We start from the raw sequence: 44,411 nt of genomic DNA on the forward strand, positions 1-44,411 counted from the left end.
CGGCCTCCAACAGTCGCAGGGCGCGTTGCGCGGAGGCGATCAGGGTGGGCGCCTCGGTGCCCCGCTTCACCGCGGCGCCCCGGCGGCGCGGAGGGCGGACGGCGGACCGGGGGCGGCCCCGGGGTTCACACTTGCGTTGATTGCCTGCACGAGCCATAGGCATATGTCATAACGCGGCGTTCGTCACCTGCGGACACGCCCGGACGCCCGGGGCGGCCCTCCGTCAGGACCGGTCCGGGGCCCCCGCGGCCTGCTCCACCAGCGGCAGGATCCGGTACGGCACCGGGTTCTCCAGGGCGATCGCGGTGGACGCCCGGACGATTCCGTCGAAGCCCACCACCCGGTCGATCACCCGCTGCAGATCGGCGTTCGACCGGGCCACGATCCGCACCAGCATGTCGCCGTGACCGGTGATGGTGTGCAGCTCCAGCACCTCCGGCACCGCCGCCAGGTGCGCCCGTACGACCGTGCCCTGCCCCTGCGAGATCTCCAGCGTCGCGAACGCCGTCACCGGGTAGCCCAACGCCCCCGGGTCCACCTGCGGGCCGAACCCGCCGATCACCCCGCGCGCCTGCAGCCGGTCCAGCCGGGCCTGCACCGTGCCGCGCGCCACCTGAAGGCGGCGCGAACACTCCAGCACCCCGATCCGCGGCTCCTCGGCGAGCAGCCGGATCAGTCTTCCGTCCAGCGCGTCGATGGCATCGGGCTGCGGGGGCACGGGCGGCTCCTCGGTGGTGCGGGCGTCGACCGACATTGTGGGGTCGGCGCGGCCTGCCCGTCAGCCCACTGAGCCGCACGTCACCCCGGGACGACCTGCACGTCCGGCTGGTAGCCGTTCCACGTCACGATCAGGTAGGAGACCCGGTCGTCCTTGCTGAAGTTGACCCGCAGCCACTGGTCGCCGTGCCAGACCTGCATCGCCCAGCCCGCCTCCGGGGTCGCCGACACCAGCTGCACGTCGTGTTCCCGGATGTCGAGCGCCACCCGGCCGCCCGGCATCAGGTAGCTCTTCACCGTCCCGGTCGTGCTGCTCGGCGTGGCGCGGATCGCCGCGGTGCTGCGCGACGGCGAGGCCTGACCGCGGCTCGGGCTCGGGCCCCCGCCCGGGTTCGCGGGCGGGTCCGGGTCGGGACCGGGGCGCGGGGTCGCCGTCGTGCCGGCGGAACCCGGACCGCCGGGGCCGCCGGAGGCGCCCGGGTCGGTCGGCGGGGCGCCCGTCGCCGCGGGAGGCGGCGCGGTCGCCGCCGTCCCCGGCTCCGGCGAGGCCGCCGACGGCAGCGGAAGCGCCACCGGGCCCTCGAACACCGTGTCGGCCAGCACGGCGTGCACGCCGAGCCAGGACAGCGCCACCGCCGCCCCGGTGGCTGCCGTCCAGGCGCCCAGTTGAACCCATCCGCTCCGCATCGCGGGCCATCCTGCCGTACTCAGGTCACGAGCAGGTCAGTGCCCCGGTCAATCCTCAGCAACCTTGCAGATCACGCCCCCAGAGGACCCGTCAGACAGCTGCCCGCGCCCGCCAGGGCCACCCAAGGTACAGACCAGTTGGTCGCGATGCCGTACCGTGCAGCCCCATGGCAACAGTGCTTGTGGTCGAGGACGACCCCTTTGTGCGTTCCGCCCTGATCCGCCATCTGGCCGACTCCGGCCACGCCGTGCGCTCCGTCGGCACCGCCCTGGAGGCGCTGCGGGAAGTCGCCCAGGTCGGCTGCGACCTGGTGATCCTCGATCTGGGCCTGCCGGATCTGGACGGCAGCGAGGCGCTCAAGATGATCCGCGGACTGACCAACGTACCGGTCATCATCTCCACGGCCCGCGACGACGAGGCGGAGATCGTCCGGCTGCTGAACGACGGCGCCGACGACTACCTGGTGAAACCGTTCTCCGGCGAGCACCTCACCGCCCGGATGGCCGCCGTGCTGCGCCGGCTCGGCGGCGGCTCGCTGATGGCCCCCCAGATCCTGCGGGTCGGCGGCCTCGCCATCGACCCGCAGCGCCGGGAGGCCCTGCTCGACGGAGAACGGCTCGACCTGACCCGGCGCGAATTCGACCTGCTGGCGTTCCTCGCGGCCCGGCCCGGCGTGGTCGTCCCGCGCAAGGAGATCCTCGCCGAGGTGTGGCGGCAGACCTACGGCGGCGACCAGACCATCGACGTCCACCTGTCCTGGTTGCGCCGCAAGCTCGGCGAGACCGCCTCCAGCCCGCGCTACCTGCACACCGTGCGCGGCGTCGGCGTCCGACTGGAGGCGCCCTCGGAACCGGTCGGGTGCGCGCCGTGAAACGCCTGCTCCGCTCGCTGCGCTGGGCGATGGTCAAGGCCGCCGTCGCCGGCACCGTCATGGTCGCGCTGGCGTTCCTCATCCCGCTCGGCCTGGTCGTCCAGCACACCGCCCGCGACCGGGCCTTCACCGCCGCCCAACGGCAGGCCGCCGCCCTCGGCCCCGCGCTCGCCATCACCACCGACCAGGACGCCATCGCCCGCGCCCTGGCCTCCACCGACGCCGGCGCCGAGGACCGGCTCGCCGTCCACCTGCCCGGCGGCCCGGTGGTCGGCCACACCCGGGTCGACGCCGGGCAGCTCGGCTCCGCCGAGACCCAGGGCCGCTCCCGCGGCGGCACCGTCCGCACCGCCGGCGGCTACGCGCTGCTCCAGCCGGTCGCCGTCGACAACGGCCGGGTCGCCATGGTCGAGGTGTTCGTCGCCGACGCCGATCTGTCGCGCGGCGTCGGCACCGCCTGGCTGGTGCTCTCCGGCGTCGCGCTCGCCCTGGTCGCGGTGTCCGTCGCGGTCGCCGACCGGATGGGCGCCCGAATCGTCCGCTCCGCCCGCCGCCTCGCCACCGCCGCCCGCTCGCTCGGCTCCGGCAACCTCGCCGTCCGGGTCCCGATCGACGGGCCCGAGGCGGCGGGCGCACCCGAAGAGCTCCGCGAAGCCGCCTACGCGTTCAACGCCATGGCCGACCGCGTCGTCCACCTGCTCGCCGCCGAACGGGAGCTCGCCGCCGACCTGTCGCACCGGCTGCGCACCCCGCTCACCGTGCTCCGGCTCAACGCCGCCGCCCTCGGCGCGGGCGACGCCGCCGACGCCACCCGGCACGCCGTCGCCCAGCTCGAACGCGAGGTCGACCAGATCATCCGCACCGCCCGCCGGGACCCGGTGGACGCCCCGCCGGTCGTCCTCGGCTGCGACGCCGTCGAAGTGATCCGCGAACGCGTCGCGTTCTGGTCCGCCCTCGCCGAGGACGAGGGCCGGCCCTGGCAACTGGCCGGCGACCGGGAACCGGCGCCCGTGCCCGTGCAGCGCGGCGACCTGGCCGCCGCCGTCGACGCGCTGCTCGGCAACGTGTTCCGGCACACCGCCGTCGGCACCGCGTTCGCCGTCGACCTGACCGTCACCGAGGACGGCGTGACCGTCCTGGTCGGCGACGCCGGACCGGGCTTCGCCGACCCGGCCCCGGCGATCCGCCGCGGCGCCGGCCACGGCGGCGAAGGCTCCACCGGCCTCGGCCTGGACATCGTCCGCAAACTCGCCGAGAGCACCGGCGGAGACGTCGCCCTCGGCCGCTCCGCCGCCCTCGGCGGCGCCGAGATCGGGGTGCGGCTCAACACCCGCACCCAAGTCGAACTGCCGCGCCAGCAACGGCGCCGCTCCGGCCGCCTCATCCGCAAGGACTGACCACAGGCCGATGACACCGACACAGCAGCTGTTACCGCGGGGGCGACAGCTGGTGTCGCTCCTCTTCCTTAAGTACTCCCCAGTACCGCCTCAGCGGCGCCTGATGCCGCCCCGGCCGCGCGATTGCGGCCCGCCGACGCGGCCAGGGTCGGCCGCACGCCGATCACCGTCCGCATCGGCGGGCCGCACCCCGGGAACGCGGCCACCCGGAACCGGCGGTCGCCCCGGGCCGGGGCCGAGCCCGCGCGGTCACCCTTCCCCGTGACCGCGCCGCAGGCCCCCGGCGGGGAGCCCGGGGCGACCGCGACCGGACCCGCGTCTCCCGGGCGCGCCCCGCGACGATCGCGACCGGTGGCGCGAACCGGGAGGTCGGGTAGTGTCGGCTGCTGGCCCAGCGCAGGTCGACGGCGGACGGAGCAACACAGTGACCACGGTGCAAGCAGAACGCGCCACACCCTCCGGCGGACCCGAAGAACCACCCGTCCCCGCCTGGCAGCGCGCCCTCACCGCACCCGCCCGCCTGCTCGCCGACATCACCGCCGCGCTGCGCGCCGCCCCCCGGCGGCAGCTGCGCACCGCCGTCGCCGTCGCCCTGGTCTCCCTGCTCGGCTACGCGGTCCTGCGGCACTTCGTCGGCACCTCGATGGTCGACATGATCGTCTACCGGGCCGAGGGCGCCGCCGTCGCCCACGGCCAGGACCTGTACGCGCTCCGGGTCACCGAGTGGGACCTGCCCGCCACCTACCCGCCGTTCGCCGCCATGCTGTTCGTGCCGACCACCTGGTTCGGCATCCCGTTCCTGCGGGTCGCCGTCACTCTCGGGAACCTGCTCCTGCTGGCCACCCTCGCCCACCTGTCCTTCAAGCTGGTCGGCTGGCCGCGCCGCGAACTGCGCCCCGTCGGCGTGATCCTGATCACCGGACTGGGCGTCTGGTTGGAACCCGTCTTCACCACCCTGCGCTACGGACAGATCAACCTCGCCCTGGCCTGCCTGATCCTCTGGGACCTCACCCGCTCCGACCACGCCCGCTCCAAGGGCCTCGCCATCGGCCTCGCCGCCGGCATCAAGGTCACCCCCGGCCTGTTCGCCGTCTACCTGCTGATCACCGGCCGGATCCGGGCCGCCCTGGTGGCCGGCGCCGCCTTCGTCGGCACCTTCCTGATCGGCGCGCTGGTCCTGCCGGACGCCACCCGGGGCTTCTGGACCACGTACCTCTTCGACTCCACCCGGGTCGGCAAGACCGTCATCGTCGACAACCAGTCGCTGAGCGGCCTGGTCGCCCGCCTGCTGCACACCGAGAACCCCGGACTGCCCGCCACCGCGCTCGCCGCCCTGGTCGCCGTCGCCGGCCTCGGCATCGCCGTCTGGGCGCACCGCAGCGCCCGCTGGTCGCCCCGGGCCGACGCCTGGAGCGTGTGCGCCGCACTGGTCACCGCCGTGCTGATCTCCCCGATCAGCTGGACCCACCACTGGGTGTGGTGCGTGCCGATGCTGGTGCTGCTGGCCGCCGAGGCCGCCCACGAACGCTCCCGCCCCGCCGCCGTCCGGCGCTTCCGCTGGCGGATCGTGTTCGGCCTGACCCTGCTCGGCTTCCTCTCCTTCGCGATGTGGATCGTCCCGCACAAGGGCGACCTGGACCTGCACCTGTCGCTCCTGAGCCAGGCCCCCGCCTCCGTCTACCCCCTGCTCGGCCTGTGCTTCCTGGCCGTCGCCGCACTGCGCGTGCACTCCCGCCGCCGCGCCGCCGGCGCCCCGCTGGTCCGCCTCCCCGCCCCGCGCGCCGACCTCGACGGGCTCGGCAGCACCGGCACCCAGAAGGCCCCCGCGGCCCACTGAGCACCGACGCGACCGGGGCGGGCGCGGGCCCCGGTGCGCTCGTCGGCGCGGCTCCCGGCCCGGGCTGTCATGCCAGCAGCTCGGCGAGCGAGCCGTCCAGGTCCATCGCCGCCAGCTCGGCGCCCGGCGGCACCAGCCGGTGCGCCCGCTCCAGCCACGCCGCGACGGTGGGCAGCGGCGCCTCCAGCAGCGCGTCGCCGGCCGGCGAGCTCAGCGCCATGCACAGCACGCTGCGCCGCCCCGCGCGGGTCGGCCAGATCCGGACGTCGCCCTGGCCGCACGGCCGGAACGTTCCCTCCACCAGCAGCTCACGGGCGAACACCCAGGTGACCGGCGTCCCGCTGTCCAGGTGGAAGGTCACGTACACCGCGAACGGGTCGTGGCTCCCGTACGACAACCGCGCCGGCACCGGGACGCTGCGCTCCGGCGACAGCACCAGCTCCAGCTCCAGCTCCTGCTCCACCACTCCGGTCGACTGTCCGGCCATGGCCGCTCACCCTCTCGCCTCCGTGTGAGGCCGCTCGCCTCCGCGTGGGGCCGCCGATCGGCCGCACACCCGGAGAGAGGGCGGGCGCCGCGCACTCTTACACGGGTTTCCGAGAACTTTTCCGACGGACTTTCCGCAGAACCTTTTCCCCGCCGCCCCGGTTGTTCCGGAGAGGACACCGGACAGGACACCGAACCGGCCGACCGCGGCCCCGGCGCGACCGACCCGACTCCCAGGACTCGCGCCGTACCACTCGAGTCCGTCCCGTTCCACCCGTTTCACGAGTTCCGATGAACCGGGCGGACCGGGCCCCTCCAGGTACTACTCTTTGTGACTGCCCGGCGACTCTCCGCCCGCGGCGGCCCTGTTGCGCACATCCGCACACCTGCACGCCGCGGTGCCGGTACGAAGGAAGAGGCAATGACGGACCGGCTCCCCACCGCAGCACCCATGCTCGGCACGACCGTGCCCGCCGAAGCCGGGGCACCCGGCTACTACCCCGACCCCTCGGTACCCGGCTTCGTCCGCTACTGGGCCGGCCACGCCTGGGTCCCCGGCACCAGCCGGGCCGCCCCCGCCCCCGGCGAACAGCTCCAGCCCCCGCGCTTCGTCGCCCGCTACATCGGCCCGCCGCCCTACAGCGTCCCGCCCGGCCTCGCCCCCGTCGCGCCCACCGGCCCGCTGATCGAGACCGGCCCGATCTACCTCGACGAGACCGGCGCGCACACCGCGTTCAACATGCCCGCCCACCCCGATCCGGTGGAACCCCCGCCCGCCGCCGTCGAGATCCGCCCGCGCACCGGGACGGCGCCGCTGCGCCCCGTCGAGCCCGCCCCCTGGGCCGTCACCGGCAACGGACTCCAGCCCGCTGCCGCGGAGTCCTGGGCCACCGCCGCCGCGCTGCGCCTGGGCCCGGTGTCGGTCCCGGCCCCTGCCCCGGTGTCGGAGGCGGTGCCGGCGCCCGAGGCGGTGGTGGTGGCGCCGCGCGGGCCGGTGGGGGACGGTCGGGAGGCGCGTGCCGTCCGGGAGCGGCGCGCGGTCCCGGAGGCGGCCGAGCTGCTGGACGCGGTTCATGACGCGGTGCGCGACGCAGTGCGCGAAGCGGTTCAGGACGCGGTTCAGGAGCCGGTGATCGTGGAGGAGGTCGCGCCGCGCCCCGCCCAGCCGCTCGGCGGGACGCCCTGGCACGGCGGCGGTGGCGGGGCGGGCGGCGACGGCTCGGTGGGGATGTCGGCCGCGCCCGGGCCGCTGTACGAGCCGCGGCCGGCGTACGAGCGGCCGGCCCCGCACGAGCCGCTGCGTGGACGGAGCGCGGGGGAGGCGCGTTCGGGCCCGGGCGCGCCGGCGGAGGAGGCGCACGACGCCGAGCCGGCCGCCGGTACGGGCTGGCGGGCGGACCCGCGGGCGCAGCGCGGCCTGATGGACACCGGGGAGGCGCCGCGGCGGGTGTCCTGGGGCGTCGACGCGGCGCTCGACGAGGCCGTCGAGTCCCCTCTGGAGCGGGCCGCGCGGGAGCCGCGGGCGGCCCACGTCACCAGCGAGCGGGTGCGGCCGCCGCGCGAGAGCGAGGCGGGGCCGCGGGTCGCCCCGGCCGAGGAGCGTCCCGTGGCGCGGGTGCGCGGCGGTGACGGCGGGAAGCAGCGCCGGGCGGCCGCGCCGGCGCCCGTCCCGGCGGGGCTCGCGGCGCGGACCTTCGGGTGGCTGGTGGACGGGGCGGTGACGCTCGTGGTCGGGGCGGCCGTCGCGGTGCCGATGGCGGCCACGGTCTCGGCGCACGTCCAGAAGAAGATCGCCCAGGCGCAGCTGGCCGCCCGGTTGACCGGTCGGCAGCACCAGGTGTGGCTGCTGGACCAGGTGGTGCTGGGCCGGCTGGGCGTGGTGCTCGGCGTGCTGCTGCTGTTCGCCCTGCTCTACCAGGTGCTGCCGGTCGCACGGACCGGCCAGACCTTCGGCAAGCGGCTGGCCCGGATCCGGGTGGTCGCCGCGGGCGGCGCCCGTCCGCCGGGCTTCGGACGGGCGCTGCTGCGCTGGCTGGTGGGCGGGCTCGGCACCGTCCTGCTGGTGGGCCTGTTCGCGCCGCTGCTGGACCGTCCGGCCCGGCGCGGCTGGCACGACCGGGCGGCCCGGACCCGGGTGGTGCGGGTGGTGCGGCGCTGACGGCGGGTTACCCGGCGTGCTCTCGGTCCGGTGCGTCGGCCGCTCGGTCGACGGTCGCCGAAAGGGACGGAAACGGCGCAAATGTCCCAACATCGTAGTAATCGCGGTGTTCTACTCGTGCCATGAGCACCCACGACGACCCCTCTGGGACCGAGCCGGAGGAGGAGGGCGGCAAGCCTTCCTTCGACAAGCAGCCGCCGTCGGGGGGCAGCCCGTACGACACGCCGCCCGGCTACGGTGGCCAGTACGGTGCGCCGCCCGGATCGGGCTCCCCCTACGACAACCGGCCGCCCGGCTACGGCCCGCCGCCCGGTCAGACCCCGCCCCCCGGCGACCCGTACGGCTCGCCCTATGGCGCGCCCGGCCCCGGCCCGATCCCCGGAATGCCGGCGCTCGGCGGCTGGGGCGCCCGGATCGTCGCCACCGTGGTCGATTGGATCATGGTGGAGGCGGTCGCCGTCCTGGTGCTGCTGCCGTTCGTCAACTTCGGCCGGCAGGACGGCTGGGTCGGCTCGGCCTGGCTCGGCTACCTGATCTTCCTGGTCTACCAGGGCCTGATGCTCAGTCGGGACGGCCAGACCCTCGGCAAGAAGCTGATGAAGGTCCGGGTCGCGATGCTCGCCGACGGCTCGTCCCCGACCGCCGGCGCCGCCTGGACCCGCGCCGCGACCTTCGTCGTTCCCGCCCTGCTCTGCTGCGGCGGCCTCTGGTGGCCCGTCGACGGCCTGTTCGGTGTCTTCGACAAGCCCTACCGCCAGTGCATCCACGACAAGGCCGCCAAGACGGTGGTGGTCTCCACCGCCTGACGGGCGCCCGGCTCGGTTCGGCGTGGTGGGTTCTCTTGGGCTGGGTTCTCTTGGGCCGGGTTCTCTTGGGCCCCGGGCCCGTGGCAGTCATCGACCTGCCGCGGGCCCGGGAGTCGCTGCGTCCGGCCACCGGTTCCGGGGGCGCGGCTACCGGGACTGGTGGGCGTATTCGGGTCGGCGGGCCGGCGGCGCGTGGGCGGCCGCCGGCACCCGCGGACGGGTGGTGAGCAGGACGGCGGACAGCGTCCCGAGCGCGACCGCGAACGCCACCAGCACCGCGACCCGCCACACGCCGGTCTCCCCGGACACCGCCAGCAGGACCACTGTGGCGGTCGCCGCGATCAGGGCGCCGAGAACCACCTGGACCGGGCCGGGACGGGCGGCGGCCGACGGGCGGACGGCGCGGGACGACGGGGCGGTGGGGCGCGTCATGGCGGTCAACCCTTCGCGCGGGGACTGGGCCCGGGTCGGGTTTCTCCGGCCCGTTCGGTAAGTTCAGCCTAGCCTTTGGGAGTTGAGCTGATCGGGGGCACAGGGGGCGCACAGGCTCACGCCGCTCGGCGCCGGGCCCTCGGTCTCCGCCCCGCAGCCCCGAGCGATAGCGTGCACACGGACAACACCGGGGTGGGTGGCCGCCCCGTGCCACCTGTACCCGACCCGCCCGGAGTCGCCGTGACCGTCCCCGCCGACTGGCCCACCACCGCGGAAGCCGCCCGCGCCGAACAGGAACGCCTGCGCCCCCTGGTCGTCCCCGAAGGCCCCGAACCCCCGCGCCGCCCCGGCACCCTGATCGCCGGCGTCGACGTCGCCTACGACGACGAACGCGACGTGGTCGCCGCAGCGGCCGTCCTGCTCGACTACGCGACCCTCGACGTCGTCGAACAGGTCACCGCCGTCGGCCGGGTGGCCTTCCCCTACCTCCCCGGACTGCTCGCCTTCCGCGAGCTCCCCGCCGTCCTCGACGCGCTGTCCCGGCTCACCCGCACCCCCGACCTGATCGTCTGCGACGGCTACGGCCTGGCCCACCCCCGCCGCCTCGGCCTCGCCAGCCACCTCGGCGTCCACACCGGCCTGCCCACCCTCGGGATCGCCAAGACCCCCTTCACCTTCACCCACGAGCCGCCCGGCGACCGCCGCGGCGACTGGTCCCCGCTCCTCGACGGCCCCGAGACGGTCGGCCGCGCCGTCCGGACCCGGCAGGGCGTCAAGCCCGTCTTCCTCTCCGTCGGCCACCGCATCGGTCTACCCGAAGCCACCGCCGTCACCCTCGCACTCACCCCCTCCTACCGCCTCCCCGAAACCACCCGCCGCGCCGACTCCCTCTGCCGCCGGGCCCTTGCCGCCACCGTCCCCGCCCCCTGACCCCACCTCCCTTCACCAGGGGGCGTTTTGACGGACCGTTCCATGTGTTAGACATATGGACTGGAGCCAACTTTCCATCAGGCCCCAGGCGGTCGAGCGGGCAGTCCAGCGGGCAGCAGGTACGGGGGAGGTACGAATACATGAGCACAGGCGGCAAGGGCTACCAGGTAGAGGTCGACAGCCTGCGCGCGTTCGCGACGCAAGTCCGAGGACTGCTCAAGGAGTTCGAGGACGGCGCGGGCGGCGCGAAGGTGCACGGCCAGACGGGGCTGAGCCCGACGGCGTTCGGCAGCTTCGCGGAGGCGCAGGCGCTGCACGCCAAGTACGGCGACATGCGGGACGGACTGAAGGGGGTCCTCGACCACCTTCAGGAGCTCATCGACGATGCGCAGAAGAACGCGGACCGGACTGCGACCAACTACGAGGAACAGGAGCACAACGCCAGCAAGCACCTGAAGCTGGCAAGTGACGGCTGGTCCACTGTGGCCCCCAGCCCTGTGACCTCGACCCAGCGCACCACCGCGGCGGCACCGCAGGCAGCACCGCCGGTCGGGAACGTCTCACCGGCCGGAAGCGGAGAGCCGAGGCCGCAGTGGTGAGCATGCGGAAGACAACGGGACCGGTCGCCGGGCGAGGCACTGTTCGGTGTGAGGGGAGCCAATCGTGACCGACATGACCAACTTCAGTGGCTACAGCCATGGACAGATGCGCAGCATGGTCCAGTCGATGGACTCCGGCGCGGTCATGGCTGCCGCCGATCCCTGGCGTCGTGCCACCAACACCCTGAAGCAGATCCGTACCGCGCTGAACACGGCGGCTGCCGATGCCAGTGACTCCTGGCAGGGTGACACCAGCGATGCGTTCTACTCGCGGATGACGTCGCTCGCCAATGACGTCAACACCGTCGCGGCCTACTCCAACGACGCTGCCAACGCGCTGGAGATGATGTCCGAGGCCATCGACAAGGCCAAGCGGGACATGCCCGAGGAGCCGGGACTCTGGGACAAGGTGGGTGACGCGATCAGCGACACCGCCCAGCAGACGGTCGGCATCGACAACGAGGACACCCGCACTGCCGTCGCGGACACGCGTAAGCAGGAGGCGGTCACGGTGATGCAGACCCTGGCGGCCAGCTACCGCGCCACCACCAACTACCTGAGGCCGTTGAGGCCTCCCTTCGACGATTCCAAGGACCTGCCGCAGCCGGACAATGGCGGCACCTCTGCCCTTGGTGCTCTGATCATGGGCGTCGGGGCCGGACTTGCCGGGCCTGGCGGCGTCGGGGCGACGGGCTCGTCCGGATCTCGCGTCTCCGGTCAGGGCCCGGTGACCAACCGGACGCCGCAGGCTCCGAAGCTGAAGCCGGCCGTGATTCGTCCTACCGACGCGGGCATCTCCGGCGGAACGGCCAATCCGGTTCCGCAGCCGAAGGGCCCGGGCACGGGCATTGACGGCACTCTGGGCGGAAACGGTGGTGTTCGCGGGGGCACCGGGACGATCGGCGGTACCGGCGGAGCCGGCGGAGTGCACGGCCCGTCCGGCAGCGGCGGGCTCGGGCCGGCCGGTGGTGCCAGTGGCGGTTCGATCGGTCGTGGCGAAGGCGGACTGCTCGGCGGCGGTTCCGGTATCGGGACCAGCCGCGCCGGATTCAGTGGCAACAGCGTCTCCAAGGCCGGCACCTTCGGTTCTGGCGGTCTGGGTGGCAGCGGTGGCCCGGGTGCCGGTGCAGGCGGCGGTGCCGGCGGCGGTGCCGGCGGTGCCGGGGCACGCTCCGGTGGCGGTGCGGGCGGCGGCGGAATCGGCGCGCGTTCCGGCGGCAACCTGACCGGCAAGGCCGGTGGCGTGGTCGGCGAGTCGACCCACGCCACTGCCGGCGGACGAGCGTTCACCGAGGGCGGGTCGGGCATCGGCCGCAACCGCTTCGGCCAAGGGGGCGCAGGGGGCCAGGCCGGCGGCCCGGGACAGGCGGGTGCCGGGCACGGCGGTGGCATGGGCGGCCAGGGCCAGGCCGGCAAGAAGGACAAGAAGCGCGGCAAGGACCGTCCGGACTACCTCGTCGAAGATGAGGAAACCTGGGCATCGGGCGATCAGGTCAACCCGAACGTGGTGGAATGACGCTCGGTCAGTAGAACTGTCGAACGCAACCGGCCGTCCCGCAGATCCGATGGTCTGTGGGGCGGCCGCTTCAACGAGTGGGGTGTGACGAGGCTTGACGACCAGCCGATCTGTGCGCGGTCTGGCCGCGCTCGCTGCGGGAGCCCTGGTGTGGGGTGTCAGCGCCGGGCCCGCTGCCGCGGACACCATTCGCGATGGGCAGTGGGCGCTGCTGAACTACGGCGCGGCCCAGAAGGTTTGGCCGATAAGCGAGGGCGACGGGGTGATCGTCGCGGTTCTGGACAGCGGTGTTGCAGATCATCCCGATCTGGCCGGCCAGGTTCTTCCCGGGACTGACCTCACAAGCCCTGGCAAGGACGGGCGAACTGACACCCAGGGCCACGGGACCGGTATGGCGAGCGTCATTGCCGGGCACGGCCATGGTGACAATGCGGGAATCATGGGACTCGCACCCAAAGCCAAGATCCTTCCTGTGCGGATCCACATCACTGATGTCGAGCACGTCCAGTCCGGCAGCGAAACGGAAATCGGCGATGCCATCCGTTACGCGGTCGACCACGGCGCGAAGGTCATCAACATGTCCTTCGGCGGAGGAAGCAAGTTCGATGCCGGGTACCAGGACGCCATCAACTATGCCCTTCAGAAGGACGTTGTCCTCGTTGCATCACCCGGAAACGACGCCAGCCTGAAGATCGGCTACCCGGCGGCTTCCCCCGGAGTGGTGGTGGTCACGGCGATCGACGAGAAGGGCGATCTCTGGCCGAAGTCGACCACTGGGCCCCAGGTGACGCTCGCAGCTCCAGGCGTCAACATCTATCGTGCGAACGCAAAGCAGGGCTACAGCACTGCGAACGGTACGTCCGACTCCACGGCGTACGTGTCCGCGATCGCTGCGCTGGTGCGGTCGAAGTATCCGAACCTGTCGGCGGGCCAGGTCATCAACCGGATGATCAAGAGTGCGGTGCAGCAGCCGGGCAAGGGGACATATCCGAACGACCAGTACGGGTACGGCATTGCATCTCCGTCCGGCGCGTTGGCCCCTAACCCGGCAGTGGACAACGGGCCCAAGGACAACCCGTTGCTCAATCGCCCCGGTACAGGTGACAGCACGCCCGGCTCTGGCGCCACGGATCCCGCGAAGACGCCTCAGGCCGGTGGCGACTCCACCACCCCGCGGGCGGACGGTGACTCCAAGAGCAGCAACGGCATGCTGATCGCGGTCGGCGGCGGCGTCCTCGGCCTGATCGTCATCGTCGTGATCGTCCTGCTGGTCCGCCGCTCCAAGAGCGGCGGCAACGGCCCCGGCGGTCCGGCCGGCCCCGGTGGCCCCGGTGGTGGGCCCGGCTACGGGTATCCGCCGCAGCAGCCCGGGCCCGCCGGTTACGGGCAGCAGCCGCAGCCGGGGCAGGGCTACCCGCCGCAGCCGCCCTACCCGCAGTCGCAGTCGCCGTACCCGCAGCAGCAGGCGCCGTACCCGCCGCAGCAGCCGCCGGCCGGGGGGAATCCGTACCAGCGGTGACAGGGCTTGTCGTCGACGGCTCCTCTGCGAACGGTTCGACCGTTCGTGGGGGAGCCGTTGTGCGTTCGGAGGGGGAAGGAAAGTCGTGACGGGGTGCTACTCCTGCCAGCGCGAGGCCGAGTTCGAGCGGCTGCCGCGATACGAGCGGATCGCGGTGGACGAGCACTGGCGAGTGGTGCACGCGGTGGACTGTGCGCTGCCGGGCTGGCTCGTGCTGGTGCCGAGGCGGCATCTGGAGTCGATGGCGGAGTTGAGCACGGCCGAGGCGGCGGTGCTGGGTGGGTGGCTGGTGCGGTTGGCGCGGGCGGTGGAGGTGGTGACGGGGTGCGAGAAGGCGTATGTGGCGCAGTTCGGGGAGGCGGCCGGGTTCGCGCACCTGCACTTTCATGTGGTGCCGCGCGGGCCGGAGTTGGGGGTGGAGTTGCGCGGCCCGCGGGTGTTCGGGTTGTTGGGCGCGGGGGAGCGGGCCCTGACGGCGGCGCGGATGGACGAGGTCGCCGACAGGGTGGCCACTGCGTTGGAGAACTGGTGAGGGGCTGATCAGCCGGCGGTGGTCCAGGGGGCCTTGCTCATCAAGGCCTTCACGTTGGCGACGTACGACGGGTTCGGGATGACGGACTGGCCGACCTGGGCGCCGGTGGCGGGGTCGGTGGTGAGGTTGTAGTGGACGTTGCCCGCGCCGGCGTTGTAGGCGGCGATGACCAGGTCGAGCAGCGGGGTCTTGCCGCTGACGGGGTCGGGGGAGAGGTCGTAGTCGCCGCCGAAGCAGGAGTCGCCGTAGTAGGCGACCAGCCAGTCGAGGTACTCGGCGCCGAGTTGGACGTTGCCGGCGAGGGTGTGGACGTCGGCGGTGTTGTTGTACTTGGCGTTCATGGTGGAGACCGTGCCGGGCATGATCTGCATGGTGCCGATGCCGCCGTCGCAGGCGAGGATCGCGGACTGCCAGCCGCTCTCCTGCCAGGCGATCGCCTTGACCAGGGCGGCGGGCAGCGGCGGGAGGGTGTCGGCGGTGCGGCCGCCGGACGGAGTGCCGAGGGTGAAGGTGCGGGTCTTGCCCGCGGCGGCGGTGAGCGCGTCGTTGACGGCGGACCTGGGCTCGTTGGCGCCGGTGTAGGACGGCTTGCAGGAGCTCTGCAGCGGCGGGGTGTGCGGCGGCACGGCGGGCGGCGGGGGCGCGACGGGGCCGGCCTTGGCGACGGGGGCGGGGGCCGCGGACGGCGGGCGGCTCGCGGTGCGGGTGGGGGTGGCGCTGCGGGACGGCTTCGGGCTGTCCGACGCGCTGGGCGCGGCGGAGGCCGACGGCGCGGCGGACGTGGATGCGGAGCCGGACGGCGAGGCGTCGGCCGTCGGGCCGGGCGACAGTTCCGCAGCGGCGCCGACCGCCGTCCGGTGGTCGTCGTTCGACGTCGTCTTCTTGGCGCAGCCGGCGACCGGGGCCAGGACGGCGGCGGCCGACAGCAGGCAGATCGCGGCGCGCACCGGAGTGCGGACAGTCATGGAATCCCCCCATATGTGTACGAGCGATCCGTCCGCCGCAAGGCGGACCGGACCGCGAGACGGGGGCATGCTACGCCCTCTCCCCCGAGCGGACTGCTCACGGGTCGTCAGCCGGCCGGGTGGCGGGATCTCGACGGCCGGTGGCGGTGGCGCCCCTGGTGGGGCGGGGGAGGGGCGGGCGATGCTGGGGCACATGATGATCCCTGACACCAAGGACTGGACCTGGGTGCTCGAGCGCCCCTGCACCGAGTGCGGTCTGGACACCCCGTCGGTCGGCTTCGAGCGGATCCCGGGCATGGTCCGGGCGAACGCGGCGTCCTGGACGGGGCTGCTGGCGGGCGATCCGGCGGCGCTGCGGGAGCGCCCGCGGCCGGAGGTGTGGTCGGCGCTGGAGTACGCCTGCCACGTGCGGGACGTGTTCCGGCGGTGCGATGCGCGGCTGGCGCTGATGCTGACCGAGGACACTCCGATGTTCGCCAACTGGGACCAGGACGCGACCGCCGTCGAGGAGCGCTACGGCGAGCAGGACCCGGCCACGGTCTCGGTCGAACTCGCCGCGGCCGCCGAGCAGTTCGCGCGCTCGCTGGAGGCCGCGCCGGACGCCGCCCGGCCGCGCGCCGGGGTGCGCAGCGACGGCGCCCGGTTCACCGTGGAGTCCTTCGCCCGCTACGTGCTCCACGACCCGGTGCACCACCGCTACGACGTCACCGGCGAGCAGCATCAGGGCAGTTGATCGACCGCCAGGGCCGGGTCGCCGGGCTCCAGGGTCCACGCGGGCAGGCCGTGCGGCATCGCCTCGGCGAGCACCGTGGTGGGCCCGGCGCCGAGTCGGGCGGTGAGCAGGAAGCGGTGGCCGGGGCCGACCCGGCGCGGTTCCAGAGCGAGGTGGACGAACGGCGCGGACGGGCCGGACGCGGCCGCCAGGCGCTCCAACTCGGCTTCCACGGACCGCCATTCCTCGGCGGGGACGTACTGGCGCATGATCGAGTGCCAGACCACGGTGAGCGTGCCGTCGGCGAGGCGGACGTCGCGCAGGAAGGCGGCCGCGCCGATCGGTTCGACCGGGGCGGGGAGCCGGGCGGCGAGCGCGAGTGCGCCGTTCAGCCGTTCCAGTCGGGGGAGTTGGTCCGCCCACAGGTAGGCGCGCAGGGCGAGGGCGCCGTCGGCCGAGCGCGGGTCGATCGGCGTCGGGTCGCAGCCGCGCCGCTCCACCACCCGCTGCAGCGGCGCGTCCCGCAGCCAGGCGGGCGGCTCGCCCTGCCAGGCGTCGGCGAGCACCACGGGCGAGTCCGGCGGCCCGTACGCGAACCCGGGGGAGACGCAACGGAACTGCTCGGCAAGGAGGTTGAGGCCCGCGCTGGAGCCGAGTTCGTGCAGCCGGACCGGCAGTTGCGCGGCGTCGGGCGAGGCCTGGGCGAGTCGGTGCCGGGCCCAGGCCAGACCGGTGAGCAGCAGGTTGGCGCGGCCGACCTCGTTGGTCTGCGGCGGGCGGGTGAGCCACTCGCGGATCCACGGCAGGTGGTCGGCGACGGTGGCGCGGAAGGCCGGCCAGGGGGCGTCCGGGTCGGCGGGGTCGAAGGCGCCGCCCGCACTGGGGTAGTGGGCGGCGAGTCCGGGCGCCCGGCCGGAGATCACCAGGGCGTGGACGGCGCCGAGCAGGCGCAGCGCGACGGCCGACGGCCCGGGGGCGTCCTCGTGGCCGGCGATCGCCGCGGCGCACGGGCCGCCCGCGGCCAGGTCCTCGGCGGCCCGGTGCAGCAGGGCGGCGGACAGCGGGGAGCCGAGCTCCGCGCAGGCCTCGGCCTGGTGCCGGAACATGGCCACGGCATGCTCGATGGACATCTCTGGAGCTCCTCCGTCCTGGGCTGACATCACGTCATCCTTCGCCGCCGGGAGGGCCCTCGGTAGCGCGCCGGGCGGTGATTTCGCTCACGGACGGTACGGGTGCGACCGGCGCGGACGCCCTGCACGCCGCGTACGGACGCGCGCCCGGGCGGCCGAGGCGGTTCAGGGGCGCACGATCTTCCCCACGCGCCGGGTCCGGGCCCGCACGCGACCCGGCCGACACCGCACCGTCGGGGCACCCGGTCGCCGGTCCGGTCACCGGTCGGTGGTGCGCCACCGATGGGTCTGCCGGAGCTGGCTGGTGATGCTGGCGGTGTCGACGCCCACCACGTCGGCGATCTCGGGCGTGGCCAGGCCGACCACGTAGTGCAGGATCGCCAGGTCCTCCTCCGCGTCGACGTCCGGGCGCAGCCGCTCGGCGCCGGCCAGCGCGTGCTGCTCGGTGACGGTGTCGCGGAGGATCTGCCAGGCCGCGGCGGCGGGGTTGGGGCTCTCCAGGACGGCGGGCCAGACCTGGGCCAGTTCGGTCAGGGCGAGCCGGACCACCTGGTGGGCGGCGGCGGGCTCCTGGAACCAGACCCGGGCATAGCTCCGGTACCGCGGCTCGTGCAGCTCGCAGAACGCCGCGAACTCGACGGAGACGCGGGGCAGTTCGACGGACCGATCAGCACATGCCGAGTCCGCGGCCGGGACATGACGGTCGGTCACATCAGCTGCCTCTCGATCTGGGTCCGGACGGGGAGCGTCAACGCTCACTCTAGGCCCTCGGGCGGGTGCTGTGGGTGACAAGTCTGCTGAGATGCCCGGGTCCGGCCCCGCACCTGCGCGTTGTGTGACGCCCCGTCAACAACGGTCGCCCGCCGGACGCGGTCGCGAGCGCGTCGCACCTGGTCGGAGACGATGGATCGGCAGTGGCTGCAGGGCAGTTGGTGTGCCACCGTGGGCCTCATGGTTGAACGCGGAAACGGCATCGGGGCTCATTTTCACGGGCGAAACCCGGACCACGGGCATGACCACCATCACACATCGGCCCGGCAGCACCCTCACGAACACGCGCACCGACACGCACACCCCCACGAACAAGCGCACCCGCACGGGCGCCCCCGCCGGACCAGCCTCGGCCACCGCCCGGCGCGCCTGCTGCGGCCGCACTCGCACGACGCCGCCGACCGGGTCGACCCGGTCCTGGAGTCCTCGGCGGAGGGCCTGCGCGCTGCGGGCCTCGCTGCTGGTGCTCGGTCTCACCGCCGCCGTGCAGGCGGTGGTCGCGGCGCTGTCGGGCACGGTGGCGCTGCTCGGCGACACCGAGGACAACGCCGCCGACGCGCGCTGACCGCCGTCCCGCTGGGCGTGGCGTTCCTGCTCGGCCGACGGGCGGCGAACCGCTGCTTCACGTACGGGCATGGGCGGGCGGAAGGCCTGGCGGGCGTCGCGGTGGCGCCGGCGGTGGAGTGGCTGCCGCCCCCGCAGTCGGTGGGCCACCTGCGGGCGGTGGCGGGGTGTGCCAGCAACGAGTGGGGTGGCCCGCCACCGGGCGGCGGATCGGCTCGGCGGCGCTGGTCGCGGACGGCCTGCACGCCCGCACCGACGGGCCGACCTCGCCGGCGGTGCTGCTCGGCGCGGCCGGCAGCGCGCTGGGCCGGCGGCTCGCCGACCCGGTGGCGGGGCTGCTGATCACGCCGGCGATCGCGCCGGTGCCGGGCGGCACGGTGCGCGAGGTGGGCCGACGGCCGATGGACGCCGTCGACCCGGCCCCGGCGGACGCGGCGGCACGGGAACCGGTCGCCGTGAACGGGGTGGGCGCGGTGCGGATGCGCCGGAGCGGGCACGCGCTTCGCGCCGAGGCGGAGGCGGTGGTGGACCGCACCACCCTGACGGCGGCGGCGGCCGGCCGTCAGGTGGTGGTGGCCGCCGAGCGGGCGCATGGTCCGCGCCGTCCCCCGACTGCCGGCAGCCACCGTCCACCTCGACCGCGCTCCGGCGGAGGGCGGAGGTCTGAACCTCTCCGGGAGCCGGGCATCCGACCCCGAATCGGCCCCGATCAGCGCCCCGCCGGTCTGACGAAGCGTCAAAAACCGCCCCAGGGAGCCCGGAAGGGCTCCCTGGCGACCTCGTGGGGCGGTCAGTGAACCTCGGGGCCACCCGCCTTCCGAACGGGCCGCAGAGCGGCGCTGGAGCCCTCGCCGCGGATTCCGGGCTCGACGGCGTTCCGTGCGCCGGCCTGCGCGGCGGCCTGCGCGGCGGCCTGCGCTGCGGCCTCGGTCGCGGCCTCCGCCGCCGCCGCCTCGGCGGCCCTGGCGGCGGCGGCCACGCTGTCGGGCTCGCGGCGCGACTGCTCGGGAATGCCGGCGGTGCGGCGGATCCGGCCGGTCTCCTCGGCGGTCTCGCGGGCGGCCAGGTAGGCCTGCACCGCGGCGATCCCGTACACCGGCTGGATCAGCTGGTGGCCTTTGAAGAACGGCCGCGCGGGGGCGAACCCGGCGGCCGTGACCAGCTCGCGGATCTCGGTTATCTCCTCTTCGCTGCGCGCCGTGAAACGGACTTCCCAGCCCTTCTTGTACGCACGTCCGTCCTCTCCGCCGCGCCGGGCGGGATCGGGTTGGCGGACGTAGCCGGGCAGGCGGCCGAGGCGCAGTCTGGCGGCGCGCTGGGCGGATGACTCGTCGCGGGACATGAGCCTGATGGTAGGCAATTCGGGACGCCCGCCGACGCCGCGGGGCGTGCCGGAGCGTGTGGGATCGATCACGGTCGGTCAGATCGCGCAGGTCGGCGGGCCGGGTCCGACCGGATCGAAATCTGTGTTGATCCAATGAAAATCGGATTGTAGGCGGTAAGTCCGACCTGATCCGACATTGGTTCGAACGTCCGATCCGCCGAATGGGTGAGGGTATGAGGACTTTAGTGCAGGGCAGTCCCGGTTTGACGACGGTTGGGTAACAGGTGGTCAGGTCCGGAGTCGGGTGTCGGAGGCGAGGGGGAATGTGGTCGGTATGAGCTACCGGATTCCGCAGCAGCCCACCTCTCTCGAAGAGCTCGCCCGGCGCCAGCAGAATGTGGTGACGGCCAGTCAATTGCGCACCCGGGGCGTGCCGGCCCGCCTGGTGAGCGAACACTGCCGGCAGAGCGGTCCGTGGCAGCGGCTGCTGCCGCGGGTGTACCTGCTGCAGGAGGGTCCGCCGACCCCGGAGCAACGGATGTGGGCGGCGCTGCTGTACGCGGCGCAGAACGGCCGGGCCGAGGGCGGCCGGGATCGCGCGGTGATCACCGGGGCGGCGGCGCTGGCGCTGTACGGGTTCGTGTCGACGCCGCGGCTGCCCGCGGTGCTCGGGGTGGAGGTGCTGGTGCCCCGGCAGCGCCGGCTGCGGGACGCCGGGCAGGTCCGGATCCGGCGCACCGAACGGCAGTTGGAGGCGCGCGAGGTGCACGGGCTGGCCTGCGCGCCGGTCGCCCGGGCGGTGGCGGACGCGATCCGCGAGTGGTCCGAGGAGGGTGCGTTCGAGGGCGGCCGGGTCGGCCCGGGGGTGCTGCGGGCGGTGCTGCGCGAGGCGGTGGAGCGGGAGGGCGGCAGCGCGGCCGGGCTGCTGGCCGAGCTGACCGAGGCGGGGCTGCTGGCGGAGCCGCGGGTGCGCGCGGCGGTGGACGAACTGCTGGCCGCACAGCGGGAGTCGGCGCTGGCCGCGCTGGTGGAGCTGGCCGTCGGGCGGGGCCTGCCGCTGCCGCTGCCGGGCCCCGAGCTGCGGATGCGCGGCGGGACGTACGTCGCGGTGCCGGACCTGTTCTGGCCGGAGGCGGCGGTGGCCGTGGAGGTGGACTCCGAGGTGCGCTGCGTCAGCGAGGGCGAGGCGGCCTGGGTGCGGGCCGGGCAGCACCGGATGGAGTACCTGGGCGTGCGGGTGGTGTACGTCGGCTCGGCCCGGCTCGCCGCCGAACGGGACGCGGTCGGCGACGAGTTGGCCGAGGCCTACCGGATCGGCGGCGAGGACGTGGTGGCGCTGGTGGTCAACGAGCGCTGAACGGCGATGATGTGACGCCGCGTCAGGAGCGGACCACCGGGGTGCCGTTCAACTCGACGCCCGCGGCGCGCAGTTCGTCCAGCGCCGCGCTGGTGGTGGCGGGCGCGACACCGGCCGTCAGGTCGAGCAGGACGCGGGTGGCGAAGCCCTCCCGGGCGGCGTCCAGGGCGGTGGCGCGGACGCAGTGGTCGGTGGCGATGCCGACCACGTCGACGTCGGTGACGCCGCGTTCGTTCAGCCACTCGGCGAGGGTGCCGCCGTGCTCGTCGAGGCCCTCGAAGCCGCTGTAGGCGGCGGCGAACGCGCCCTTGGAGAACACCGCCTCGATCGCGCCGGAGGTCACCGAGGGCGCGAAGTTGGGGTGGAAGCCCACGCCTTCGGTGCCGGCCACGCAGTGCGCGGGCCACGAGTGGACGTAGTCGGGCTCGGCGGCGAAGTGCGCGCCGGGCTCGATGTGGTGGTCGCGGGTGGCGACGATGTGGGCGTAGCCGGGGGCGGAGTCGGCGATCAGGTCGGTGATCGCGGCCGCGACCTCGGCCCCGCCGGCGACGGGAAGGCTGCCGCCTTCGCAGAAGTCGTTCTGCACGTCGACGACGATCAGGGCCCGGTGCATGGCTGGTCTTCTCTCGTTGGGTGGTGCGGTCCGGAGCCGGGGGGTCTCGGCCGCACGGGCGATCGGGGGGAGGGACGGTGGGGCGGTTGGCACTCTAGGGAGTGCCGGGCGGCGGCGGAAGGGCTCAGCCGGTGTGCCGCTCGGTGCCGATCACCGGCTCGCCGCGGGACAGCTGGGTGGCGGACAGCGGCAGCGCGGCGCGGGCGCGGCGGTGGCGTTCGCGGGCGGCGTCCAGCGATTCGCGGCCGACCACCTCGCCGGCGGTGATCAGCGGGACGTGCAGCAGGTGCGGTTCCAGTTCGGCGGGCACCGGGCCGGTGCCGACCACCTCGGCCTCGGCGACGCCGTCGGCGTCGGGGCGGCGGGCGGCCCACTTGCGGCCGCCGATGCTGGTCTTGCCGCCGACCGAGCGCTTGGCGACCGGGACGAGTTCGCCGCCTGCGGCGGATTCGCGGGCGACCAGCTTGTAGACCATCGCGCAGGTCGGGTGGCCGCTGCCGGTGACCAGGCTGGTGCCGACGCCGTAGCCGTTCACGGGGGCGGCGGCCAGCGCGGCGATGGCGTACTCGTCGAGGTCGGAGGTGACGATGATCTTCGTGCCGGTGGCGCCGAGCTCGTCGAGCTGACGGCGGACCCGGTGGGCGAGCAGGGTCAGGTCGCCGGAGTCGATCCGGACGGCGCCCAGGTCGGGGCCGGCCACCTCGACGGCGGTGCGGACCGCCTCGGCGAGGTCGTAGGTGTCGACCAGCAGCGTGGTGGCGCGGCCCATCGACTCGATCTGCGCGGTGAAGGCGTCCTTCTCGCTGTCGTGCAGCAGGGTGAAGGCGTGGGCGGCGGTGCCGGTGGTCGGGATGCCGTAGGTGAAGCCGGCCTCCAGGTCGGAGGTGGCGGAGAAGCCCGCCAGGTAGGCGGCCCGGGCGGCCGCGACGGCGGCCTGCTCGTGGGCGCGCCGGGCGCCCATCTCGATCACCGGGCGGTCCCCGGCGGCGGCGGTCATCCGGGACGCCGCGGCGGCGATCGCCGAGTCGTGGTTGAGGATCGACAGGATCACCGTCTCCAGGATCACCGCCTCGGCGAAGCTGCCCTCGACGGTCAGCAGCGGCGAGCCGGGGAAGTACACCTCGCCCTCGGGGTAGCCGTGGATGTCACCGGTGAAGCGGTAGTCGGCGAGGTAGCGCAGCGTGTCCTCGTCCACCACCCGCTGGTCGGCGAGCCAGTCGAGCTGCGGCGTGGTGAACCGGAAGTCCTCCACGGCGTCCAGCACCCGGCCGGTGCCGGCCAGCACACCGTAGCGGCGGCCGTTCGGCAGGCGGCGGGTGAACACCTCGAAGACCGAGCGGCGGTGCGCGGCGCCGCTGCGCAGGGCGGCCTGCAGCATGGTCAGCTCGTAGCGGTCGGTGAGCAGCGCGGAGCTGCGCTGCGCGGTGATGGCGTCCATGGGAATGATGCTACTACCACTTAGCGTCAGAGTGACGATTTCCCCTCCGGGTCACGTGTCGGGCGACCCTGATTCGCTCCGGAGTCCCTCGGATGGAAGCATGGGCGGAGGGGAAAGATCGAGGTCGACGAGGAGAGACGGACTGTGAGTGTCGCGCCGGTGGAGATCGAGCGCCCGGAAGTGGAGGGGGTTCCGGTCACGGAGCCGGACACTCCCTGGGTGACCATCGTCCACAACGACCCGGTCAACCTGATGACCTACGTGCAGTACGTCTTCCAGAGCTACTTCGGCTACCCGAAGGACAAGGCGCGCCAGTTGATGATGGACGTGCACACCAAGGGGCGGGCGGTGGTCTCCAGCGGCACCCGCGAGGAGATGGAGCGCGACGTGCAGGCGATGCACGGCTACGGCCTCTGGGCCACCCTGCAGCACGACTGACGGCCCGTCACCCACCGATCCACGAGGGACTGATCCGAAACACATGGCCGGTTTGTTCGAGAGCGCCGCGAGCGGCGGCGCGGCGATCCCGCTGGACGAGTTCGAGGCCTCCATCCTGCGCTCGCTGGAAGTGCAGATGCTGGAGCTGATCGGCCCGCCGCCCGGCGGGGAGCACGAAGATCCACTGGCGGCGCTGTTCGCCGAGGGTCCCAGCGAGGCGCCCGAGGATCCGGCGCTGCTGCGGCTGTTCCCCGACGCGTACGGCGGCCCGGGCGCGCCGAAGGACCCGCAGGCCGCCGAGATGGCCTCCGAGTTCCGCCGCTACACCGAGCTGGACCTGCGGGCCCGCAAGCGCGAGGACGCCCTCGCGGTGGTGCGGGCGCTGGACGGCCTCGGCGGCGAGGGCGGCGTGGTCGCGGTCGGCGCCGGGGACTGCCCGCGCTGGCTGGGCGCGCTCAACGACCTGCGGCTGACCCTGGGCTCCCGGCTGGAGGTCAGCGAGGACGACGACGACGGCCTCTACGACCTGCCGGAGAGCGACCCGCGCAAGCCGCTGGTGATCGCCTACCTGTGGCTGGGCGCGATGCAGGAGAGCCTGCTGGAGGCGATGGCGGGCTGAGCCGCTCGGCCGCCCAATTCGTTCATATGGTCGGATTGCCCCACTGACGCCCGTACTCGGGCGGTTGTGGGGCTTTTCGCGTGATTGACTCGACCTCCCGAGGGAGCGGGGGCGCGCCGGCCGGCCGGTCGGCGCGGACCGGGAGGCGAGGCGGGCAGATGACACGCGAGGCGAACGAGGAGACCGACTCCGTCCCCGACGAGGAGGGCTACGAGCGGGGTCTCGGCAGCCGGCAGATCCAGATGATCGCGATCGGCGGCGCGATCGGCACCGGCCTGTTCCTCGGCGCGGGCACCGCCATCTCCAAGGCCGGACCGAGCCTGCTGCTCGACTACGCGGTGGCCGGCCTGGTGATCTTCGTGATCATGCGGGCGCTCGGCGAACTGCTCACCTACCGCCCGGTGTCGGGCAGCTTCGCCGAGTACGCCCGGGAGTTCCTCGGCCCGTTCGCCGGCTTCGTCACCGGCTGGACGTACTGGCTGTTCTGGGTGGTCACCGGCATGGCCGAGACCACCGCCGCCGCCGTCTACGTGCGGTTCTGGGAGCCGGGCGTCCCGCAGTGGGGGACGGCGCTGGTGTTCCTGGTGCTGCTGTACGCCGCCAACCTGATCTCGGTGAGGCTGTTCGGCGAGATCGAGTTCTGGTTCTCCATGGTCAAGGTCACCGCGATCGTCGGCATGATCCTGATCGGCATCGGCGTGCTGGTCTTCGGCTTCTCCGCCGCCGGCGACACCGCCTCGATCACCCACCTGTGGAACGACGGAGGCTTCTTCCCCAAGGGCTTCGGCGCCACCGTGATGTCCCTTCAGATCGTCATGTTCGCCTACCTGGGCGTGGAGTTGGTCGGCGTCACCGCGGGCGAGAGCGAGAACCCGGAGAAGACTCTGCCGCGGGCGATCAACACCCTGCCGGTGCGGATCGCGCTGTTCTACGTCGGCGCCCTGCTGATCATCCTGTCGCTGGTGCCGTGGTCCGAGTTCGAGCCCGGCGTCAGCCCGTTCGTCGCCGCCTTCGGCAAGGTCGGCATCCCCGCGGCGGCCGGCATCATCAACTTCGTGGTGCTCACCGCGGCGCTGTCCTCGTGCAACTCCGGGATGTACTCCACCGGCCGGATGCTGCGCGACCTGGCGCTGCGCCGGCTCGCCCCCGGCCGACTCACCCGGCTGACCGCCAGCCGCACCCCCGCCGCCGCGATCACCGTCTCCTGCCTGCTGATGGGCGCCGGCGTGGTGCTCAACTACCTCGTCCCGGAGCGGGCGTTCGAGTACATCACCTCGGTCGCCACCGTCTGCGGACTGTGGACCTGGGGGGTCATCCTGGCCAGCCAGCTGCGCTACCACGCCGCCTGGAAGGCCGGCCGGCTGCCCGCGCCGACCTTCCGCGCGCCCGGCGGCAGTTGGACCCGCTGGCTGGCGCTGGCCTTCCTGGTGCTGGTCCTGGTGCTGATCGCGCTCGACCCGACCGCCCGGATCTCGCTGTACGTCTTCCCGGTCTGGGCGCTGGTGCTGATCGTCGGCTACCGGATGATCGGCCGCCGCGACCCGGGCGCCGTTCACGGCGATCCGCACTCCCACCTGCACGCCGGAAGCGGCGATTGACCGCTCGCTTATCCTGGCCCGCATGCTGACCATCACCCGAGAACTGCGCGACCGCATGGTCGCCCACGCCCGCGCCGATCACCCGGACGAGGCGTGCGGCGTGATCGCCGGACCGGCCGGCACCGGCCGGCCCGAGCGGTTCGTCCCGATGCTCAACGCGGCCCGCTCGCCCACCTTCTACGAGTTCGACTCCGGTGACCTGCTGAAGCTCTACCGCGAGATGGACGACCTGGACGAGGAGCCGGTGGTGATCTACCACTCGCACACCGCCACTGAGGCCTACCCGTCCCGCACCGACGTGAGCTACGCGTCCGAACCGTTCGCCCACTACGTGCTCGTCTCCACCGCCGAGGGCACCGGCGAGGACGATCCCTACCAGTTCCGGTCGTTCCGCATCGTGGACGGCATGATCACGGAGGAAGACGTCCAGGTGGTCGAGGCCTACCAGCTCTGAACCCCAATGCCCCCCGACGGGCCCGTTTCTGCTGCGCAGCGCGTGGTGGGCGGGCCCGTTTCTCATTGGCCGGGACGCGGTCGACCGGATGCTGAGACCACCATGTCAAAAAGGGGCCGGGAATCTATACGATGAGTCCATGCGTTCCGTCGATGTGAGCATTCAGGCCCCAGGCATCCGCCTCGTGGCACGCCTGCACGTCGACCTGTGCCGACTCGCCAGCGCGATCTGTCCCGGCACTGCCGCGCACTGACCGGCAGCGCCCTGACGGCAAGCCTTCTCCACCCTCCTGCCCCGGCCGCCCCGGGGCCCTTCCCCCCTGCCGCGCCCCGTCGGCCCGGCAACCCGAAACCACTTCACAGGAGCGCAGCCATGGCCATCGAGGTCCGCATCCCGACCATCCTCCGCACCTACACCGACGGCGCCAAGGCCGTCGACGGCAACGGCGCCAACCTCGGGGAGCTGTTCACCGACCTCGACGTCCGCCACCCCGGCATCGCCGCCCGCCTGCTGGACGGCGGCGAGCTGCGCCGCTTCGTCAACGTCTACCTGAACGACGAGGACGTCCGCTTCCTGGACGGCGTGGCCACCGAGCTGGCCGACGGCGACAGCGTCACCATCCTGCCCGCCGTGGCCGGCGGCATGAAGTAGGGAGCCCGGACGGCCAGGGGCGGCGTCGCGTGCCGACAGCCGTCGCCCGGCCGCACGTCCCTCGTCGCGCGCAGCGCCGCTGCCCACTCTCTCCCAGCCTGGCGGCTGGGAGGTGCGCCCGCACGATGCACGCCCGGGCTCGGCTCTCGCCCCGCTCCTTCTTCCACCCCTGACCGTCGGAGGCCCCATGCGTTACGACAGCCCGATCGAGGCCGTCGGCAACACCCCGCTGGTGCGGCTGCCGCGGCTGTCCGCCGCCGTGCCCGGCAATGACGACGGCCTGGTCACGCTGTGGGCCAAGCTGGAGGACCGCAACCCCACCGGTTCGATCAAGGACCGCCCGGCGCTGCACATGATCGAGCGCGCCGAGGCCGACGGGCGGCTCACCCCGGGCTGCACCGTCCTGGAGCCGACCAGTGGCAACACCGGCATCTCGCTCGCCATGGCGGCCAAGCTCAAGGGCTACCGGATGGTCTGCGTGATGCCGGAGAACACCAGCGAGGAACGCCGCGAACTGCTGCGGATGTGGGGCGCGGAGATCATCCCCTCGCCGGCCGCGGGCGGCTCCAACACCGCGGTGCGGATGGCCAAGGAGATCGCCGCCGAGCACCCCGACTGGGTGATGCTCTACCAGTACGGCAACCCGGACAACGCCGGTGCGCATTACCACGGCACCGGCCCGGAGATTCTCGCCGACCTGCCCACCGTCACCCACTTCGTGGCGGGCCTGGGCACCACCGGCACCCTGATGGGCGTCGGCCGGTACCTGCGCGAGAAGGTCCCGGGCGTGCAGATCGTCGCCGCCGAGCCGCGGTACGACGACCTGGTGTACGGCCTGCGCAACCTCGACGAGGGCTTCGTCCCCGAGCTGTACGACGCCGAGGTGCTGACCACCCGGTTCTCGGTCGGCTCCGCCGACGCGGTCGCCCGGACCCGTGAACTGCTCCAGCAGGAAGGCATCTTCGCGGGCGTCTCCACCGGTGCGATCCTGCACGCCGCGATCGGGGTGGCCCGCAAGGCGGCCCGGTCGGGCGAGCGGGCGGACGTGGTCTTCGTGGTCGCCGACGGCGGCTGGAAGTACCTGTCCACCGGCATCTACACCGCCGAGTCCACCGAGGCGGCGGTCGAGGCACTGCAGGGCCAGCTCTGGGCCTGACGGAACGTCAACCCGACGGCGCGGCACCCCTTTTCGGGGGCCGCGCCGTCGGCGTTCGTGCGGTGGGACGGTCGGATCATCGGCCCGCTGTGACATCCCGGTCTTTGTCCGTTCCCGGTGACCGCTCTGTCACGGAACCGCCACCGCCGCCTGTCGTGCACCCGCCGGGCGCACCCACCCCCGAGGCTGACGGCGCACCGCTTGGTTCACCGTCACCGTGGAGGTGGGCACCCATGCCCGGCCGGAAGCTCTGGTCCTACGTCGAGATCGCCCGTCACATCGGCGTGCAGGCCGAGACCGTCCGCCACTACAAGCGCCACGGCCTGCTCCCGCACCCCGACCGGCTGGACCCCGAAGGCCGCCCCCGCTGGTACCCGCAGACCATCCGGCACTGGGCCAGGACCCGCCCCGGGCGGCGCTGAGACGCCCCGCCCCGTCCTGGTGATTCCGCCCACAGCGCGGCACGGGAGAGGGAGCAAAGTGCCGCCCGGCCCTTACCCTCGACACTCAAAGAACCCGCTCCGCCCCCGGCGGTGCGGGCGGCCGCGGACGATGGCCCGACGGGGCGGGAAGGGCTCGGCATGAAACTGACCGTGGTGGGGTGCTCGGGGAGCTTCCCGTCCGTGGACTCCCCGTGCTCCAGCTACCTGGTGGAGGCCGACGGCTACCGCCTGGTCGTCGACCTCGGCAACGGCGCCCTCGGCAATCTGCAGAAGCACACCGGCCTGTACGAGGTGGACGCGGTGCTGCTCAGCCACCTGCACGCCGACCACTGCATCGACCTGTGCGCCTACTGGGTGGCCCGCAACTACCGGGTCGAGGGCTGCCCCGAGCCGCTGCCCGTGTACGGCCCCACCGGCACCGCGGAACGCCTGGCCCGCGCCTACGACATGCCGGAGAAGCCCGGCATGACCGAGGTCTTCGACTTCCGCGACCTCGCCGACGGCGCCCGCCTGGAGCTCGGCCCGCTCACCGTCACCGCGGCCCTGGTCAACCACCTGGACTCCGAGGCGTACGGCTTCCGGATCGAGCACGGCGGCCGCAGCGTGGTCTACTCCGGTGACACCGGCATCTGCCCGGATCTGGTCGAACTCGCCCGCGGCACCGACCTGTTCCTGTGCGAGGCGGCCTACACCCACGGCAAGGAGACCTTCGACTCCATCCACCTCAACGGCCGCCAGGCCGGTGAGCACGCGGCCCGGGCCGGCGCCAAACGCCTGGTGCTGACCCACATCCCGCCGTGGACCGACGCCGAACGCAACCGCCGCGACGCCGCCGCCGTCTATCCCGGCCCGGTCGACCTGGCCCGGGCCGGGGCCGCCTACGAACTGTGAGCCGGCGAGCGGTGGACCGGCGTCAGCCAGTGCCGGTACCGGGCGTCCTCGCCGTGCACCGCGGCCCGGTACGCGTGCGCCAACTGCTTCGTCAACTCGCCCTCGTGCGACGGTAGTTCGCGGTTGTCCAGGGAGCCGACCGGGACCACCCCGGCGGCCGTCCCGGAGATGAACACCTCGTCCGCCGCGTACAGGTCCGACCGCAGCAGCGGCTCGATCCGGACCTCCGCGCCCAGGTCGCGGGCCAGCGTCAGCAGGGTGTCCTGGGTGATCCCCTCCAGCGCCCCCGCGCTGGCCGGAGTGGTCCGCAGCACGCCGTCGCGCACCACGAACACGTTCTCCGAACTGCACTCGCTGACCGTCCCGTCCGGGGCCAGCAGCAGCGCCTCGTCGAACCCGGCGTCGGTCGCCTCCCGGCGGGCCAGCGCCGAGTTCAGGTACGGGCCGGTCGCCTTCGCCGCCGGGGGAACGGAGTTGGGGTCGGTGCGCCGCCAACTGCTGGTCATCAGCCGCAGCCCGCGTCCCTCCGGCAGGTAGGCCGGCCACTCCCAGGACGCGATCGACACGCTGGTGGGGGAGTGGCGCATGTCCAGCCCCATCGAGCCGTACCCCAGGAACGCCAAGTGCCGCAGGTAGCACTCCCGGTGGCCGTTCGCCGCCACCAGCGCCACCGTCGCCGCCGCCAACTCCTCTGCCGAGTACGGCAGTTCCATCCGCAGCATGCGGGCACTGCGGTCCAGCCGGGCCAGGTGCTCGGGCAGCCGGAACACCGCCGGCCCGTCGGCCGTCGCGAACACCCGGGTGCCCTCCAGCACCCCGGTGCCGTAGTGCAGCGCATGGCTGAGCACATGGACGCGGGCCTCGTGCCAGGGCACCAGTGCGCCGTCGAACCAGATCACGGAAGACTCGGGAATCGCCATGCCGCCATCCTGGCCAGCCCGAACGCCCCCGCGAAGGCCTTCGGGCCCGCCGGATCGGGCCATGGCCGCGACCGGCGCAGTCGTCTCGGATGGTGGAACTGGGGCGTCCGCCCACCGGTCGCGGGCCTAGGCTCCGGAAGGGTGGAGACCAGCACCGCCCTGTACGCCCGCCTGCTCGCCGACCCCGGCTGTCCACTGGACCGGCTGCGCGAGGAACTCGGCTGCGAAGAGGGCGAGTTCGCCCGGGCGCTGGACGACCTGCACACCCTCGGACTGCTGGAGGCGACCACCGCCACCGCGAGCGGCGTGGCCGCCGTCTCCGTCGACACCGCCGTCCGCCACCTGCTCGCCGACTCCGACCACCGCCTCACCGCGCTGCTCGGCGAGGCCCGCCGCGCCCACGAGCGGGTCGAGCACCTGCACCGCCACTACCTGCCGCTGCGCACCGCCGCCGCCCACGAGTTGGTCCGCGGCCCCGACCGGATCGCCGCCCTGCTGGAGGACGCCGCCCGGGCCGCCCGCACCGAGGCGCTGTCGCTGCGGCCCGGCCAGGACCAGTCCGAGACCGGCCTCGCCGAGAAGCTCGCCCGTGAACGGATCGCCCTCGCCCACCGGGTGGCGCTGCGCACCATCTACCCCGCCGCCGCACTCCGGCAGCCGGCCGTGCTCGCCCACGTCCAGGCGCTCACCGCCGCGGGCGCGAGCATCCGGGTCGCGCACACGCTGCCGCTCTGGCTGATCGTGGTCGACTCCCACCTCGCCGTCCTGCCCGCGCCCGGCGAGCCGCCCGGCACCGCGGCGGTGGTGGTGCGCGATCCGGCGGTGGTGTCGGTGGTCCGCGAGCTCTTCGAGCACTTCTGGGCGGCGAGCTGGGTCCCGCCCGCGCTGTTGGGCCGGGCGGCGCCCGACGACCGGCACCGCGAGGTGCTGCGGCTGCTGGCGGCGGGGCTCACGGATCAGGCGATCGGGCGGAAGCTGGAGATCTCCGATCGGACGGTGCGGAGGCTGGTCGCGGATCTGACGGCGGCGCTGGGGGCGCAGTCGCGGTTCCAGGCGGGGGTTCACGCTTCGAGGCTGGGGTGGATCTGAGGGGCGCCTCCGCGTCCGACCGGCCGGCGGGGCGCCTCCTGGGGTCACTCCTCGAAGTCTTCTTCCTCGCGGCCGGGGGTCTTCAGGTCGAAGCGGAGGATGACGAAGCGGAAGGCCGTGTAGTAGACCACCGCGATCACCAGTCCTATCGGGATGATCAGCCAAGGTCTGGTGGCGTAGCCCCAGTTGAGGACGTAGTCGATGACGCCGGCGGAGAAGGTGAAGCCGTGGTGGACGCCGAGGGCCCAGGTGACGGCCATGGAGAGGCCGGTGAGGAGGGCGTGGGCGGCGTAGAGGGCGGGGGCGATGAAGACGAAGGCGAACTCGATGGGCTCGGTGATGCCGGTGACGAAGGAGGTGAGGGCGAGCGAGATCATCATGCCGAGGACGGCGCGGCGGCGGTCGGGGCGGGCGCAGTGGGCGATGGCGAGGGCGGCGGCAGGCAGGCCGAACATCATGACGGGGAAGAATCCGGACATGAACTGGCCCGCGCTGGGGTCGAGTTGGAAGAAGCGGGTCTGGTCGCCGTGGACGGTGTGGCCGTCGGCGGTGTAGCTGCCGGCCTGCTGCCAGAAGAAGGTGTTGGCGATCTGGTGCAGGCCGAACGGCAGCAGGGCCCGGTTGACCAGGCCGAAGACGCCGGAGCCGAGCGCGCCGAGGCCGATCACCCAGTTGCTGAAGTCGTCGACGAGGACGCCGATCGGGCCCCAGCACAGGCCGAAGAAGACGCCGAGTCCGGTGCCGACGAAGGCCATCACGATGGGGACCAGCCGGCGGCCGTTGAAGAAGCCCAGCCAGTCGACCAGCCGGGTGCGGTGCAGGCGCTGCCACAGGAGGGCGGAGAGCAGGCCGACGACCACTCCGCCGAGGACGCCGGGGTCCTGGTAGGTGGCCGCGACGTCCTTGCCGGGCAGCACCTGGTAGTCGGTCTTGGGGAAGGCGGTGAGCACCTGGTGGTAGGTCAGGAAGCCGACCAGGGCGGCGAGTGCGGTGGAGCCGTCGGACTTCTTGGCGCAGCCGATGGCGATGCCGACGCAGAACAGCAGCGGCATCCAGTCGAACACGGCGTGGCCGGACGCGGCGAAGACCTCGGCGACCTTGGTCCAGCCGAGGCCCTTGGGGCCGAAGACGTCGTCCTGGCCGAGGCGCAGCAGGATGCCGGCGGCGGGGAGGACGGCGATCGGGAGCTGGAGGCTGCGGCCGATCTTCTGCAGGGCGGGGAAGGCCCGGGTGCGCAGGCCCCGTCCCGCCGGTGCCGCCAGCGAGTTCGGTGCGGTCGTACTCATAGCGGGCGGTTCCTCACGGCAGCGCGATCCTGGTCTAGACCACTGGTGGCCCGGTCCCGTTTCTAGCACGCGCCGAACAGGCTCCGGAACCCTCCGAAGGTCGCCTCCGGCAGGCGGAGCGGAAACCCCGGATCGGCCGACGCGCCGTCAGGCGTCGGACAACACCGCGCCCCCGGACGGGAATTGTCTCCCACCGGGGGCGTTCGGGGCGAATTCGTCAGGCCTTGGTGGGGTCCTCGATCTCGCCCTCCTCCTCGCGTCCTGGTGTCTTCAGGTCGAATTTGACGATCACGAATCTGAAGACCGCGTAGTAGACCACCGCGAAGCACAGGCCGATCGGGATGATCAGCCAGGGTTTGGTGGCCAGGTTCCAGTTGATCACGTAGTCGATCAGGCCGGCCGAGAAACTGAAGCCGTCGTGGACGCCGAGTCCCCAGGTGACGGCCATCGAGGCGCCGGTGAGCAGGGCGTGGATGCCGTACAGCAGCGGGGCCACGTAGGCGAAGGAGTACTCGATGGGCTCGGTGACGCCGGTGACGAAGGAGGTCAGCGCGACCGAGGTCATCAGGCCGTAGATCTCCTTGCGGCGGTGCGGCTTGGCGGAGGCGGCGATGGCCATCGCGGCGGCGGGGAGCGCGAACATCATGATCGGGAAGAAGCCGGAGAGGAACTGGCCGGCCGTCGGGTCGCCGGCCAGGAAGCGGCCGATGTCGCCGGTGGCGGTCTTTCCGGTGTGCGGGTTGGTGAAGGTGCCGAACTGGAACCAGACGAAGGTGTTCAGCAGCTGGTGCATGCCGACCAGCAGCAGGGCGCGGTTGGCGACGCCGAAGATGCCGGCGCCGCCGGCGCCCAGGTCGGACAGCCACTTGGAGAAGTCGGCCAGCCCGGTGCCGATCGGCTGCCAGATCCACACCATCAGCGAGCCGAACAGCAGGCCGACCAGGGCGGTGATCATCGGGACCAGGCGGCGGCCGTTGAAGAAGCCCAGCCAGTCGACCAGCCTGACCCGGTGGTAGCGCACCCACAGCCAGGCCGAGAACAGGCCCATCAGGATGCCGCCGAGCACGCCGGGGTTCTGGAAGTCCACCTTCACGGCCGTCTTGGCCTCGAAGTCGATGCAGATCGTCTGCTCCAGCACCGAGGGGGCCGGGCAGGCCTTCGGGAAGGCCCGCAGGACGGCGTAGTAGACCAGGAAGCCCGCCACCGCGGCGAGCGCGGTGGAGCCGTCCGCCTTCTTGGCCATGCCGATCGCCACGCCGATGCAGAACAGCAGCGGCAGGCCGAGGGCCGGGTCGAGGAGCGCGCCCCCGGCGGCGGCGATGGCCGTGGCGACCCGGTCCCAGCCGAGGCCGTCCTTGCCGAAGATGTCGTCCTGGCCGAACCGGGTGAGGATGCCGGCGGCAGGCAGCACGGCGACCGGCAGCTGGAGGCTGCGGCCCATCTTCTGCAGGCCGCCGTAGAAGGTGTGCCACCAGGTGCTCTGGTTGGCCGTGGCGCCCGTTGAACTCATTCGTCGGCCTCCGTGCTTCCGTCCGGTCCCGGTCCGTCCGCGGGTGGGCCAGGAACACCGGTGGACCGTCCGGCGTTGTCCGAGTACACCTACAATTGGTGTAGACCAGTTCTGGGCCAGGGGCGGTCCGCCGGGTTCGAGCACCCGGTGATCGTCATCCTCGGGCGGCCCCGGAGCGGACCGCGCGCGGAGCTGGTCCGAACGTGGACCAACATGGCATACCGTCCGGAATCGGGTGATGCTGGTCGCGCCGTCGGAAGGCGCGGCAGACTGATCCCGATTCACTTCCGGCCGGTACCACCGCACACGCAGGACGGCACCCGGCGACCGACCGCCGATGCGCCGAGACAGAGGGAGAAAGACCATGGCCAGCAAGGCTGAGAAGATCGTCGCCGGTCTCGGCGGTATCGAGAACATCGACGAGGTCGAGGGGTGCATCACCCGGCTGCGCACCGAGGTCCACGACGCCTCCAAGGTCGACGAGGCGGCCCTCAAGGCGGCCGGCGCCCACGGTGTGGTGAAGATGGGCACGGCCATCCAGGTCGTGATCGGCACCGACGCCGACCCGATCGCCGCCGAGATCGAGGACATGATGTGAGACGGGCCCCCGCCGGCCCCGACGGCCCGCCCCCGGCAAGCTGCCGGCGGCGGGCCGTCGCACGTCCGGGGACGGGTTCCGGAACGGGGCGGGTCCGGGGACGGGGGCGGGACGGCGATCCGGACGGGATACGCTCGTTCGCATGTCACGCATCGACGGCCGCACCCCCGACCAGCTCCGCCCCGTCACCATCGAACGGGGCTGGAGCAAGCACGCCGAAGGATCCGTCCTGGTCTCCTACGGCGACACCAAGGTGCTGTGCACCGCCAGCGTCACCGAGGGCGTCCCGCGCTGGCGCAAGGGCAGCGGCGAGGGCTGGGTCACCGCCGAGTACGCCATGCTGCCGCGCGCCACCAACACCCGCGGCGACCGCGAGTCGGTGCGCGGCAAGATCGGCGGCCGCACCCACGAGATCAGCCGGCTGATCGGCCGCTCGCTGCGCGCCGTGGTCGACCACCGGGCGCTCGCCGAGAACACCATCGTGCTGGACTGCGACGTACTCCAGGCCGACGGCGGCACCCGCACCGCGGCGATCACCGGCGCGTACGTGGCGCTGGTCGACGCGGTCTCCTGGGCCCGCGAGAAGAAGCTGCTGCGCGCCAAGGGGCAGCCGATCACCGGCGGGGTCAGCGCGGTCAGCGTCGGCATCATCGACGGCGTCCCGATGCTCGACCTCCGCTACGAGGAGGACGTGCGGGCGGAGACCGACATGAACATCGTCTGCACCTCCGACGGCCGCTTCGTCGAGGTCCAGGGCACCGCCGAGGGCGCGCCGTTCGACCGCGACCTGCTCAACCAGCTGCTCGACCTGGGCAGCCTGGGCTGCGCCGAGCTGGACGAGATCCAGCGCAAGGCCCTGGAGCTGTAACCCGTCCCGGGAACCGCGGTGGGCTGAACGGCCGTCAGAAGCGAAGGACCGGCCCGCGTGTGCTGTACAGGCACGCGGGCAGACCCTTAACGTTCGCTGTGAGCCCGCACACCCTCCTGGAGGACTCGCCGATGCAGCAGCCGCTCAGCATCAACCGCACCACCGCGCTCGCCGTCGCCGCGATGGTGCTGATCCTGCCGCTGAGCGCGGTCAGCTGTTCCGCCGCGGAGAAGGCGGTGAGCTGCGCCAACACCGCGGTCCAGCTCTCCACCGACGTGGCGCAGCTCGGCAGCGCCTACAACAACGCCGACAAGGACCCGGTCGCCGCCGGCAAGGCCGTGCAGAAGATCAAGGGCGACCTGGACAAGATCGGCCGCAACTCCAGCGACGCCGACCTGGCCAAGGCCGTCGGCGACCTGCAGACCCAGGTCGACAAGGTGCAGAAGGCCGTCGACAACAACGAGACGCCCGACCTCGGGCCGCTCGGGGACGCCGCCGGGCGGGTCAGCAAGGTGTGCACGGGCTGAGTACCGCGGGTGGTTAGGCTTGCGGCATGACCAAGCGACTCGTTCTCGCCACCCGTAACCAGCACAAGGTCGCCGAGCTGCGCGACATCCTCGGCGCGGCCGGACTGGACGTCGAACTGGTCGGCGCGGACGCCTTCCCCGAGGTGCCGGACGTTCCGGAGACCGGCGTGACGTTCGCCGAGAACGCCCTGCTGAAGGCGCACGCGCTGGCGCGCGCCACCGGGCTGCCGGCCGTCGCCGACGACTCCGGGCTGTGCGTGGACGTGCTCGGCGGGGCGCCCGGCATCTTCTCCGCCCGCTGGGCCGGCCGGCACGGCGACGACAAGGCCAACCTGGACCTGCTGCTCGCCCAGCTCGGCGACATCGCGGCCGAGCACCGCGCCGCGTCCTTCGCCTGCGCCGCCGCGCTCGCGCTGCCCGACGGCGCCGAGCGGGTGGTCGAGGGCCGGCTGCACGGCACGCTGCGCACCGAGCCGGCCGGCAGCGGCGGCTTCGGCTACGACCCGATCCTGCAGCCGCTCGGCGAGAGCCGGACCTGCGCCGAGCTGAGCGCCGAGGAGAAGAACGCGATCAGCCACCGCGGCCAGGCGTTTCGCTCGCTCGCCCCGGTGGTCGCCGAACTGCTCGGCTGAGGCCGCGGGAACAACGCGCGCGAGGCCCGTCCGGAATGCTCCGGGCGGGCCTCGCGCGCATCTGAACTCCGGTGCGGCCTGAGGGACTCGAACCCTCACGAGATTGCTCTCACGGGCACCTAAAACCCGGGCGTCTGCCAATTCCGCCAAGACCGCAGGCAGCGACTTCCCCGTCATGCTACTTGTCCGTCACCTCGGCGTGCACCACCCTTTCGGGCGGCGTTCGGGCCGCGCCGGGACCGGCTGAGAATTGGTACAGACCTATTGACCAGTGTGGTCCAGACCACGTACGTTCGCGCCGCGTCATTCCTCCCCCACGGCGTCCGGTCCCCCTGCCGGGCGCGAACATTGGAGCGACCCATGCCCGAACGCGCACCCGTCGGCCGGCCCGGCCGACGTCCGTCGAGGACCGGCACCGCGCTGGCGACCGCGACCGCACTGGTGGTCGGAGCCGCCGGACTGGTCACCGTGATCGGCGGCGCCTCCTCGGCCGCCACCGTCAACCTGCTGGCCAACGGCGACTTCGAGACCGGCGCACCGACCGGCTGGAGCTGCTCCGGCGGCCTCGGCTCGACCACCTCCACCGCCCCGCACGCCGGCGGCTACGCGCTGCAGGCGGCGGCCTCCGCGTCCGACACCGCGCAGTGCTCGCAGACCGTCGCGGTCAGCCCGGGCACCACGTACAGCCTGAGCGGCTGGCTGAAGGGCAGCTACGCCTACCTGGGCGTCACCGGCACCGGGACCACCGACACCAACTCCTGGGGCTCCAGCACGGATTGGGTGAACCGCAGCACCACCTTCACCACCGGGGCGTCGACCACCTCGGTGACGGTCTACACCCACGGCTGGTACGGCCAGGGCACGTACTACGCGGACGACCTGACCCTCACCGGCCCCGGCGGCCAGGGCTCCACCGGCCCGTCGGCGAGCACGGGTCCGTCCGCCTCGGCGTCGGCGTCGGCCTCGCCGAGCAACAGCGCCTCGCCGTCGGCCGGTTCCTCCGCGACCGGGTCGCCGGGCGGGGACGGGGTGGTGACCACGCCGACCGGGCTGACGGCGAGCGTGGCGAACACCGCGGTGACGCTGAAGTGGAACGCCTCCACCGACAACGCGCAGAACGGCAACAGCGCGGTGTACCGGATCTTCTCCGGCGGCGTGCAGACCGCGACCTCGATGGGCACCTCGGTGACGGTCTCCTCGCTGCTGCCGAACACCACCTACACCTTCACCGTGCAGGGCTACGACAAGGACGGCCACAGCAGCGGGTACTCGGCGCCGGTCACCGTCACCACCGGGGCGGCGCCCACCGGGCCGCTGAAGTCCGCGTACTTCGCGCAGTGGGGGATCTACGGCAACAAGTACTACCCGTCCACCATGGCGGCCACCGGCGCGGCGAGCGGGTTGAACACCATGACGTACGCGTTCGCCAACATCAACCCGTCCACGCTGAGCTGCTTCGAGACCATCAAGGCCGCGGACACCAACGACAACAACCCGAGCGCCGGCGACGGCGCGGGCGACGCGTTCGCGGACTACCAGAAGGGCTACACCTCGGACATCTCGGTGGACGGCACCACCGACGCCTGGACCCAGCCGCTGAAGGGCAACTTCAACCAGCTGCGGGAGCTGAAGGCGAAGTACCCGAACCTGAGGATCACCATGTCGCTGGGCGGGTGGACCTACTCGAAGTACTTCTCGGACGCGGCGGCCACCGACGCCTCCCGCAAGAAGCTGGTCTCCTCCTGCATCGACATGTTCATCGAGGGCAACCTGCCCTCGATCCAGGGCGACATCACCGGCGGCGCCGCCGCCGCGATGGGCGTCTTCGACGGCATCGACATCGACTGGGAGTACCCGGCCTCCGCGGGCGGCCACACCGGCAACCACTACGCGGCGGCCGACACCGCCGACTTCACCGCCCTGCTGGCCGAGTTCCGCAACCAGCTGGACGCCTACGGGCAGACCGTCGGCAAGAAGTACCTGCTCACCGCGGCGCTGCCGAGCGGCCAGGACAAGATCGCGCTGCTGCAGACCGACCAGATCGGGAAGTACCTGGACTACGGCAACGTGATGTCCTACGACATGCACGGCGCCTGGGACGCCACCGGTCCGACCAACCTCCAGGACCCGCTGTACGACAGCCCGGACGACCCGAGCGACGTGGTCGCCCCGGGCGCCCAGAAGTACACCGTGGACAACGCGGTCAACGCCTACCTGGCCGGCGCTCCCGCGTACGGCATCAAGGGCGGGTTCCCGGCGAAGAAGCTGGCGCTCGGCGTGCCGTTCTACTTCCGCGGCTGGACCGGCGTGCAGGCCGGCTTCACCTACGGCCTGTACCGGGCCGCGACCGGCCCGGCGGGCGCCCAGAGCACCAGCCAGACCGCCGGCGTGGCGTTCTGGAAGGAGCTGGCGGCGGCGGGGAAGACCACCGGCTCCACCGTGCACTGGGACCCGACCACCCAGAGCTCGTGGATCTACGACGGCGTCAACCTGTGGACGGGCGACACCCCGCAGGCCATCGCGGCGCGCGGCGCGTACGCCGCCGGCAAGGGCCTGGGCGGCATCTTCGCCTACTCGCTGGAGGGCGACGACCCGTCCGGAACGCTGGTCAACGCGATGAGCGGAAGCATGAAGTAGCGTCAACTCTCCCTGGGGAGGGCCGGATCGTCCGAGTGCGGACGATTCGGCCTTTCTTGCCAAGTTGGTACAGACCTGTTGACGCGGGTGGTCCAGACCTTTTAAGTTCGGCGGAACTTCCCCCACATGTGCATGCCCTCCCACGGGCGTGCACGCGACACTCTCTCCTGGAGGACCGAGTGTTGATCCGACACACCACGGCGCAGCGCCCCACCGCTGTCGGCCGTCACAAGACCGGCCGCAAGGTGGCGTTCGCCGCCACCGCGGCGGCGGGGCTGGCGGGCCTGCTCATGGGCACGCTCGGCGTCGCGCCGTCCGCAGCCGCCGTCGACAACCAGGCGTGCCGCCCCGACGGCATGTACACCACGCCCGGCGTAGACGTCCCCTACTGCAACGTCTACGACACCAACGGCCGCGAGCAGATGGGCGCCGACCACCAGCGCCGCGTCATCGGCTACTTCACCAGCTGGCGCACCGGCAAGGACGGCACGCCCGCCTACCTGGTGAACAACATCCCGTGGGACAAGGTCACCCACCTCAACTACGCGTTCGCGCACGTCGCCAGTGACAACACCCTCTCGGTGGGCACCGACGGCCCGAACAACGCCTCCACCGGGATGACCTTCCCGGGCGTGGCCGGCGCGGAGATGGACCCGTCGCTCCCGTACAAGGGCCACTTCAACCTGCTGACGAAGTACAAGAAGCAGTACCCGAACGTCAAGACCATGGTCTCGGTCGGCGGTTGGGCCGAGACCGGCGGCTACTTCGACGACTCGGGCAAGCGGGTCGACTCCGGCGGCTTCTACTCGATGACCGTCAACGCGGACGGGTCGGTCAACCAGGCCGGCATCAACACCTTCGCGGACTCCGCCGTCAACTTCGTCAAGAAGTACGGCTTCAACGGCGTCGACCTCGACTACGAGTACCCGACCTCGATGAAGGACGCGGGCAACCCGCTCGACTACTCCATCTCCAACGCCAAGCGCGCGTCCCTGATGAAGGGCTACGCGGCGCTGATGAAGACCATGCGCGAGAAGCTCGACCGGGCCTCCGCCGCCGACGGCAAGTACTACCTGCTGTCGGTCGCCGCCCCGTCCTCGGGCTACCTGCTGCGCGGCATGGAGACCTTCCAGGTCACCCAGTACCTGGACTACGTCAACATCATGTCGTACGACCTGCACGGCGCGTGGAACAAGTACGTCGGCCCGAACGCCGCGCTGTACGACGACGGCAAGGACGCCGAGCTGGCGGCCGCCAACGTGTACGGCACCTCGCAGTACGGCGGGATCGGCTACCTGAACGGCGACTGGGCCGTCCACTACTTCCGCGGCGCGATGCCGGCCGGCCGGATCAACCTCGGTGTGCCGTACTACACCCGCGGCTTCCAGAACGTGCAGGGCGGCACCAACGGCCTGTGGGGCACCGCCTCCACCACCAACTGTCCGGCCGGCTCCGGTCTGACCACCTGTGGTGACGGCGCCGTCGGCATCGACAACATCTGGCACGACCTGGACGACAACGGCAAGGAGTCGCCGGCCGGCTCCAACCCGATGTGGCACGCCAAGAACCTGGAGAACGGCGTCGTGCCGGACTACCTCTCCAAGTACGGCGTCAGCGACACCTCGCTCAAGGGCAGCTACTCCCGCAACTACAGCGCGGCCCTGGCCTCGCCGTGGCTGTGGAACGCCGACAAGAAGGTCTTCCTCTCCACCGAGGACGACCAGTCCATCGGCGCCAAGGCCGACTACGTGGTCAACCAGGGCGTCGGCGGCGCGATGATCTGGGAGCTCGCCGGCGACTACAAGTGGGACGCCACCGCCAACGGCGGCAAGGGCGAGTACGTCCAGGGCAACACCATGACGTCGCTGCTGTACGACAAGTTCAAGTCGGCCTCGGCGTACGGCGCGACCCGCTCCACCATCGCGCTGCCGCAGCAGACCCTGCCGATCGACGTGTCGTTCACCAACTTCGCGCTGGGCGACAACAACTACCCGATCAACCCGAAGATCCACATCGTCAACAACTCGACCGTCACCCTGCCGGGCGGCACCGAGTTCCAGTTCGACTACTCGAACTCCGCGCCCAGCAACGCCGCCGACCAGTCCGGCTTCGGCTCCAAGGTCATCCGGGCCGACCACACCGGCAACAACATCGGCGGCCTGAAGGGCACCTACAACCGCGTCTCGCTGAAGCTGCCGACCTGGCAGTCGCTGGCGCCCGGCGCCTCGGTGGACGTCGCCTTCGTCTACTACCTGCCGGTCTCCACCCCCGCCAACTGGACCGTCAACGTCGGCGGCACCCTGTACGGCATCGCCGGCGACTACACCCGCGGCACCACCGCGAGCACCGGCTCGCCGTCGCCCAGCAGCTCGGCCTCCGCGTCTGCCTCCGCGTCCGCCTCGGCCTCGCCCTCGCAGTCGGCCTCGCCGTCCGCGTCGGCCTCCGCCAGCGCCTCGGCTTCGCAGTCGGCCTCGCCGTCGGCGTCCGCCGGCACCTGCTCGGGTGCGCCGAGCTGGAACGCCGGGACCACCTACGCCACCGTCACCAAGGTGTCGTGGAAGGGCCACTACTACCAGAACAAGTGGTGGACCGCGGGCGAGGACCCGTCGCTGAGCGGCGCCTGGGGCGTCTGGACGGACCTCGGGACCTGCTGATCCCGAGCCCATGAACGGCGGTGGCGGTCGACCCGGTCGGGGGGTCGGCCGCCACCGCTTCCGTGCGGCCGGCTACTGGCCGACCTTCAGGTCCTTCAGCAGCTTCGCGACGTGGCCGGTGGCCCGGACGTTGTACAGCGCCCGCTCCACCTTGCCCTGCTCGTCCACGATCACCGTGGAACGGATCACGCCCTGGTAGGTGCGGCCGTAGTTCATCTTCTCGCCGTACGCGCCGTACGCCTCCAGCACCCGGTGCTCGGGGTCGGACAGCAGCGTCACCTTCAGGTCCTCCTTCTCGCGGAACTTCCCGAGCTTCTCCGGCTTGTCCGGCGAAATGCCGATCACGTCGTAGCCCGCGCCCGCGAAGACCTCCAGGTTGTCCGTGAAGTCGCAGGCCTGCTTGGTGCAGCCCGGGGTCAGCGCCGCCGGGTAGAAGTAGACGATCACCTTGCGGCCCAGGTGGTCGGCCAGCGACACCTGGTTGCCGTCGGCGTCGGACAGGGTGAAGGCGGGGGCGGTGTCGCCCGCCTGCAGGCGCTCGCTCACGATGGTGCTTCTCTCCTCTGAGCCAGGACGGGGATCTCGTGCTGCCAGCCAACCTACCTCCGTTGGTGGGTGGCGCTGCGCGAGCGCGACGGCGAGCTGACAGACTGTCGGTGCAGAGACGTACCTAGCGGTAACAGAGAAGGGGTGGCCCCAGTGGCAGCGAGCAGCAAGGACACGTCGGCACCGCGCACGACGGCCCAGATCGAGGCGGACATCGCCGGGACCAGGGACAGGCTCGCCGCGACCCTCGACGAGCTCGCCATGCGCGTGCACCCGGCCACCGTCGCCGCCCAGACCAAGGCCAAGCTGCGTGCGGCGGTCGAGCAGAAGGCCGGCAAGGCGTACGTCGCCGCGAGCGGCGCCGTCGAGCAGGTCACGTCGAAGTTCGTCGACGAGGACGGGCGGCCCCGGCCCGAGCGGATCGTGCCGGTCGCGCTGGTCGGCATCGGCGTGGTGCTGCTCGTCGCGTCCGCGAAGCGGCGCCGCAAGGGCTGACAGCGCCTGCGGACGGCGGGATCCCGGGTTTCGGTGCCCGGGACCCCGCCGTTTTCGCGGTCCGGTACGGTCGGAGCGTGAGTGAGAACGACGCGCAGAGCAGACACGACCGGCTCGGGGAGAAGCTTCCGATTCGGATGCTGCACGACCGGGTCCTCGTCAGGACCGAGACCGGGGAGGGCGAACGCCGCTCCACCGGCGGCATCCTGATCCCCGCCACCGCCGAACTGTCCCGCCGCTGCACCTGGGCCGAGGCGGTGGCCGTCGGCCAGAGCGTCCGCTCGGTGGAGCCGGGCGACCGGGTGCTCTACGACCCGGAGGACAAGCTGGAGGTGGAGGTCCGCGGCGCGACGTACATCCTGCTCCGGGAACGCGACCTGCACGCGGTGGCGGCGGGCCGCTTCGGGGATCTTGAAGGGTCGACGGGGCTGTACCTGTAGGAGGAGCGAGCGCAGGCGGGCGCGAAAACAGGGGCGCGGGGAACTGCGCGAAACGGAAGGCGCCCAACCGTGAGATCGCGATGCGGGCAATGACTTGAACACTGCTCGCGACCTTGCGGACGGTGCATGGCTGGTCGCGCAGTTCTCCCCCAGCCCTGGCGGGCCGGGAGGTACCCCCACGCGCCCCTGTTTTCGCACCCGCCCGCGAACAAGGAGACGGTCGAAATGTTCGGGGTCTACTCGGCCGTCGCCCGCGGCGCGTTCCGGCGGTATTCGACGTACCGGGCCGCGACGGTGGCCGGGGTGGTCACCAACAGTGTGTTCGGGGGGATCCTGGCGTCGGTGATGCTCGCGTTGTGGCACGCGAGGCCGGGGCTGGGTGGGTACGACGCGCGGCAGGCGGTGACGTATGTCTGGATCAGTCAGGCGTTGTTGGTGACGGTCGCGGTGTGGGGCGGCGGGTTCCAGGACGACGTGCAGGCGCGGTTCCGGAGCGGGGACATCGCGATCGACCTGTACCGGCCGGTGGATTTCCAGGGGTGGTGGCTGGCGACGGACCTGGGGCGGGCGGGGTTCCAGCTGCTGACCAGGGGCGCG

At 72.5% G+C, this 44,411-nt stretch carries 44 protein-coding genes, 1 tRNA gene and 2 pseudogenes; 32 read left to right on the forward strand and 15 right to left on the reverse strand.

The window, feature by feature from the left end:
• Positions 1-223: 223 nt before the first annotated feature.
• Together IEZ12_RS20415 and IEZ12_RS20420 are read right to left on the reverse strand one after the other, a co-directional pair.
• Positions 224-718: an Lrp/AsnC family transcriptional regulator gene (locus tag IEZ12_RS20415; protein WP_229847726.1), complete on the reverse strand. Its 495-nt coding sequence runs from the start codon at positions 716-718 to the stop codon at positions 224-226.
• A gap of 80 nt (positions 719-798) precedes the next feature.
• Entirely contained in the window at positions 799-1,404 is a 606-nt protein-coding gene (locus IEZ12_RS20420) for a hypothetical protein (protein WP_189273379.1), read from the reverse strand.
• Positions 1,405-1,571: 167 nt separating this feature from the next.
• Here IEZ12_RS20420 and IEZ12_RS20425 point away from each other — a divergent pair, with 167 nt between their 5' ends.
• The 3 genes from IEZ12_RS20425 (at position 1,572) to IEZ12_RS20435 (ending at position 5,510) form a co-directional block, all read left to right on the forward strand.
• Positions 1,572-2,276, forward strand: coding sequence for a response regulator transcription factor (locus IEZ12_RS20425; protein WP_083462505.1), 705 nt, complete (start codon positions 1,572-1,574; stop codon positions 2,274-2,276).
• 17 nt (positions 2,277-2,293) lie between these two features.
• On the forward strand, positions 2,294-3,673 hold the full coding sequence (locus IEZ12_RS20430; RefSeq protein WP_189273518.1) for a sensor histidine kinase: 1,380 nt from the start codon (positions 2,294-2,296) through the stop codon (positions 3,671-3,673).
• 424 nt (positions 3,674-4,097) lie between these two features.
• The gene (locus IEZ12_RS20435) at positions 4,098-5,510 is read left to right on the forward strand and encodes a glycosyltransferase 87 family protein (protein ID WP_189273381.1); all 1,413 of its coding nucleotides are present in this window, start codon (positions 4,098-4,100) and stop codon (positions 5,508-5,510) included.
• 67 nt (positions 5,511-5,577) lie between these two features.
• Here IEZ12_RS20435 and IEZ12_RS20440 read toward each other — a convergent pair whose 3' ends face one another.
• On the reverse strand, positions 5,578-5,997 hold the full coding sequence (locus IEZ12_RS20440; RefSeq protein ID WP_043914168.1) for an SsgA family sporulation/cell division regulator: 420 nt from the start codon (positions 5,995-5,997) through the stop codon (positions 5,578-5,580).
• Positions 5,998-6,417: 420 nt separating this feature from the next.
• On the opposite strand from IEZ12_RS20440, the gene IEZ12_RS20445 reads away from it, so the two are divergent.
• Positions 6,418-8,154 carry an RDD family protein gene (locus tag IEZ12_RS20445; protein WP_189273383.1) on the forward strand — a complete coding sequence of 579 codons (1,737 nt, stop codon included), beginning with the start codon at positions 6,418-6,420 and terminating at the stop codon, positions 8,152-8,154.
• A gap of 122 nt (positions 8,155-8,276) precedes the next feature.
• Positions 8,277-8,960 (forward strand): RDD family protein, encoded by a 684-nt coding sequence (locus IEZ12_RS20450; protein WP_189273385.1) that lies wholly within the window; start codon positions 8,277-8,279, stop codon positions 8,958-8,960.
• A gap of 147 nt (positions 8,961-9,107) precedes the next feature.
• Here IEZ12_RS20450 and IEZ12_RS20455 read toward each other — a convergent pair whose 3' ends face one another.
• Positions 9,108-9,392, reverse strand: coding sequence for a hypothetical protein (locus tag IEZ12_RS20455; RefSeq protein ID WP_189273387.1), 285 nt, complete (start codon positions 9,390-9,392; stop codon positions 9,108-9,110).
• Between the two features lie 240 nt (positions 9,393-9,632).
• On the opposite strand from IEZ12_RS20455, the gene IEZ12_RS20460 reads away from it, so the two are divergent.
• The 5 genes from IEZ12_RS20460 (at position 9,633) to IEZ12_RS20480 (ending at position 14,488) form a co-directional block, all read left to right on the forward strand.
• A complete protein-coding gene (locus tag IEZ12_RS20460; RefSeq protein WP_189273389.1) occupies positions 9,633-10,322 on the forward strand; it encodes an endonuclease V in 690 nt (229 codons plus the stop codon).
• A gap of 140 nt (positions 10,323-10,462) precedes the next feature.
• On the forward strand, positions 10,463-10,921 hold the full coding sequence (locus IEZ12_RS20465) for a DUF2563 family protein (protein ID WP_189273391.1): 459 nt from the start codon (positions 10,463-10,465) through the stop codon (positions 10,919-10,921).
• Positions 10,922-10,994: 73 nt separating this feature from the next.
• Positions 10,995-12,437, forward strand: coding sequence for a WXG100 family type VII secretion target (locus IEZ12_RS20470; protein WP_444542895.1), 1,443 nt, complete (start codon positions 10,995-10,997; stop codon positions 12,435-12,437).
• A 94-nt stretch (positions 12,438-12,531) separates the two neighbouring features.
• On the forward strand, positions 12,532-13,956 hold the full coding sequence (locus IEZ12_RS20475; RefSeq protein ID WP_229847727.1) for a S8 family serine peptidase: 1,425 nt from the start codon (positions 12,532-12,534) through the stop codon (positions 13,954-13,956).
• 85 nt (positions 13,957-14,041) lie between these two features.
• Positions 14,042-14,488, forward strand: coding sequence for an HIT family protein (locus tag IEZ12_RS20480; RefSeq protein WP_189273396.1), 447 nt, complete (start codon positions 14,042-14,044; stop codon positions 14,486-14,488).
• Positions 14,489-14,496: 8 nt separating this feature from the next.
• Here IEZ12_RS20480 and IEZ12_RS20485 read toward each other — a convergent pair whose 3' ends face one another.
• Entirely contained in the window at positions 14,497-15,453 is a 957-nt protein-coding gene (locus IEZ12_RS20485; RefSeq protein ID WP_189273398.1) for a transglycosylase SLT domain-containing protein, read from the reverse strand.
• 193 nt (positions 15,454-15,646) lie between these two features.
• Between IEZ12_RS20485 and IEZ12_RS20490 the strand changes: the two genes are divergently transcribed.
• Positions 15,647-16,186, forward strand: coding sequence for a DinB family protein (locus IEZ12_RS20490; protein WP_189273400.1), 540 nt, complete (start codon positions 15,647-15,649; stop codon positions 16,184-16,186).
• Here IEZ12_RS20490 and IEZ12_RS20495 read toward each other — a convergent pair.
• Both IEZ12_RS20495 and IEZ12_RS20500 read right to left on the reverse strand, forming a co-directional pair.
• Positions 16,174-17,295, reverse strand: coding sequence for a DUF2332 domain-containing protein (locus tag IEZ12_RS20495; RefSeq protein WP_189273402.1), 1,122 nt, complete (start codon positions 17,293-17,295; stop codon positions 16,174-16,176). The two genes, IEZ12_RS20490 and IEZ12_RS20495, sit on opposite strands and share 13 nt — an antisense overlap.
• A gap of 258 nt (positions 17,296-17,553) precedes the next feature.
• Complete coding sequence (locus tag IEZ12_RS20500) at positions 17,554-18,006, reverse strand: hypothetical protein (protein WP_100588609.1); 453 nt, start codon at positions 18,004-18,006, stop codon at positions 17,554-17,556.
• A 240-nt stretch (positions 18,007-18,246) separates the two neighbouring features.
• Here IEZ12_RS20500 and IEZ12_RS20505 point away from each other — a divergent pair.
• A pseudogene (locus IEZ12_RS20505) lies at positions 18,247-19,359 on the forward strand (cation diffusion facilitator family transporter).
• A gap of 61 nt (positions 19,360-19,420) precedes the next feature.
• Here IEZ12_RS20505 and IEZ12_RS20510 read toward each other — a convergent pair.
• A complete protein-coding gene (locus tag IEZ12_RS20510; protein WP_189273404.1) occupies positions 19,421-19,972 on the reverse strand; it encodes a hypothetical protein in 552 nt (183 codons plus the stop codon).
• A 316-nt stretch (positions 19,973-20,288) separates the two neighbouring features.
• On the opposite strand from IEZ12_RS20510, the gene IEZ12_RS20515 reads away from it, so the two are divergent.
• Positions 20,289-21,311 carry a hypothetical protein gene (locus IEZ12_RS20515; protein WP_189273406.1) on the forward strand — a complete coding sequence of 341 codons (1,023 nt, stop codon included), beginning with the start codon at positions 20,289-20,291 and terminating at the stop codon, positions 21,309-21,311.
• A gap of 22 nt (positions 21,312-21,333) precedes the next feature.
• Here IEZ12_RS20515 and IEZ12_RS20520 read toward each other — a convergent pair whose 3' ends face one another.
• Positions 21,334-21,924 carry an isochorismatase family protein gene (locus IEZ12_RS20520; protein ID WP_189273408.1) on the reverse strand — a complete coding sequence of 197 codons (591 nt, stop codon included), beginning with the start codon at positions 21,922-21,924 and terminating at the stop codon, positions 21,334-21,336.
• A 124-nt stretch (positions 21,925-22,048) separates the two neighbouring features.
• A complete protein-coding gene (locus IEZ12_RS20525) occupies positions 22,049-23,362 on the reverse strand; it encodes a nicotinate phosphoribosyltransferase (protein ID WP_189273409.1) in 1,314 nt (437 codons plus the stop codon).
• Between the two features lie 144 nt (positions 23,363-23,506).
• On the opposite strand from IEZ12_RS20525, the gene clpS reads away from it, so the two are divergent.
• From clpS to IEZ12_RS20565, 9 genes are all read left to right on the forward strand, one after another.
• Positions 23,507-23,800: an ATP-dependent Clp protease adapter ClpS gene (gene clpS, locus IEZ12_RS20530; RefSeq protein WP_043914156.1), complete on the forward strand. Its 294-nt coding sequence runs from the start codon at positions 23,507-23,509 to the stop codon at positions 23,798-23,800.
• A 43-nt stretch (positions 23,801-23,843) separates the two neighbouring features.
• The gene (locus tag IEZ12_RS20535; protein WP_189273411.1) at positions 23,844-24,419 is read left to right on the forward strand and encodes a DUF2017 domain-containing protein; all 576 of its coding nucleotides are present in this window, start codon (positions 23,844-23,846) and stop codon (positions 24,417-24,419) included.
• Between the two features lie 158 nt (positions 24,420-24,577).
• Positions 24,578-26,017 carry an amino acid permease gene (locus tag IEZ12_RS20540; RefSeq protein WP_189273413.1) on the forward strand — a complete coding sequence of 480 codons (1,440 nt, stop codon included), beginning with the start codon at positions 24,578-24,580 and terminating at the stop codon, positions 26,015-26,017.
• 22 nt (positions 26,018-26,039) lie between these two features.
• Positions 26,040-26,471, forward strand: a complete 432-nt coding sequence (locus IEZ12_RS20545; RefSeq protein ID WP_189273416.1) for a M67 family metallopeptidase — start codon at positions 26,040-26,042, stop codon at positions 26,469-26,471.
• 139 nt (positions 26,472-26,610) lie between these two features.
• On the forward strand, positions 26,611-26,724 hold the full coding sequence (locus IEZ12_RS40625; RefSeq protein ID WP_327063407.1) for a putative leader peptide: 114 nt from the start codon (positions 26,611-26,613) through the stop codon (positions 26,722-26,724).
• A 119-nt stretch (positions 26,725-26,843) separates the two neighbouring features.
• Positions 26,844-27,122: a MoaD/ThiS family protein gene (locus tag IEZ12_RS20550; RefSeq protein ID WP_043914151.1), complete on the forward strand. Its 279-nt coding sequence runs from the start codon at positions 26,844-26,846 to the stop codon at positions 27,120-27,122.
• Positions 27,123-27,309: 187 nt separating this feature from the next.
• The gene (locus IEZ12_RS20555; RefSeq protein ID WP_043914150.1) at positions 27,310-28,278 is read left to right on the forward strand and encodes a PLP-dependent cysteine synthase family protein; all 969 of its coding nucleotides are present in this window, start codon (positions 27,310-27,312) and stop codon (positions 28,276-28,278) included.
• Positions 28,279-28,511: 233 nt separating this feature from the next.
• A complete protein-coding gene (locus tag IEZ12_RS20560; protein ID WP_189273418.1) occupies positions 28,512-28,700 on the forward strand; it encodes a MerR family transcriptional regulator in 189 nt (62 codons plus the stop codon).
• Between the two features lie 159 nt (positions 28,701-28,859).
• Positions 28,860-29,612, forward strand: coding sequence for an MBL fold metallo-hydrolase (locus IEZ12_RS20565; protein WP_043914148.1), 753 nt, complete (start codon positions 28,860-28,862; stop codon positions 29,610-29,612).
• Here IEZ12_RS20565 and IEZ12_RS20570 read toward each other — a convergent pair.
• On the reverse strand, positions 29,600-30,532 hold the full coding sequence (locus IEZ12_RS20570; protein WP_189273420.1) for a branched-chain amino acid transaminase: 933 nt from the start codon (positions 30,530-30,532) through the stop codon (positions 29,600-29,602). The two genes, IEZ12_RS20565 and IEZ12_RS20570, sit on opposite strands and share 13 nt — an antisense overlap.
• Positions 30,533-30,673: 141 nt before the next feature.
• Here IEZ12_RS20570 and IEZ12_RS20575 point away from each other — a divergent pair, with 141 nt between their 5' ends.
• Positions 30,674-31,621: a LuxR C-terminal-related transcriptional regulator gene (locus tag IEZ12_RS20575; protein ID WP_189273421.1), complete on the forward strand. Its 948-nt coding sequence runs from the start codon at positions 30,674-30,676 to the stop codon at positions 31,619-31,621.
• Positions 31,622-31,665: 44 nt separating this feature from the next.
• Here IEZ12_RS20575 and IEZ12_RS20580 read toward each other — a convergent pair whose 3' ends face one another.
• Both IEZ12_RS20580 and IEZ12_RS20585 read right to left on the reverse strand, forming a co-directional pair.
• Complete coding sequence (locus IEZ12_RS20580; RefSeq protein ID WP_189273422.1) at positions 31,666-32,907, reverse strand: PTS transporter subunit EIIC; 1,242 nt, start codon at positions 32,905-32,907, stop codon at positions 31,666-31,668.
• Positions 32,908-33,124: 217 nt separating this feature from the next.
• The gene (locus IEZ12_RS20585; protein WP_189273424.1) at positions 33,125-34,417 is read right to left on the reverse strand and encodes a PTS transporter subunit EIIC; all 1,293 of its coding nucleotides are present in this window, start codon (positions 34,415-34,417) and stop codon (positions 33,125-33,127) included.
• A 364-nt stretch (positions 34,418-34,781) separates the two neighbouring features.
• Here IEZ12_RS20585 and IEZ12_RS20590 point away from each other — a divergent pair, with 364 nt between their 5' ends.
• From IEZ12_RS20590 to rdgB, 4 genes are all read left to right on the forward strand, one after another.
• Positions 34,782-35,015 carry a PTS sugar transporter subunit IIB gene (locus IEZ12_RS20590; RefSeq protein ID WP_014135942.1) on the forward strand — a complete coding sequence of 78 codons (234 nt, stop codon included), beginning with the start codon at positions 34,782-34,784 and terminating at the stop codon, positions 35,013-35,015.
• 142 nt (positions 35,016-35,157) lie between these two features.
• Positions 35,158-35,883 carry a ribonuclease PH gene (rph, locus tag IEZ12_RS20595; RefSeq protein WP_100588621.1) on the forward strand — a complete coding sequence of 242 codons (726 nt, stop codon included), beginning with the start codon at positions 35,158-35,160 and terminating at the stop codon, positions 35,881-35,883.
• A gap of 131 nt (positions 35,884-36,014) precedes the next feature.
• Positions 36,015-36,410, forward strand: coding sequence for a hypothetical protein (locus IEZ12_RS20600; RefSeq protein ID WP_189273426.1), 396 nt, complete (start codon positions 36,015-36,017; stop codon positions 36,408-36,410).
• Between the two features lie 26 nt (positions 36,411-36,436).
• On the forward strand, positions 36,437-37,042 hold the full coding sequence (gene rdgB, locus IEZ12_RS20605; protein ID WP_043914141.1) for an RdgB/HAM1 family non-canonical purine NTP pyrophosphatase: 606 nt from the start codon (positions 36,437-36,439) through the stop codon (positions 37,040-37,042).
• A 72-nt stretch (positions 37,043-37,114) separates the two neighbouring features.
• Here the strand turns inward: rdgB and IEZ12_RS20610 are convergent.
• Positions 37,115-37,198, reverse strand: a tRNA-Leu gene (locus IEZ12_RS20610).
• 204 nt (positions 37,199-37,402) lie between these two features.
• On the opposite strand from IEZ12_RS20610, the gene IEZ12_RS20615 reads away from it, so the two are divergent.
• Both IEZ12_RS20615 and IEZ12_RS20620 read left to right on the forward strand, forming a co-directional pair.
• Positions 37,403-39,679, forward strand: a complete 2,277-nt coding sequence (locus IEZ12_RS20615) for a glycosyl hydrolase family 18 protein (RefSeq protein WP_189273428.1) — start codon at positions 37,403-37,405, stop codon at positions 39,677-39,679.
• A 290-nt stretch (positions 39,680-39,969) separates the two neighbouring features.
• Positions 39,970-42,333 carry a chitinase C-terminal domain-containing protein gene (locus tag IEZ12_RS20620; RefSeq protein WP_229847733.1) on the forward strand — a complete coding sequence of 788 codons (2,364 nt, stop codon included), beginning with the start codon at positions 39,970-39,972 and terminating at the stop codon, positions 42,331-42,333.
• Positions 42,334-42,405: 72 nt separating this feature from the next.
• Here IEZ12_RS20620 and bcp read toward each other — a convergent pair whose 3' ends face one another.
• Positions 42,406-42,879 carry a thioredoxin-dependent thiol peroxidase gene (gene bcp / locus IEZ12_RS20625; protein ID WP_043914138.1) on the reverse strand — a complete coding sequence of 158 codons (474 nt, stop codon included), beginning with the start codon at positions 42,877-42,879 and terminating at the stop codon, positions 42,406-42,408.
• Between the two features lie 153 nt (positions 42,880-43,032).
• Here bcp and IEZ12_RS20630 point away from each other — a divergent pair, with 153 nt between their 5' ends.
• The 3 genes and pseudogenes from IEZ12_RS20630 to IEZ12_RS38790 form a co-directional block, all read left to right on the forward strand.
• The gene (locus IEZ12_RS20630; RefSeq protein WP_043914136.1) at positions 43,033-43,374 is read left to right on the forward strand and encodes a DUF3618 domain-containing protein; all 342 of its coding nucleotides are present in this window, start codon (positions 43,033-43,035) and stop codon (positions 43,372-43,374) included.
• A 137-nt stretch (positions 43,375-43,511) separates the two neighbouring features.
• Entirely contained in the window at positions 43,512-43,814 is a 303-nt protein-coding gene (locus IEZ12_RS20635; RefSeq protein WP_100588626.1) for a GroES family chaperonin, read from the forward strand.
• A 225-nt stretch (positions 43,815-44,039) separates the two neighbouring features.
• Positions 44,040-44,411: pseudogene (locus IEZ12_RS38790) on the forward strand (ABC transporter permease); the annotation flags it as partial.

This window comes from Kitasatospora griseola (genome assembly GCF_014648555.1).
Taxonomy (GTDB): domain Bacteria; phylum Actinomycetota; class Actinomycetes; order Streptomycetales; family Streptomycetaceae; genus Kitasatospora; species Kitasatospora griseola.

What these genes read in the sequence shown, in the direction of transcription:
- IEZ12_RS20420 (WP_189273379.1), bottom strand. Translation starts at nt 1,404, where the DNA reads ATGCGGAGCGGATGGGTTCAACTGGGCGCCTGGACGGCAGCCACCGGG.
- IEZ12_RS20425 (WP_083462505.1), top strand. Translation starts at nt 1,572, where the DNA reads ATGGCAACAGTGCTTGTGGTCGAGGACGACCCCTTTGTGCGTTCCGCC.
- IEZ12_RS20440 (WP_043914168.1), bottom strand. Translation starts at nt 5,997, where the DNA reads ATGGCCGGACAGTCGACCGGAGTGGTGGAGCAGGAGCTGGAGCTGGAG.
- IEZ12_RS20445 (WP_189273383.1), top strand. Translation starts at nt 6,418, where the DNA reads ATGACGGACCGGCTCCCCACCGCAGCACCCATGCTCGGCACGACCGTG.
- IEZ12_RS20450 (WP_189273385.1), top strand. Translation starts at nt 8,277, where the DNA reads ATGAGCACCCACGACGACCCCTCTGGGACCGAGCCGGAGGAGGAGGGC.
- IEZ12_RS20455 (WP_189273387.1), bottom strand. Translation starts at nt 9,392, where the DNA reads ATGACGCGCCCCACCGCCCCGTCGTCCCGCGCCGTCCGCCCGTCGGCC.
- IEZ12_RS20465 (WP_189273391.1), top strand. Translation starts at nt 10,463, where the DNA reads ATGAGCACAGGCGGCAAGGGCTACCAGGTAGAGGTCGACAGCCTGCGC.
- IEZ12_RS20470 (WP_444542895.1), top strand. Translation starts at nt 10,995, where the DNA reads ATGACCAACTTCAGTGGCTACAGCCATGGACAGATGCGCAGCATGGTC.
- IEZ12_RS20485 (WP_189273398.1), bottom strand. Translation starts at nt 15,453, where the DNA reads ATGACTGTCCGCACTCCGGTGCGCGCCGCGATCTGCCTGCTGTCGGCC.
- IEZ12_RS20490 (WP_189273400.1), top strand. Translation starts at nt 15,647, where the DNA reads ATGATGATCCCTGACACCAAGGACTGGACCTGGGTGCTCGAGCGCCCC.
- IEZ12_RS20495 (WP_189273402.1), bottom strand. Translation starts at nt 17,295, where the DNA reads ATGTCCATCGAGCATGCCGTGGCCATGTTCCGGCACCAGGCCGAGGCC.
- IEZ12_RS20510 (WP_189273404.1), bottom strand. Translation starts at nt 19,972, where the DNA reads ATGTCCCGCGACGAGTCATCCGCCCAGCGCGCCGCCAGACTGCGCCTC.
- IEZ12_RS20515 (WP_189273406.1), top strand. Translation starts at nt 20,289, where the DNA reads ATGAGCTACCGGATTCCGCAGCAGCCCACCTCTCTCGAAGAGCTCGCC.
- IEZ12_RS20520 (WP_189273408.1), bottom strand. Translation starts at nt 21,924, where the DNA reads ATGCACCGGGCCCTGATCGTCGTCGACGTGCAGAACGACTTCTGCGAA.
- IEZ12_RS20525 (WP_189273409.1), bottom strand. Translation starts at nt 23,362, where the DNA reads ATGGACGCCATCACCGCGCAGCGCAGCTCCGCGCTGCTCACCGACCGC.
- IEZ12_RS20535 (WP_189273411.1), top strand. Translation starts at nt 23,844, where the DNA reads ATGGCCGGTTTGTTCGAGAGCGCCGCGAGCGGCGGCGCGGCGATCCCG.
- IEZ12_RS20540 (WP_189273413.1), top strand. Translation starts at nt 24,578, where the DNA reads ATGACACGCGAGGCGAACGAGGAGACCGACTCCGTCCCCGACGAGGAG.
- IEZ12_RS20545 (WP_189273416.1), top strand. Translation starts at nt 26,040, where the DNA reads ATGCTGACCATCACCCGAGAACTGCGCGACCGCATGGTCGCCCACGCC.
- IEZ12_RS40625 (WP_327063407.1), top strand. Translation starts at nt 26,611, where the DNA reads ATGCGTTCCGTCGATGTGAGCATTCAGGCCCCAGGCATCCGCCTCGTG.
- IEZ12_RS20550 (WP_043914151.1), top strand. Translation starts at nt 26,844, where the DNA reads ATGGCCATCGAGGTCCGCATCCCGACCATCCTCCGCACCTACACCGAC.
- IEZ12_RS20555 (WP_043914150.1), top strand. Translation starts at nt 27,310, where the DNA reads ATGCGTTACGACAGCCCGATCGAGGCCGTCGGCAACACCCCGCTGGTG.
- IEZ12_RS20560 (WP_189273418.1), top strand. Translation starts at nt 28,512, where the DNA reads ATGCCCGGCCGGAAGCTCTGGTCCTACGTCGAGATCGCCCGTCACATC.
- IEZ12_RS20565 (WP_043914148.1), top strand. Translation starts at nt 28,860, where the DNA reads ATGAAACTGACCGTGGTGGGGTGCTCGGGGAGCTTCCCGTCCGTGGAC.
- IEZ12_RS20570 (WP_189273420.1), bottom strand. Translation starts at nt 30,532, where the DNA reads ATGGCGATTCCCGAGTCTTCCGTGATCTGGTTCGACGGCGCACTGGTG.
- IEZ12_RS20580 (WP_189273422.1), bottom strand. Translation starts at nt 32,907, where the DNA reads ATGAGTACGACCGCACCGAACTCGCTGGCGGCACCGGCGGGACGGGGC.
- IEZ12_RS20585 (WP_189273424.1), bottom strand. Translation starts at nt 34,417, where the DNA reads ATGAGTTCAACGGGCGCCACGGCCAACCAGAGCACCTGGTGGCACACC.
- IEZ12_RS20590 (WP_014135942.1), top strand. Translation starts at nt 34,782, where the DNA reads ATGGCCAGCAAGGCTGAGAAGATCGTCGCCGGTCTCGGCGGTATCGAG.
- rph (WP_100588621.1), top strand. Translation starts at nt 35,158, where the DNA reads ATGTCACGCATCGACGGCCGCACCCCCGACCAGCTCCGCCCCGTCACC.
- IEZ12_RS20600 (WP_189273426.1), top strand. Translation starts at nt 36,015, where the DNA reads ATGCAGCAGCCGCTCAGCATCAACCGCACCACCGCGCTCGCCGTCGCC.
- rdgB (WP_043914141.1), top strand. Translation starts at nt 36,437, where the DNA reads ATGACCAAGCGACTCGTTCTCGCCACCCGTAACCAGCACAAGGTCGCC.
- IEZ12_RS20615 (WP_189273428.1), top strand. Translation starts at nt 37,403, where the DNA reads ATGCCCGAACGCGCACCCGTCGGCCGGCCCGGCCGACGTCCGTCGAGG.
- IEZ12_RS20620 (WP_229847733.1), top strand. Translation starts at nt 39,970, where the DNA reads ATGGGCACGCTCGGCGTCGCGCCGTCCGCAGCCGCCGTCGACAACCAG.
- IEZ12_RS20635 (WP_100588626.1), top strand. Translation starts at nt 43,512, where the DNA reads ATGCTGCACGACCGGGTCCTCGTCAGGACCGAGACCGGGGAGGGCGAA.